At 68.1% G+C, this 57,671-nt stretch carries 35 protein-coding genes and 1 pseudogene (1 of these 36 running past the window's edge); 33 read left to right on the top strand and 3 right to left on the bottom strand.

Annotation, left to right across the window (positions count from 1 at the left end):
• The first annotated feature begins 753 nt into the window (after window positions 1-753).
• The 25 genes and pseudogenes from fliE (at window position 754) to FFY45_RS21310 (ending at window position 30,331) form a co-directional block, all read left to right on the top strand.
• Window positions 754-1,125: a flagellar hook-basal body complex protein FliE gene (gene fliE, locus FFY45_RS21190; protein WP_006449786.1), complete on the top strand. Its 372-nt coding sequence runs from the start codon at window positions 754-756 to the stop codon at window positions 1,123-1,125.
• A gap of 13 nt (window positions 1,126-1,138) precedes the next feature.
• Complete coding sequence (gene fliF / locus FFY45_RS21195; RefSeq protein WP_023903933.1) at window positions 1,139-2,869, top strand: flagellar basal-body MS-ring/collar protein FliF; 1,731 nt, start codon at window positions 1,139-1,141, stop codon at window positions 2,867-2,869.
• 10 nt (window positions 2,870-2,879) lie between these two features.
• The gene (gene fliG, locus FFY45_RS21200; protein WP_006449784.1) at window positions 2,880-3,869 is read left to right on the top strand and encodes a flagellar motor switch protein FliG; all 990 of its coding nucleotides are present in this window, start codon (window positions 2,880-2,882) and stop codon (window positions 3,867-3,869) included.
• Window positions 3,866-4,486, top strand: a complete 621-nt coding sequence (locus tag FFY45_RS21205; RefSeq protein ID WP_176341939.1) for a FliH/SctL family protein — start codon at window positions 3,866-3,868, stop codon at window positions 4,484-4,486. Before fliG ends, FFY45_RS21205 begins: the two co-directional genes overlap by 4 nt.
• Window positions 4,483-5,865 carry a flagellar protein export ATPase FliI gene (fliI, locus tag FFY45_RS21210; protein WP_176341940.1) on the top strand — a complete coding sequence of 461 codons (1,383 nt, stop codon included), beginning with the start codon at window positions 4,483-4,485 and terminating at the stop codon, window positions 5,863-5,865. The genes FFY45_RS21205 and fliI overlap by 4 nt, the downstream gene beginning before the upstream one ends.
• A gap of 3 nt (window positions 5,866-5,868) precedes the next feature.
• Entirely contained in the window at window positions 5,869-6,324 is a 456-nt protein-coding gene (gene fliJ, locus FFY45_RS21215) for a flagellar export protein FliJ (RefSeq protein WP_006449781.1), read from the top strand.
• The gene (locus FFY45_RS21220; RefSeq protein ID WP_176341941.1) at window positions 6,321-7,622 is read left to right on the top strand and encodes a flagellar hook-length control protein FliK; all 1,302 of its coding nucleotides are present in this window, start codon (window positions 6,321-6,323) and stop codon (window positions 7,620-7,622) included. Before fliJ ends, FFY45_RS21220 begins: the two co-directional genes overlap by 4 nt.
• A 164-nt stretch (window positions 7,623-7,786) precedes the next feature.
• Entirely contained in the window at window positions 7,787-8,338 is a 552-nt protein-coding gene (locus FFY45_RS21225) for a flagellar basal body-associated FliL family protein (protein ID WP_176341942.1), read from the top strand.
• Window positions 8,339-8,348: 10 nt separating this feature from the next.
• Window positions 8,349-9,362, top strand: coding sequence for a flagellar motor switch protein FliM (fliM, locus tag FFY45_RS21230; protein WP_006449778.1), 1,014 nt, complete (start codon window positions 8,349-8,351; stop codon window positions 9,360-9,362).
• A complete protein-coding gene (gene fliN / locus FFY45_RS21235) occupies window positions 9,359-9,697 on the top strand; it encodes a flagellar motor switch protein FliN (RefSeq protein ID WP_006449777.1) in 339 nt (112 codons plus the stop codon). The genes fliM and fliN overlap by 4 nt, the downstream gene beginning before the upstream one ends.
• A complete protein-coding gene (gene fliO / locus FFY45_RS21240) occupies window positions 9,694-10,101 on the top strand; it encodes a flagellar biosynthetic protein FliO (protein WP_176341943.1) in 408 nt (135 codons plus the stop codon). The genes fliN and fliO overlap by 4 nt, the downstream gene beginning before the upstream one ends.
• A gap of 1 nt (window position 10,102) precedes the next feature.
• On the top strand, window positions 10,103-10,942 hold the full coding sequence (gene fliP, locus FFY45_RS21245; protein WP_006449775.1) for a flagellar type III secretion system pore protein FliP: 840 nt from the start codon (window positions 10,103-10,105) through the stop codon (window positions 10,940-10,942).
• 212 nt (window positions 10,943-11,154) lie between these two features.
• Entirely contained in the window at window positions 11,155-11,424 is a 270-nt protein-coding gene (locus FFY45_RS21250) for a flagellar biosynthetic protein FliQ (protein WP_005917968.1), read from the top strand.
• Between the two features lie 13 nt (window positions 11,425-11,437).
• Window positions 11,438-12,229, top strand: a complete 792-nt coding sequence (gene fliR, locus FFY45_RS21255; protein WP_176341944.1) for a flagellar biosynthetic protein FliR — start codon at window positions 11,438-11,440, stop codon at window positions 12,227-12,229.
• A gap of 107 nt (window positions 12,230-12,336) precedes the next feature.
• Entirely contained in the window at window positions 12,337-15,285 is a 2,949-nt protein-coding gene (locus FFY45_RS21260; RefSeq protein WP_176341945.1) for a ligand-binding sensor domain-containing diguanylate cyclase, read from the top strand.
• Between the two features lie 290 nt (window positions 15,286-15,575).
• On the top strand, window positions 15,576-18,497 hold the full coding sequence (locus FFY45_RS21265; RefSeq protein WP_176341960.1) for a diguanylate cyclase: 2,922 nt from the start codon (window positions 15,576-15,578) through the stop codon (window positions 18,495-18,497).
• A 101-nt stretch (window positions 18,498-18,598) separates the two neighbouring features.
• Window positions 18,599-20,134, top strand: a pseudogene (locus FFY45_RS21270) (putative bifunctional diguanylate cyclase/phosphodiesterase); the annotation flags it as partial.
• Between the two features lie 274 nt (window positions 20,135-20,408).
• Window positions 20,409-21,539, top strand: a complete 1,131-nt coding sequence (gene flhB, locus FFY45_RS21275; protein ID WP_115038909.1) for a flagellar biosynthesis protein FlhB — start codon at window positions 20,409-20,411, stop codon at window positions 21,537-21,539.
• Window positions 21,536-23,629 (top strand): flagellar biosynthesis protein FlhA, encoded by a 2,094-nt coding sequence (gene flhA, locus FFY45_RS21280; protein WP_023903920.1) that lies wholly within the window; start codon window positions 21,536-21,538, stop codon window positions 23,627-23,629. Before flhB ends, flhA begins: the two co-directional genes overlap by 4 nt.
• A gap of 675 nt (window positions 23,630-24,304) precedes the next feature.
• A complete protein-coding gene (gene flhF / locus FFY45_RS21285; protein ID WP_176341946.1) occupies window positions 24,305-25,975 on the top strand; it encodes a flagellar biosynthesis GTPase FlhF in 1,671 nt (556 codons plus the stop codon).
• Window positions 25,962-26,846, top strand: a complete 885-nt coding sequence (locus tag FFY45_RS21290) for a MinD/ParA family protein (protein WP_006451802.1) — start codon at window positions 25,962-25,964, stop codon at window positions 26,844-26,846. The genes flhF and FFY45_RS21290 overlap by 14 nt, the downstream gene beginning before the upstream one ends.
• Window positions 26,843-27,616 (top strand): RNA polymerase sigma factor FliA, encoded by a 774-nt coding sequence (locus tag FFY45_RS21295; protein ID WP_023903918.1) that lies wholly within the window; start codon window positions 26,843-26,845, stop codon window positions 27,614-27,616. Before FFY45_RS21290 ends, FFY45_RS21295 begins: the two co-directional genes overlap by 4 nt.
• Window positions 27,617-27,651: 35 nt before the next feature.
• On the top strand, window positions 27,652-28,044 hold the full coding sequence (gene cheY / locus FFY45_RS21300; RefSeq protein ID WP_002813536.1) for a chemotaxis response regulator CheY: 393 nt from the start codon (window positions 27,652-27,654) through the stop codon (window positions 28,042-28,044).
• Entirely contained in the window at window positions 28,044-28,670 is a 627-nt protein-coding gene (locus FFY45_RS21305; RefSeq protein ID WP_006450905.1) for a protein phosphatase CheZ, read from the top strand. The genes cheY and FFY45_RS21305 overlap by 1 nt, the downstream gene beginning before the upstream one ends.
• A gap of 2 nt (window positions 28,671-28,672) precedes the next feature.
• Window positions 28,673-30,331, top strand: coding sequence for a chemotaxis protein CheA (locus FFY45_RS21310; RefSeq protein WP_055826896.1), 1,659 nt, complete (start codon window positions 28,673-28,675; stop codon window positions 30,329-30,331).
• A 166-nt stretch (window positions 30,332-30,497) separates the two neighbouring features.
• Here the strand turns inward: FFY45_RS21310 and FFY45_RS21315 are convergent, their stop codons facing one another.
• The 3 genes from FFY45_RS21315 to FFY45_RS21325 are packed head-to-tail and all read right to left on the bottom strand — an operon-like array spanning window position 30,498 to window position 36,350.
• Window positions 30,498-32,291: an ABC transporter ATP-binding protein gene (locus FFY45_RS21315; RefSeq protein WP_176341947.1), complete on the bottom strand. Its 1,794-nt coding sequence runs from the start codon at window positions 32,289-32,291 to the stop codon at window positions 30,498-30,500.
• Window positions 32,288-34,186, bottom strand: a complete 1,899-nt coding sequence (locus FFY45_RS21320; protein WP_255172108.1) for an ABC transporter ATP-binding protein — start codon at window positions 34,184-34,186, stop codon at window positions 32,288-32,290. The genes FFY45_RS21315 and FFY45_RS21320 overlap by 4 nt, the downstream gene beginning before the upstream one ends.
• Entirely contained in the window at window positions 34,176-36,350 is a 2,175-nt protein-coding gene (locus tag FFY45_RS21325; RefSeq protein WP_217902697.1) for a TonB-dependent receptor, read from the bottom strand. The genes FFY45_RS21320 and FFY45_RS21325 overlap by 11 nt, the downstream gene beginning before the upstream one ends.
• A gap of 263 nt (window positions 36,351-36,613) precedes the next feature.
• On the opposite strand from FFY45_RS21325, the gene FFY45_RS21330 reads away from it, so the two are divergent.
• The 8 genes from FFY45_RS21330 to FFY45_RS22285 all read left to right on the top strand — a co-directional run.
• Window positions 36,614-37,579 carry a helix-turn-helix transcriptional regulator gene (locus FFY45_RS21330; RefSeq protein ID WP_176341948.1) on the top strand — a complete coding sequence of 322 codons (966 nt, stop codon included), beginning with the start codon at window positions 36,614-36,616 and terminating at the stop codon, window positions 37,577-37,579.
• Between the two features lie 300 nt (window positions 37,580-37,879).
• The gene (locus FFY45_RS21335) at window positions 37,880-38,269 is read left to right on the top strand and encodes a hypothetical protein (protein WP_217902698.1); all 390 of its coding nucleotides are present in this window, start codon (window positions 37,880-37,882) and stop codon (window positions 38,267-38,269) included.
• Between the two features lie 87 nt (window positions 38,270-38,356).
• On the top strand, window positions 38,357-44,608 hold the full coding sequence (locus FFY45_RS21340) for a non-ribosomal peptide synthetase (RefSeq protein WP_176341950.1): 6,252 nt from the start codon (window positions 38,357-38,359) through the stop codon (window positions 44,606-44,608).
• Window positions 44,605-45,849, top strand: a complete 1,245-nt coding sequence (locus FFY45_RS21345; protein ID WP_217902699.1) for an MFS transporter — start codon at window positions 44,605-44,607, stop codon at window positions 45,847-45,849. The genes FFY45_RS21340 and FFY45_RS21345 overlap by 4 nt, the downstream gene beginning before the upstream one ends.
• Window positions 45,842-55,534 carry a type I polyketide synthase gene (locus FFY45_RS21350; protein WP_176341951.1) on the top strand — a complete coding sequence of 3,231 codons (9,693 nt, stop codon included), beginning with the start codon at window positions 45,842-45,844 and terminating at the stop codon, window positions 55,532-55,534. The genes FFY45_RS21345 and FFY45_RS21350 overlap by 8 nt, the downstream gene beginning before the upstream one ends.
• Window positions 55,531-56,685, top strand: coding sequence for a Gfo/Idh/MocA family oxidoreductase (locus FFY45_RS21355; RefSeq protein ID WP_176341952.1), 1,155 nt, complete (start codon window positions 55,531-55,533; stop codon window positions 56,683-56,685). The genes FFY45_RS21350 and FFY45_RS21355 overlap by 4 nt, the downstream gene beginning before the upstream one ends.
• The gene (locus FFY45_RS21360) at window positions 56,682-57,458 is read left to right on the top strand and encodes a thioesterase II family protein (RefSeq protein ID WP_176341953.1); all 777 of its coding nucleotides are present in this window, start codon (window positions 56,682-56,684) and stop codon (window positions 57,456-57,458) included. Before FFY45_RS21355 ends, FFY45_RS21360 begins: the two co-directional genes overlap by 4 nt.
• A gap of 4 nt (window positions 57,459-57,462) precedes the next feature.
• A protein-coding gene (locus FFY45_RS22285) for a salicylate synthase (protein WP_176341954.1) crosses the window boundary here: on the top strand, window positions 57,463-57,671 show its start. Its footprint extends 2,761 nt past the window's final position; 209 of the gene's 2,970 nt are visible here — the first part of the coding sequence; the start codon lies at window positions 57,463-57,465; the stop codon falls past the right edge of the window.

Raw genomic sequence — 57,671 nt, forward strand, 5'->3', positions numbered from 1 at the left:
GGCGAGGACACCGCACCAGGAGGCTGGTCGGTAGCCAAGTAAAAGGCGGGCCATCTCGCGGGTTGCATTGGCTTGCGAGTACGGGCCGCAACTACAGAGATCCAACGCATCAGAAGCACGTCATGCATTGCTTACACCCTGCACACCGACCATCTCGGCTGGTCCTTGCCCGCTCACCGTCGCGGGACCTTACGCGGCATGGATGCCGCGTAAGAGCCTACATGGACGTACTTGCGGCGTGTCCCGCGATGGTGGGCGGGCAAGGGCCCTGCAGCCAAGCCGCAGATCCCGCCGCTCCGCAACTGATCTATCCACACTGCGGACGCCCTCAAGACACAACACATACCGCGCACACCGACCATCTCGAATGGTCCTTCCCCGCCCACCATCGCGGGACCTTACGCGGCATGGATGCCGCGTAAGAGCTTACACGGACGTACTTGCAGCGTGTCCCGCGATGGTGGGCGGGCAAGGGCCCTGCAGCCAAGCCGCAGATCAGTCGCTCTTCGCCAGACAGGCCCGCGTCTTGCTGGACAAACCGGCTGAACAGACGCGCGCCCTGTCGAGAAGGCCCGGCTAAAGAAGCACCCGACACAACACTAGGTGCCCGCCTCGCTAGCGCAGAGAAAGTTGCGCCCGCAGATCACACTCAGCCCAGCGACAGCATCCTTCTCAGCCCCCGCGCCGGAATCCCGGCGCGGTTTCGGCACGCCGCTTGCATTGGTGTGGATGCCTCCCTGGCTGACCGCACCCATGAGCGATTCCGTTACCTCCATCCTCTCGCAGATCCGCAGCTACCAGACGCAGATGGGCCAAGGCCCGATGGGCGCGGTGGGCGATGCGGCGCGCGGCAATCAGATTCAGGGGCTGGCCGGCACGCAGGGCACCCCGGCCACCCAGGCACCGAGCTTCAGCGAGACCTTGCGTGGCGCCATCGGCGGCGTCAACGAGGCCCAGCAGAAGTCCGGCGCGCTGGCCAAAGCATTCGAAATGGGCGACCCCAGTGCCGATCTGGCACGGGTCATGGTCGCCTCCCAGCAGTCCCAGGTGGCCTTCCGCGCCACCGTGGAAGTCCGCAACCGTCTCGTCCAGGCTTATCAGGACGTCATGAACATGCCGCTGTAAGGGTTAACGACACATGGCACTCGCGATTTCCAAAGAAAACATCAACCAGAACGCCGAAAAGGCCGGGCAATGGTTCGACCGTGTCCGCAGCCTGCAGATCACCCGCAAACTGACCATGATGGCGATGATCGCCCTGGCGGTGGGGGCCGGTCTGGCCGTGTTCTACTGGTCGCAGAAACCTGGCTACCAGTCGCTGTACACCGGCCTGGACGACAAGGGCAATGCCGAAGCGGCCGACCTGCTGCGTACCGCGCAGATCCCGTACAAGATCGACCAGAACACCGGCGCCATCTCGGTGCCGCAGGACCGCTTGTACGACGCCCGCCTGAAGCTGGCCGGCTCCGGCCTGACCGGTAAAGAGACCGGCGGCGGCTTCGAGCTGATGGAAAAAGACCCCGGCTTCGGCGTCAGCCAGTTCGTGGAAAACGCCCGTTACCAGCACGCCCTGGAAACCGAATTGTCGCGCACCATCGGCACCCTGCGCCCGGTGCGCGAGGCCCGCGTGCATCTGGCCATTCCCAAGCCCAGCGCCTTCACCCGTCAGCGCGACGTGGCCAGTGCCTCGGTGGTGCTGGAGCTGCGCGGCGGCCAGGGTCTGGAACGCAATCAGGTCGACGCCATCGTCAACCTGGTCGCCTCCAGCATCCCGGACATGACGCCCGAGCGCGTGACCGTGGTCGACCAGAGCGGCCGCATGCTCTCCATCGCCGACCCCAACAGCGACGCCGCCCAACACGCCGCCCAGTTCGAACAGGTGCGCCGCCAGGAAAGCTCCTACAACCAGCGCATCCGCGAGCTGCTCGAGCCGATGACCGGCGCCGGCCGGGTCAACCCGGAAGTCAGCGTGGACATGGATTTCTCGGTGGTCGAAGAAGCCCGCGAACTCTACAACGGCGAGCCGGCCAAGCTGCGCAGCGAGCAGATCAACGACACCAGCACCAGCGCCACCGGCCCGCAAGGTCCCCCGGGCGCCACCAGCAACAGCCCCGGCCAGCCGCCGGCCCCGGCCGCCAACGCCACTGCCGGCGCACCGGGCACCCCGGCCGCTGCCAATGGCCAGGCCGCCGCGCCTGCCGCGCCGACCGAAAGTTCCAAGAGCGCCACCCGCAATTACGAATTGGACCGCACCTTGCAACACACCCGTCAGCCGGCCGGCCGCATCAAGCGGGTGTCGGTGGCGGTGCTGCTGGACAACGTGCCGCGCCCCGGTGCCAAGGGCAAGATCGTCGAGCAGCCGCTGACCGCCGCCGAGCTCACCCGCATCGAGGGCCTGGTCAAGCAGGCCGTGGGTTTCGACGCGGCACGCGGCGACACGGTGTCGGTGATGAATGCCCCGTTCGTGCGTGAAGCGGTGGCCGGCGAAGAAGGCCCGAAGTGGTGGGAAGACCCGCGCGTGCAGAACGGTCTGCGCCTGCTGGTCGGTGCGGTGGTGGTGCTGGCGCTGCTGTTCGGTGTGGTGCGCCCCACCCTGCGTCAGCTCACCGGCGTGACCGTGGTCAAGGACAAGCAAGGCAAGGGCGGCAAGGATGGCACTCCGCAGAGCGCGGATGTGCGGATGGTCGACGATGACGACCTGATGCCGCGCCTGGAAGAAGACACCGCCCAGCTCGGTCAGGACAAGAAAGTCCCGATCGCCCTGCCGGACGCCTACGAAGAACGCATGCGGGTCGCACGCGAAGCCGTCAAAGCCGATTCAAAACGTGTCGCACAAGTCGTGAAGGGATGGGTCGCCAGTGAAGCCTGAAACACCGCCGATGACCGGAGTACAGCGCGCCGCCGTGCTGTTGCTGTCGCTTGGGGAAAGCGACGCCGCCGAAGTGCTCAAGCATATGGACCCCAAGGAGGTGCAGAAGATCGGCATCGCCATGGCCACCATGACCGGCATCTCGCGCGACCAGGTCGAGCGGGTGATGGACGACTTCAACGGCGAACTGGCCGGCAAGACCTCGCTGGGCGTGGGCGCCGACGACTACATCCGCAACGTGCTGATCCAGGCGCTGGGCGCCGACAAGGCCGGTGGCCTGATCGACCGCATCCTGCTCGGCCGCAACACCACCGGTCTGGACACCCTGAAGTGGATGGACCCGCGCGCGGTCGCCGATCTGGTGCGCAACGAGCACCCGCAGATCATTGCTATCGTCATGGCGCATCTGGACAGCGATCAGGCCGCTGAGGCGCTGAAGCTGCTGCCCGAGCGCACCCGCGCCGACGTGCTACTGCGCATCGCCACCCTGGACGGCATTCCGCCGAATGCGCTGAGCGAGCTCAACGACATCATGGAGCGCCAGTTTTCCGGCAACCAGAACCTCAAGTCGTCCAACGTGGGCGGCATCAAGGTCGCTGCCAATATCCTCAACTTCCTGGACACCGGCCCCGAGCAGGGCGTGCTGGGCGAGATCGGCAAGATCGACGCCGACCTGGCCAGCAAGATCCAGGACCTGATGTTCGTGTTCGACAATCTGGTGGACCTGGACGACCGCGGCCTGCAGACGCTGCTGCGCGAAGTCTCCGGTGAGCGCCTGGGCCTGGCCCTGCGCGGCGCAGACACCAAGGTGCGCGAGAAGATCACCCGCAACATGTCCCAGCGCGCCGCCGAGATCCTGCTCGAAGACATGGAAGCGCGTGGCCCGGTACGCCTGGCCGACGTGGAAGCGGCGCAGAAGGAAATCCTCACCATCGTCCGCCGCCTGGCTGACGAAGGCGCCATCAGCCTGGGCGGCGCCGGTGCGGAGGCGATGGTATGAACGATATCGTCACCCGCTGGCTGGCCCCCGACCTGCACATGGCCCCGGCGCTGCCGGAAACCGAATTCGACGAACCGACGATCTATGAGCCGGTGCTGCGCCCGCCGACCCTGGAAGAAATCCAGGCCATCGAAGACGCCGCCCGTCAGGAAGGTCTGGAGCGCGGACATGCCGAAGGCTTCGCCCAGGGCCAGTCCGAAGTGCGCCGGTTGACTGCGCAGATCGACGGCATTCTGGACAACTTCACCCGCCCGCTGGCGCGGCTGGAGAACGAAGTGGTTGGCGCGCTCGGCGAGCTGGCCGTGCGCATCGCCGGTTCCCTGGTCGGGCGTGCCTACCAGGTCGAACCGCAGCTGCTGGCCGATCTGGTGCACGAAGCCATCGACGCGGTCGGCAGTGCCGGTCGCGAAGTCGAGGTGCGCCTGCACCCGGACGACATCACCGCGCTGCTGCCGCATCTGGCACCCAGCAGCACCACCCGCGTGGCCCCGGACCTGAGCCTGAGCCGTGGCGACCTGCGCGTGCATGCCGAAAGCGTGCGCGTGGATGGAACTCTGGATGCGCGCCTGCGGGCCGCGTTGGAGACCGTCATGCGCAAATCCGGAGCGGGCCTGTGAGCGACGTGTTGGGAGCCACCCCGGCCCCGGCCGATTGGCTGGACGCGCGCAACCTGCGCCTGGCCACGCGCCTGAGCGGGCTGGGGCTGGAGCCGACTGCCGGCCGCACCCTGATCCGCGAAGGCATCCTGCGCCGCGCGGTCGGCCTGACCCTGGAAGCCACCGGTTGCGAAGCGCCGATGGGCGCCACCTGCAAGGTCGAAGTCGACGGCGGCTGGGTCGATGCCGAAGTGGTCGGCTTTGCCGGCGAACGCACCTACCTGATGCCCAGCGCCGAACTGCATGGCTTGCTGCCGAATGCGCGCGTGGTGCCCTCGCGGCGCCGCGGCGGCGTGGAAGTGGGCGAAGGCCTGCTCGGCCGCGTCATCGACAGCGACGGCACCCCGCTCGACGGCAAGGGCCCGATCCGCGGCGAAGGCAGCGTCAGCATGGCCGGCGTGTCGATCAACCCGCTGGCGCGCGAGCCCATCACCACCTCGTTGGACGTCGGCGTGCGCGCCATCAACGCGCTGCTGCCGATCGGCCGCGGCCAGCGTGTGGGCCTGTTCGCCGGCTCCGGCGTCGGTAAATCGACACTGCTCGGCATGATGACCCGCTTCACCTCGGCCGACGTGATCGTGGTCGGGCTGATCGGCGAACGTGGCCGCGAAGTGCGCGACTTCGTCGAAACCACCCTCGGCGAAGAAGGCCTGCGCCGCGCCGTGGTGGTGGCCGCCCCGGCCGACCGCCCACCGTTGGCGCGTCTGCACGGCGCCTACCGCGCTACTGCCATCGCCGAGTGGTTCCGCGACCAGGGTTTGAACGTGCTGCTGCTGATGGATTCGCTGACCCGCTTCGCCCAGGCGCAGCGCGAGATCGGCCTGTCGGTGGGCGAGCCGCCGACCACACGCGGCTACCCGCCATCGGTGTTCGCCAAATTGCCGGCGCTGGTGGAACGTGCCGGCAACGGCGCCAAGGGGCGCGGTTCGATCACCGCCTTCTACACCGTGCTGACCGAAGGCGACGACCCGCAGGACCCGATCGCAGACGCCGCCCGTGCCATTCTCGACGGCCACATCCTGCTCTCGCGTCGGGTTGCCGACAGCGGACTGTACCCGGCCATCGACGTGGAATCGTCGGTCAGCCGCGTGGTGCAGGACATCGCCGACGACACCTGGCGCCTGCGCATCCGCAAGCTCAAGCGGCTGCTCTCGGCGTATTCGTCCAACCGCGACCTGATCGCCATCGGCGCCTACCAGCGCGGCAGCGACCCGGCCACCGACGAAGCATTGGCGCGTTGGCCGGACATCGTCGAATTCCTCGGACAGGACGTCCACAAGGCCGCCCACCTGCCCGACAGCCTGTCCGCGTTGCAGCGGCTGGTCGAACCCGAGAACTAATCCATGATGCAGTCCAAACGGATCGACCCCCTGTTGCGCCGCGCGCAGGAACAGGAAGACCAGGTCGCGCGCGATCTGGCCGAGCGTCAGCGCGCCCTGGACACGCACCAGTCGCGTCTGGAAGAACTGCGCCGCTACGCCGAGGAATACGCCAACAGCCATATGGCCGGCACCAGCGCCGCGGCGTTGACCAACCGCCGCGCCTTCCTGGACCGGCTCGACAGCGCGGTGCTGCAGCAGGCGCAGACCGTGGAAAGCAACCGCAACAAGGTGGAGGCCGAACGCACCCGCCTGCTGCTGGCCAGCCGCGAAAAACAGGTGCTGGAGCAATTGGCGGCCAGCTACCGCGCACAGGAGAACAAGGTGATCGAACGCCGCGACCAGCGTGAGATGGACGACCTCGGCGCGCGCCGCTCGCGCCTGGCCCGCAGCGAAGACACCCACGGAGAATCCGCATGAACCCCCTGTCCGCTTTTGCCGCTGGTCTTGGCGCGCTTGCCGGCACCGGCAAGAAATCCAGCTATAGCGACCCGTCGTCCGAGCCGGACGCCGGCCAGGACCAGTTCGCGCGCATGCTCAATCCGGCCAACACGCCCAACCAGGCCCCGCCGCAGGCGCCCGAGCGCGTGCCGGCCAAGCAGACCGCGCCCAAGCCCAGCCAGTCCGACAAGCAACGCGACGACAACGATAACGGCGACGATGCAGCCGGCGATGCCACTGCACGGCCGCGTGCGCAGGACGGCGACAGCAAGGCTGCAAAGCCCGCCAAGTCCGGCTCCACCAAAGAATCAACTACAGCCGAGAGTAGCTCTGCCGCGGGCACCGCCAAGACCGGCAAGAACGCAAAACCCGCGACCGCCAGCGAAGACGCACCTGCCGAAGCCGCCACCGCGACCGATTCCACCTGGCCACCGCCAGGTCTGGGCGGCTTCGGCATGGGCCTGCTGGCGCAAGCCCTTCCCGGTGGCGAAGTGCTGGCTGCCGCGGCAGCGGCACTGACCGCCAGCATGGCCGGGGCAGCAGGCGGCACGGCGAGTGCAACCGCCCTGCCCACCGATGCTGCTGCGCCTACCGCGATGGCAACCGCCGGCACCGCCCTGCCCTCGTTGGGCGCACTGGCACCGGCTGCCGCCGCAGGCGCCAAGCCCACTTCCGTCACCGCCTTGAGCGGCGACGCCCAGACCGCCGCGCTGATGAGCATGGCCACTAAGGCACTGGACCCGAGCGCCGACGACTCCGCAGGCCCGGCAGCGCTGGACGCCCCGGCGTTCGTATTGCCGACTACCACGGCCGCCACGCTCGGCCGCCTGCAGGATCCCGCTCCGGTGTTCAGCGCCTCGCCCACCCCGACCCCGGAAATGGGCAGCGACAACTTCGACGATGCCATCGGCGCGCGTATGAGCTGGCTGGCAGACCAGAAGATCGGCCATGCGCACATCAAGGTGACCCCGAACGAGATGGGCCCGGTCGAAGTGCGTCTGCATCTGGACGGCGACAAGGTCAGCGCCAGCTTCACTTCGGCCAACGCCGAGGTGCGCCAGGCGCTGGAACAAAGCCTGCCGCGCCTGCGCGAAATGCTCGGCCAGCAGGGTTTCCAGCTGGGCCAGGCCGATGTGGGCCAGCAACAGCAAAGCCAGTCCGGCAACCGTAACGGCGGCAGCGGCGACGGCAATGGCCTGACATTGGACGACAGCCCACCCGTCGGAATTCCGTCGGTGGTGTTACGCCAGCGTGGATTGCTGGACGCTTACGCCTGAAGTACTGCGCCGGATCACCCCCGGCGCGACTGAAAACCGCGTGTCGGCATGATGCCGGCGCGCGCCCCTCCCTCGCAGCGCAAGGCTTGCGGGGCTTTTCGCGTTGGCGCGCAGGCCGCGCCAGGAAACCGTCGCGGTTTTGGCATGCCAATTGCATCCACAGGGTGAGCATTCCCCTGGAGCAGACTGTGGCAGCCGCCGAAAAACCCAAGAAGACCGAAGACAAAGACGAGAAAGGCGAAAAGAAGAAGGGTGGCAAGAAGTCCATCCTGCTGATCGCCATCGGTGTGGTGGTACTTGCGGCCGCTGGCGGCGGCGCCTGGTTCTTCTTCGGCCACAAGGGCGATGAGAAAGGCGGCAAGCACGCCGCACCCAAGGTCGCCGAAGTGCCCAAGCCGGCCCAGTACTTCCCGATGGACCCGGCGATCGTGGTCAATCTGGCCGACCCCGGCGATGGCCCGCAGTACCTGCAGGTCGAAGTGCAGCTGGTCACCCGCGACCCGGAAGACCTCAAGCTCATCACCGAGAACGCCCCGGCCATCCGCGCGCATCTGCTGATGCTGCTGTCGCAGACCAAGGCCACCGACGTGGCCGACCTGGTCGGCAAGCAGAAGCTGCAGAAAGCCGCGCTGGTCGAAGCGCAGAAGGTCATGACCAGCGAGACCGGCAAGAAGTGCGTCGAAGAACTGCTGTTCACCAGTTTCGTTACCCAGTAAGGCACGGCCAATGAGCGTCAGCGATCTGCTTTCCCAGGACGAAATCGATGCCCTGCTGCATGGCGTGGACTCGGGCGTGGTCAACACCGAGCCGGAGCCATTGCCCGGCGAGGCGCGCCAATACGATCTGTCCAGCCAGGACCGCATCATCCGTGGGCGCATGCCGACCCTGGAGATGGTCAACGAGCGCTTTGCGCGGCTGTGGCGCATTGGCCTGTTCAACCTGATCCGGCGCTCGGCCGACCTGTCGGTGCGCGGCATCGACCTGGTCAAGTTCAACGAGTACATGCACTCGCTGTACGTGCCCACCAACCTCAACCTGATCCGCTTCAAACCGCTGCGCGGTACCGGCCTGATCGTGTTCGAACCTACGCTGGTGTTCACCGTGGTGGACAACTTCTTCGGTGGCGACGGCCGTTACCACACCCGTATCGAAGGCCGCGAATTCACCGCCACCGAGATGCGCGTGGTGCAGCTGATGCTCAAGCAGACCTTCGCCGATCTGAAGGAAGCCTGGGCGCCGGTGATGGAAGTGGACTTCGAGTACATCAACTCGGAGATCAACCCGCACTTCGCCAATATCGTCACCCCGCGCGAGTACGTGGTGGTGTGCCGCTTCCATGTGGAGCTGGAAGGCGGCGGCGGCGAGATCCACATCACCCTGCCGTATTCGATGCTGGAGCCGATCCGCGAATTGCTCGATGCCGGCATCCAGAGCGACCGCAACGACCGCGACGACTCCTGGAACGTGATGCTGCGCGAGCAGCTGGACACGGCCGAGGTGACCCTGTCCAGCGTGCTGGCCAGCAAGCGCATGAGTCTGCGTCAGCTCACTGGTTTGAAGGTCGGCGACATCCTGCCGATCGACCTGCCCGCACAGGTGCCGCTGTGCGTGGAAGAAATCCCGTTGTTCACCGGCGAATTCGGCGTTTCCAATGGCAACAACGCCGTCAAGATCACCGCCGTCCGCCCGCCCGGCGTGCAAGCCCCGCGTGCCGTTCCATCCCAGGACCCCAGCAAATGATCAACTCCGACATCCTCGACGCCGCGCCCGCCACTTTCGACAGCCTGCAGCCCGAGCGCGACCTCAATGCCACCGACCTCAACCTGGACGTCATCCTGGACGTGCCGGTGACCCTGTCGCTGGAAGTGGGCCGCGCGCGCATCCCGATCCGCAACCTGCTGCAGCTCAACCAGGGCTCGGTGGTGGAACTGGAACGCGGCGCCGGCGAACCGCTGGACGTGTACGTCAACGGCACCTTGATCGCGCATGGCGAGGTGGTGGTCATCAACGACCGCTTCGGTATCCGCCTCACCGACGTGGTCAGCCCCAGCGAACGGATCCGGAGGCTGCGGTGATCGGCCTGCTGGCCTTGGCCGCGCCGGTTGCGGCCAAGGCCAGCCAGGTCGGCGCGCAGGCGCCGTCCTCGCCCAGCCTGTTTGGCGCGGTCTTTGCATTGCTGCTGGTGCTCGCGCTGATCGTCGGCCTGGGCTGGTTGCTCAAGCGCCTGCCCGGCAGCGGTTTCCGCAATACCGAGGGCCTGCGCGTGGTGACCAGCCTGGCAGTGGGTGCCAAGGAACGCGTGGTGGTGGTGGAGGTGAACGGCCAGCAGTTGTTGCTCGGCGTCACCGCCGGCGGCATCAACACCCTGCACACCTTGTCCGAACCGCTGCCGACCCCGCCGGCCCCCACCCTGCCCAACTTCAAGCAACTCCCCAATTTCGCCCAGCTGCTCGCACAGAAGCTGCGCAAGGACCCGTGACATGTTCAGTCGTTGGAATCGCTGGGGGCGCAGCCTGCGCCTGATCTTGATCCTGCTGGTGATGAGCTGCCCGCTGCTGGCCGCCGCCGCACCTGCCGCCTTGCCGGCGATGGCTCAGGCCGCCGCTCCCGCTGCGGCGCCGGCTCCGGCCGGCGCCAATCAGTTGCCTTCGTTGCCGAACGTGAGCGTTGGCCGCATCGGCGACCAGCCGGTGAGCCTGCCGCTGCAGACCTTGCTGCTGATGACGGCGATCACCCTGCTGCCGTCGATGCTGCTGGTGCTGACCGCCTTCACTCGCATCACCATCGTGCTGGGCCTGCTGCGCCAGGCGCTGGGTACCGGCCAGACCCCATCCAATCAGGTGCTGCTGGGCCTGTCGATGTTCCTGACCGCACTGGTGATGATGCCGGTGTGGCAAAAGATGTGGGGCGCCGGCCTGTCGCCGTACCTCAACAACCAGATCGATTTCTCCACCGCCTGGACGCTCACCACCCAGCCGCTACGCGCCTTCATGCTGGCGCAGATCCGCGAGACCGATCTGATGACCTTTGCCGGCATGGCCGGCGACGGCAAGTACGCCGGCCCGGACGCAGTGCCGTTCCCGGTGCTGGTGGCCTCGTTCGTGACCAGCGAGCTGAAGACCGCGTTCGAGATCGGCTTTCTGATCTTCATCCCGTTCGTGATCATCGATCTGGTGGTCGCTAGCGTGCTGATGTCGATGGGCATGATGATGCTGTCGCCGATGCTGATCTCCGCACCGTTCAAGATTCTGCTGTTCATCCTGGTGGATGGCTGGGTGCTGGTGGTGGGCACGCTGGCAGCGAGCTTCAACGCGTCGTAGCCGCGGGGTTTTGCATGCTCGCTGCACTGCCGGGGTGTCTACCCGGCTTGCCACTTCAGCCTGACGCCGAAGCCGGCGCTGAGCAATGAGCCAGCGAAGCCACACAACACGCGTGGCTTCGCCTCGTACCCTCACCCCTCTCCCGCTGGAGAGGGGCTAGTCCCGACTCCCCAATCCCGTCCTTTGGCACCCCACTTGCATCAGACCCCTCCATGAGCCCTGAAATTGCCCTGACTGAATTGCGTGGTGGCCTGGTCACCGTCCTGTGGATTGCCGGGCCGATGTTGCTGGCGGTGCTGGTGGTCGGCGTGGTGATTGGTGTGGTGCAGGCTGCCACGCAGTTGAACGAACCGACCATCGCCTTTGTCGCCAAGGCCGTCGCGCTGACGGCCACGCTGTTTGCCACCGGCAGCATGCTGCTGGGGCATCTGGTGGAGTTCACCATTGCGCTGTTCCAGCGTATTCCGCATTTGATCGGTTAGCGGGATAGATCGGATGGATGCTGCGACCCAGATGGTGATCGATGGTCAGCGCGCGTTCGCGATGGTCGGGGCGATCATGTGGACGATGCTGCGCACCGGCGCGTTGCTGACCGCGATGCCGTTGATCGGCACGCGCGCGGTGCCCGGGCGGGTGCGGGTGATGCTGGCCGGCACCTTGTCGATGGTGCTGGCGCCGCTGCTGCCGCCGGTACCGGAGTGGGATGGCTTTACCGCGCAGGCAGTGCTCAGCGTGGCACGCGAGCTGGCGGTGGGCGCGAGCATGGGCTTCATGCTCAAGCTGATCTTCGAGGCCGGCGCGTTGGCCGGCGAGCTGGTGTCGCAGTCCACCGGTCTGTCGTTTGCGCAGATGTCCGATCCGCTGCGCGGGGTAACGTCCGGCGTGATCGCACAGTGGTTCTACATCGGATTCGGGCTGCTGTTCTTCGCGGCCAATGGGCACCTGGCGGTGATCTCGTTGTTGGTGGACAGCTACAAGGCCTTGCCGATCGGCACCGCAGTGCCGGATGCGGCCGCCTTTGCCGAAGTGGCACCGACGCTGTTCCTGCAGATCCTGCGCGGCGGGCTCACCTTGGCGTTGCCGATGATGGTGGCGATGCTGGCGGTCAACCTGGCCTTCGGCGCATTGGCCAAGGCGGCGCCGGCTTTGAATCCGGTGCAGTTGGGCTTGCCGCTGACGGTGTTGCTGGGCTTGTTTCTGCTCTCCAGTTTCGCCAGCGAATTCGCACCGCCCGTGCAGCGCATGTTCGACACTGCGTTCGACGCCGCCAGAGCATTGACGGCGTAAGTGTGAACTGCCTCAAGTTTTTGGCCGGCAAGCCGTCAACGCCACAGGACGACTGACGACGCCAATCGCCAGTCATCACATCCTCACTGCCACGCCTGCGGGAACCGATGCCCAACGTGTCTGCGCTGTTCGCCCGTTCTGCCGTGCGCAGCATTGCGCCATGGGCATGGCTCTGCCTGCTTGTGACCGGCTTGGCCAGTATCGCGAACGTGCAGGCGCAGAGTTACAGCTTCCGTGATTACGCCCAGGCCGATGGCCTGCAGGGCATGACCATCACCGGTCTGGTCGAGGATCGCCGTGGTGTGGTGTGGGTGGCCACCGAATTGGCGTTGCACCGGTTCGAGCGCGAGCGCTTCATCGCCGCCGGCCAGGATCAGGGCCTGGACGCTCGCTTCACCCGTGGCCTGACGCTGGATAGCGCCGGCCGATTGTGGGTGGCCACCGCCAATGGCGTGTTCGTGCGCAACGGCGAGCAGTTCATCCAGGTGCTGCGCGAGGGCAAGCGCATTCGCGCCGATGCCGGCAATGTGATCGCCGCCTACCGCGACGGGGTCGCGGTGATCAGCGCAGGGGCGCTGCTGGCGGTGACGCCGGGCGCGGGCAAGCAATGGCAGGTGCAACCGCTGCCGCTGCGAACGCCCGATGGAATCCTGCAGCCATCGGGCAGCACCCTGCTGGCCGATGGGCAGTTTCTGTGGGCGTCGTGCGGCGCTGGCGTGTGCCGGTTGGATGCAGCCGGCAAGGTGGTCGAATCCCTCTCCGAAGCCGATGGCGTGCCAGCGCGCCGCTGGCGGGTGATCTTTCGCGAACGTGGCGGGCGGCTGTGGCTGCGTGGCGGCGGCGCCATCGTGTCGCGCGAGCCGGGCGCGAGCCACTTCCAGACGCATCCGGCCAACGCGCACAGCAGCTTCAGCACCATGTCCGGTGCCACCACCATGGTGGAGGATGCACGCGGGCGCATGCTGACCCGCTCCGATCATGGGCTGGTGCGCTGGGACGGCACCCATTGGCACGACATCGGCCCCGACCAGGGCCTGCAGCTGGATGCCATGGTCGGCCCACTGCTGTTGCAGAGCAACGGCACCTTGTGGATCGGCACGCGTGGGCTTGGGGTGCAACGCCTGCTCGGCTACGGCAGCATCGAGCATCTGACCGAGCCGCAAGGCATGCCGTCGGCGCCGACCTGGGCGATGCAGCGCCTGCCCAACGGCATGCTGGCGGTTGGCGCCGATGGCGGCGCTGCCCTGCTGCCCCGGCATGCCGAGCGCGCCCAGCCGTGGTTGCTGGAAAACGGCAAGCCGTTGTCGCAAACGCTCAGCGTTGCGGTGGCACCGGATGGCGCGCCCTGGGTGTCGTACTTTTCCGGCGCCATTGCGCGGCGCGATCCGCACACCGGGCTGACCCGCGTGGTGATGGACATGCCCAGGCCGGGCTACAAGCTGCTGTTCGACAACGCCGGTTCGGTCTGGATCTCGACCCCGCGCGGGCTGGCACGCGGTCAGACCACCCCACCCTATGCGCTGAACTTCGAGCCGGCGCTGCAGGGCAAGTTTGTCGGCGACATCGACTTCGACCGCCAGGGCCGGCTGTGGGCGGCGACCGGCGACGGGCTGTATCGCCGCGAGGGCACGCAGTGGGTGCGCGTGCCGGTGCGCGGCTCGCTGCCCAGCCAGGACATGTTCCAGATCGATTTCGCACCGGACGGCGAAATCTGGCTGTCGCTGCGCGAGGCCGGGCTGTGGCACGGTCGCCTGCAGGCCGACGGCGGTGTCTCGGTACAGGCGGTCGGCGACCCGCTGATCTCCAAGGTGATGCCCTTCATCCTGCGCCACGACCGCAAGGGCCGGCTGTGGGTCGGCAGCAGCCAGGGGCTGGATCTGTATCAGCAAGGCCGTTGGTCGCGCATCACGCGCAGCGAGGGTCTGCTGTGGGACGACCTGTCGTCCAACGCGTTTCTGGAAGACGACGACGGCAGCCTGTGGATCGGCAGCAGCCGCGGGCTGAGCCACTTGCTCGACCCGCAGCGGTTGTTCGCCGCACAACCGCTGCAGGTGGAGATCGCACACGTGCGGCGCGGCACCGAGACGGTACGCGCCGGGGCGGCGCTGGAATGGTCCGACATTCCGCTGGATATCGACCTGGCCACGCCCGGCGTGGAAGGCGGCGCCGACCGAATCAGCTTCCGCTACCGGGTGGAAGGCCATCAGGCGCGCTGGACCACCACCTCGCTCAGCCATCTGACCTATCCGCTACTGCCGCCCGGCACCTATACGCTGGAAGTGCAGGTGCTGGATGCCTATCAACGCAGTAGCAGCCCGATCACGCGCTTTCGTTTTGTGCTGCATCCGCCATGGTGGCGCGGCATTCCCGCGTTGATCGGCTATGTGCTGCTGGGCATCGCGGCGGTGATCGTGCTGCTGCGCTGGCGCACGCGCAAACTGCTGCGGCGCAAACGCGAGCTGGAGCAACTGGTGGCCGAACGCACCGCCGAGCTGGAGCAGGACAAACGCGAGCTGGAAGTCGCGCGCGCCGAACTGGCGCTCAAAGCCACCCACGACGAGCTGACCGGCCTGCTCAATCGCGCAGGCATCTTGCACGCGCTGCGCGGCATGCTGGCGCGTGCCACGGTCCAGGCGCAGCCGTTGGCGGTGGTGCTGATCGACCTGGATCACTTCAAGCTGGTCAACGACCAACACGGCCATCTGGCCGGCGATGCGGTGCTGGCCGAGGTCGGCCGGCGCCTGGATACGTTGGTGCGCGGCGACGACCGGATCGGCCGCTACGGTGGCGAGGAATTGCTGGCGCTGCTGCCCGGTCTGAATGCCGACTCCACGCATCGCTTGCAGGCCTTGCATCGCGGCATCTGCGGCGATTACCCGATCGACGGCAGCGTGCTGGCGGTGACCTGCTCGGTCGGCGTGGCCTGGTTTCAGCCGGGCGAAACCCTGGAACAGTTGCTGGCGCGCGCCGACGCGGCGCTGTATCGCGCCAAACGCAGTGGACGCAATCGCATCGACTACGACCACACCGCGTCTGAGCACGCCGCTGAGAGTTGAGCGTTAGCGCCGAAGCGCCTTGAAATACGTTGAAAGCGGCGTTCCAGCGAACGCACAACTCGATTCGACTGCGCTGCCGGCAAACCGATGCCAGCGCCTGTCGAGCTCGCATGCAATCGACTGTCGGGCGGTAATCACGCCATCGTGTTGCTGCGCGCATTAAAGAAACACGCGTGAACAGCCGTTAGTCGGTTTACTGCGGCCTACTATGGGGGCCGCCCATGGCAAGCGTGAGACACCCGCGCAAGGCGCGGACCACACCTGCCGACGCGTGGGAGAGTGCAACGCTCGTGGGGTGTGAGTACCGCCAGTGGAGGTCGTCGAGCCGGCGCGCGCCGTTTGCCGCGGTGCTGCTGTTGGCATTGCTGTCGTTGGCCGATCTGGCCGGCGCGCAGACCGCAAGCATTCGCCGCTACGCCCATGACCAGGGTCTGCTCGGGCTGGCCGGCACCTGCCTGCTGCAGACCCGCGCCACGTTGCTGTGGGTGTGCACCGAAAGCGGCCTGTATCGCTTCAATGGGCGCAGCTTTCAGCAGGTGGTGCTGGATGGCCTGCGCAACGAATCGATCAGCTCGATGACCGAAACCGCCGACGGTACGTTGTGGGTGGCCGGCTTCCAGACGCTGTTCGTCGGCAACGAACACGGCTTCCGCAGACTGGCGCCTTACGAGGCCGAGCATCTGCAGGAAGGCATGCTGCTGGCCAGCCCGCCGTGGGGCACGGTGCTGGCCAACGGCGGCACGCTGGAGCGGCTGAGTGCACGCGGCAACGGCCGCTGGCATAGCGAGCCGCTGCTGGATACCGCCACCCGCGTGCGCGTGCCCGAGTTGTCCAAGGTGTTGAGCCTGTCGGTGGACGGCGACACCTTGTGGGCCGGCTGTGCCAAGCGGCTATGCGCCATCGATGCGCAGCGCAAGGTGCAGGTGTACGGACCCGAACAAGGCGTTCCGGAAGATCGCTGGTACAGCGTGCTGCGCGACCACGACGGCGCATTGTGGGTACGTGGCACCGGCACCCTGCTCTACCGCGCACCGGGCGCGGCCACCTTCAGCGTGCGGCCGCTGCCGTTGCTGGATGGCAGCACCGTCGGGCAGCAGGCACCGCTGGTGCTCGATCGCGAAGGACGGGTACTGGTGCGCCGCAACGACGGACTGGTGCGCTGGGAAAACGGCCACTGGCGCAGTTTCGGCGTTGAAAACGGGCTGCCGCCGGGCAGCAGCGATGCCATCGTGGTGGACCGCGACGGCGACATCTGGATGACCGTGGACGGCGAAGGCCTGGTGCGCTGGGCCGGCTACGAGTGGATCGAGAACTGGGACGCCTCGCAAGGCATGCCGGTTGCGCCGACCTGGTCGATCGCCCGCGATGCGCAGGGTGCGCTGCTGGTCGGCAACGAACATGGCGTGGGTCGCCAGGCCGACCCGAAGGGGCGCTTCGTTCCTGCATTATCCAACTCCGGGATCCAGATCGTGGGCATGGCGCGCAGTGCCGACGGCAGCCTGTGGACGCTGAACTCGGCCGGCTTCGTGCGCCGCAACTGGCCGGATGGCCGCAGCGCCGAGATCGCCAAACTTCCGCGTACCGGGCGGCGCTTGATCATCGACCGCCAGGGCCGGCTGTGGGTGCTCACTGCCGGTGGCCTGTTTGCGCTCGAACGGCCGCTGGACGGCGGCACGCTGCACATGGTGAGCCAGATGCCGGCCATCGCCTACACCGATATCCAGCAGACTGCCGACGGCACGTTGTGGGTGTCCAGCGCCAATGGCCTGTTTCGGCTGCAGGGCGCGCACTGGTCGAAGGTGAAGGTCAAGGTCAATGGCGGCGCCTCCGACCCGTGGATCAGCAAATTCCATATCAGCGACAGCGGCGAAGTGTGGCTGGCGTTCTATCGCGCCGGGCTATGGCACGGCCTGTTGCTGGACGAAGAAGTGGATCTGCAGGCGGTCAGCGATGAAGCGCTCGCCGACGTCAGCGTGTACCAGTTGCGCGGCGACAGCGTCGGCCGGGTCTGGGTGGGTCACGCACGCGGCGTGGAGGTCTACGACGGCGAGCATTGGGCGCATCTGTCGCAGTCGCAGGGGCTGTTGTGGGACGACGTGTCCGAAGCGGCGTTTGCCGAAGATCCCGATGGCTCGGTGTGGATCGGCACCGCGCGCGGGGTGAGCCATCTGCGCGACCCGGCGCGCCTGTTCGATCAGCGCCAGCCCAGCGTGCGTATCGACAGCGTCAGCCGCGGTGGCGTGCCGGTGCAGCGCGGCCAGTTGCTCGCCTGGAGCGACAGGCCGCTGCATATCGAGCTGTCCAGCATGGAGGTCTACGACGACCCCAGCCGGCTCACGGTGCGCTATCGCCTGCTCGGTCTGCACAACGAATGGATCCAGAGCGACACGCTGTCGATCGATCAACCGCCACTGCCGTCCGGGCATTTCCGCCTGCAGGTGCAGCTGCTGGACCGCTACCGACGCACCACCTCGCCGATCGCCGACCTGCCGTTCGCGGTGGCGCCGCTGTGGTGGCGCAGCCCGCCGGCAATCGCGCTGTATCTGCTGATCGGCAGCGCCCTGCTGGCCGGTTTGTGGCGCTGGCGGCACCGTCATCTGGTGGCGCGCGAGCGCATGCTCGCCGAGCTGGTCGCCGAGCGCACCTATCAGCTGGAGCGCGAAAAACGCGAGCTGGAAAGTGCCCGCGCGGCGCTGGCACTGAAGGCCAGCCACGACGCGCTGACCGGCCTGCTCAATCGCTCCGGCGTGCTCGAGGCGATGGCAGAAGAACTGCAGGCCTGCGCCCACGGTGCGCATCCGCTGGCGGTGGTACTGATCGACCTGGACCACTTCAAGCTGGTCAACGACGAACATGGGCATCTGGTCGGCGATGCGGTGCTGGCCAAGGTCGGCGCGCGGCTGACCGCCTGCCTGCGCGATTCGGACCGCGTGGGCCGTTACGGCGGCGAAGAATTGCTGCTGTTGCTGCCGGGCATGTCGCAACACAGCCAGCATCGGCTGCGTGCCATCCACGAAAAGCTCAGCGTGGCCCCGTACGAAGTGGGCGCCGCCAGTCCGCTGCCGGTGACCTGCTCGGTCGGCGTGGCCTGGTTCCGGATCGGCGACACGGCGGCCACGCTGCTGGCGCGCGCCGACGAAGCGCTGTACCGGGCCAAGCGCCACGGACGCAATCGCATCGAACCGGAGGAGCCTGAGTCGTCAGTGGCATGAGCAGTCACTCCCATCACCCCAGTGCCGCGAACGGCCGCCAGGCGGATCTGCGCGATGTGCCGCAACCGCCGTACATGCGTGCGCGCTGCCAACCTGCCAATGGCATCGCCGCCGCGCATCTGGCGCCAGCGAGTCTCTGCGTCGCCACAACCGGCGCGCAATTGCCGTTGTCATGGCTGACTGCAGTAGTGGTGGTGGTGACGCTGGCCTTGCTGGTGTTGGCGCTGGTGATCTCGGTACTGTCGCGGCGCTTCCAGCAGCGCACCGATGTGCTGGCGCAATCGCTGGCGCAGGCCAATGCCGAGCTGGTACTGGCCGCGCTGCACGACCCGCTCACTCGCCTGCCCAACCGCGTGCTGCTGCACGAACACGTGCTGCAGAGCATCGACCGCGCCCAGCGCGACGGGCAACGCTTTGCGGTGATGCTGATCAATCTGGATGGCTTCAAGGCGGTCAACGACGGCTACGGGCACCAGTTCGGCGACCAGCTGCTGGTGGCGGTGGCCGGGCGTTTGAGTGCGCACCGCCGTGCCCACGGCAGCCTGGCGCGGCTGGGCGCGGACGAGTTTGCGCTGGTGTCCGACATCGCCGACCCCGAGGACGCCGCCGCGATCGCCGCGCATCTGCTGCAGGCGCTGGCGGTGCCGTTCCTGGTCGCCGACCAGGAGCTGCGCCTGAGCAGCAGCGTCGGCATTGCGCTATATCCCGAAGACGCCGGACCGGAAGACGCCGGCAGCGAGCATCAACTGATGACCCATGCCGATGCGGCCATGCGCCACGCCAAACAGGCCGGGCGCAACCGCTACAGCTTCTTCGAGCGCTCGATGACCGGCACCACGCGCGAGCGCCTGCAGCTGCTGCAGGATCTACCGCGCGCGCTGGAGCTGGGCCAGTTCGTGCTGCATTACCAACCCAAATACTGCGCCGAGGATGGCCGCCCGATCGGCGCCGAGGCGCTGATCCGCTGGCAACATCCCGAACGCGGCCTGGTGCCACCGGACAGCTTCATCCCGCTGGCCGAACGCAGCGGCATGATCGGCCCGCTCGGCAGCTGGGTGCTGCAGGAAGCCTGCCGGCAGATGCGCGCCTGGCGCGAGGCCGGGCATGGCGACTGGCGGGTGGCTGTGAACCTCTCGGCCACGCAGCTGGCCTCGCCCAGCCTGCTGGACGAAGTGGCCACTACCCTGGCCGAGCATCTGATTCCGCCCGGCCAACTCACCCTGGAAATCACCGAAACCATGGCCATGCGCGATGCCGACGCCTGCCTGCGCACGCTCGGCCAGCTCAACGCGCTGGGCGTGCGCATCGCCATCGACGATTTCGGCACCGGCTATTCCAACCTGCTCTACCTGCGCAAGCTGCCCGCGCACGAACTCAAGATCGACCGCAGCTTCGTGCAGGCGATGGACACCTGCCCCGAAGACATCGCCATCGGCGCAGCCGTCGTGGCGCTGGCCCACACCATGCGGCTGCAGGTGGTGGCCGAGGGCGTGGAGACCACCGCCCAGCGCAACACCCTGGAACGGCTGGGATGCGACCAGCTGCAGGGCTATCTGCTGGGCCGGCCAATGGACGCAGAGCGTTTTATCGCCACGGTGGTCGCCCAGCGCGATGGCCTGCACCGGCAGGCCAGCTGAGCAAAAAGCATCAAAAAACGACCGTAGACCTGCATCCACGCTCGACGACCCGCCAACCGAGCCGAGCACCAGCCTGCAGTTGGTTAGCCCACGCTCCCGATTCCCGACCTGCGGCCCTCCCCGCTAACCACCCAACTACAACACACCGCCAGCGGCTCCACGCGCGGCCGCTACGTCCCGATTCCCCAATCCCGATTCCCGCCCCCCCAATCCCAGCCCCACCAACTGGAACGCCGCTTGCATGAGGCAGGGCTGACAAGTCACCGGCACCTCCATGTCCGAGTCCGAAGACGGCGGCGAACGTACAGAGCTTCCCACCGAAAAACGCCTGCGCGAAGCCCGCGAGCAGGGCAACATCCCGCAATCGCGCGAGTTGTCCACTGCCGCGGTGTTCGGTGCCGGCGTGTTCGCGCTGATGGCCCTGGCCCGCGGCATCGGCGATGGCGCCAGCGTCTGGATGAAGACCGCGCTCAGCCCGGACCCGAAAATGCGTGAAAACCCGATGGCGCTGTTCGGCCACTTCGGCGACCTGCTGCTGCAGCTGCTATGGGTGATGGTGCCGCTGATCGGCATCTGCCTGGCCGCCGGCCTGGCCGGCCCGCTGCTGATGAGCGGCCTGCATTTTTCCGGCAAGGCGATCATGCCCGACCTCAACAAGCTCAACCCGGCCAACGGGATCAAGCGCATGTGGGGCAGCAACAGCCTGGCCGAGCTGGTCAAGTCGGTGCTGCGGCTGCTGTTCGTCGGGCTGGCCGCCAGCCTGTGCATCTCCAAGGGCCTGCACGGCCTGCGCTCGCTGGTGAACCAGCCACTGGAACAAGCCGTGGGCAACGGCCTGGACTTCACCAAGAGCCTGTTGTTCTACACCGCCGGGGCCTTGGTGCTGCTGGCTGCCATCGACGCGCCGTACCAGAAGTGGAACTGGATGCGGAAGCTGAAGATGACCCGCGAAGAGATCAAGCGCGAGATGAAGGAGAGCGAGGGCAGCCCGGAGGTCAAGGGGCGCATCCGCCAGATGCAGATGCAGATGTCGCAGCGCCAGATGATGGAAGCGGTGCCCAAGGCCGACGTGGTGCTGATGAATCCGACCCACTACGCAGTGGCGCTCAAGTACGAGGGCGGCAAGATGCGCGCCCCGATCGTGGTGGCCAAGGGCGTGGACGAAATGGCCTTCCGCATCCGCGAAGTCTGCGAACAGCACCGGGTATCGATCGTCACCGCCCCGCCTTTGGCACGCGCCTTGTATAGAGAAGCTCAAATTGGCAAGGAAATTCCCGTGAGACTCTATTCGGTCGTGGCCCAGGTGCTGTCCTACGTCTACCAGTTGCGTGGCTGGAACGGCGGCCCGATGCCGGAATTGCCTTCCCTCGAAGTGGATGAGTTCGGCAAGGGAGCCAGCGCATGAGCGCCCAACCCGCACCGCTGAATGCCCGACGCATCATGGAGTTGCTGCGCAACGGCCTGGGCGCCCCGCTGGCGCTGATGGCCATGCTGGCCATGCTGATGGTGCCGCTGGCCGCACCGGTGCTGGATGCCTTGTTTACCTTCAACATCGCCATCTCGCTGATGGTGCTGCTGGCGGTGATCTACGTGCAGCGCCCGCTGGAATTCACCATTTTCCCGATCGTGCTGTTGATGACCACGATGCTGCGCCTGGCGCTGAACGTCGCCTCCAGCCGCGTGATCCTGATCAACGGCCAGGACGGCCACGCTGCGGCCGGCAAGGTCATCGAGGCGTTCGGCCAGTTCGTCATCGGCGGCAATTACGCGGTGGGCATCGTGGTATTCGCGATCCTGACCATCATCAACTTCGTCGTCATCACCAAGGGTGCCGGGCGCGTGTCGGAAGTGACCGCGCGCTTCATCCTGGACGCCATGCCCGGCAAGCAGATGGCGATCGACGCCGACCTCAACGCCGGTTTGCTGACGCGTGAGGAAGCCAAGGCCCGCCGCGAAGAAGTGCGCGAGGAAGCCGACTTCTACGGCGCGATGGACGGCGCCAACAAGTTCATCCGCGGCGACGCCATCGCCGCCATCATGATTTTGTTCATCAATCTCATCGGCGGCATGGCGGTGGGCATGTTCCAGCACGGCATGAGCTTTGTGGATGCCGCCTCCACCTACACCCTGCTGTCGATCGGTGACGGTTTGGTGGCGCAGCTGCCGGCCTTGCTGGTGTCGTCCTCGGTGGCCTTGCTGGTGACCCGCGCCTCGCGTGCGCAGGACATGCGCGGGGCCATGATCAGCCAGGTGTTCGGCCAGCACCGCGCGTTGGCGGTGGCTGCGGCCATCCTGGGCCTGGTCGGCCTGGTGCCGGGCATGCCGAACGTCGCGTTTTTGACGCTCGGCCTGATCCTGGGCGTGATCGCCTGGAAAATGTACAAGCGCAGCCTGGTCATCCCGCCCACCGGCGACCCCGCCACCGACCCCAAGGCCGCAGCGGCGGCCACCGCCGCCCAGGCCAGTTCGGAGCTGAGCTGGGACGAGCTGCGCCCGATCGACCCGCTGGGCCTGGAAGTGGGCTACCGGCTGATCCCGCTGGTGGACAAGAACCAGGGCGGCGAGTTGATGGCGCGCATCAAGGGCGTGCGCCGCAAGCTCACCCAGGACATCGGCTTTCTGGTGCCGCCGGTGCATATCCGCGACAACCTGGAGCTGTCGGCCAACGCCTACCGCCTGCTGGTGCACGGCGTGCCGGTGGCCACTGCGGAAATCTATCCCGACCGCGAACTGGCGCTGGACCCGGGCGGTGCGCTCGGCCAGCTCGACGGCATTCCCGGCAAGGACCCGGCGTTCGGCCTGGACGCCACCTGGATCCAGCCGCATCAGCGCGCCTATGCCGAATCGATGGGCTACACCGTGGTCGACCCGGCCACCGTCATCGCCACCCACCTGTCGCACCTGATCCGCGAACATGCCCCGGAACTGCTCGGCCACGAGGAAGTGCAGCAACTGCTGGCGACCCTGGCCAAGACCGCGCCGAAGATGGTCGAAGACCTCACCCCCAAGGCGCTGCCGCTGTCGGTCGTGGTGCGCGTGCTGCAGAACCTGCTGATCGAACGCATCCCGGTACGCCAGCTGCGCAAGATCGTCGAAGCGCTGGTCGAGCATGCCCCGCACAGCCAGGACCCCACCACCCTCACCGCTGCGGTACGCACCTCGCTGGGCCGCTTCATCGTGCAGGAAATCGCCGGCATGTCGGCAGAGCTGCCGGTCTACACGCTGGCCCCGCAGCTGGAGCGCGTGCTGCAGGAATCCACCCACGGCAACGGCGTGGCGCTGGAACCCGGCCTGGCCGAGCGCCTGCACCAGAGCCTGGCCGATTGCGTCGGCAAGCAGGAAGCCCGCAACGAACCGGCAGTGGTGCTGGTACCCGGCCAGGTCCGCGCCGCGCTGGCCCGCCTGGTCCGCCATAGCGTGCCGACCCTGTCGGTACTGGCGTACAGCGAAGTGCCGGAAGACAAGCGCCTGAAGCTGGTCGGCACGATCAGCTGAGCCTGACGCACCTCGTACGAGCGCACCCGGGCGCGACGGGCTTTACCGGGACGGCCTGTCGCGCCCAGGGGCGCTCCTACGACACGCGACATGCTGCGGACCAGGAAAGCTTGCTGACATCACTGTAGGAGCGACCTTGGTCGCGAGGGCGTTACCGGGATGGCCCATCGCGCCCGGGTGCGCTCCTACGAACCCACCCGCGCCCAGCCCTCTCGCTGCAGACAGGCGACCGACCACCGCACCCAGCGTCGGAAAGCCGCCACTGGTCCAAACCTCCAATCGATTGCACGACGCCAGCCGTTTCGAGACTTTGCGGGCGCTCCACGCTCGACCTCCCACCCGCCAGCGCATCCACCCGCACGGTGGATGTCAACGCATCGCGCCCCTAGAGAAAAGTCAATCAAACCAGTGACTTGAAATCTCGCAGCCGGGCCGATCGCACAGCTCCACCCTGTCCCGACCCTCCAGATTCCCGCGCCGGAACCCCGGCACCGCGTTTTGGCACGCCGCGTGCATTAGCTCTGGCGAGACCGCAGTCAGCTTGATCGCTGCGGGGCGAGCAGCAGCACTTGGAACAACCGAACGGGACAGGCAACTCATGACGCTGGCAACACACCCACATTCATCGCGCACCCGTCCGGCGTCCGGCGGGTCCCGTTCCTGGAGGCACTTCGCATGAAAATCAAACGCTTCGTTGCCCCGGACATGCGCACCGCATTCCGCATGGTGCGTGAAGAACACGGCCCGGACGCAGTGATCCTGTCCAACCGCCGTACCGCCGAAGGCATCGAGATCGTCGCTGCCAGCAACTACGACGAAGAACTCGTGCAGCGCGCTCTGGAAACCGCGCGCTCCGAGACTCCGGCAGCTGCGGCGGCACAGATCGAACAGGCGCCGGTCCAGCTGGCCCCGGCCCGGCCAGCCGCGCCGTTCCACGCCCCGCTGAAGCCGGCCGGCGACACCGGCAGCAGCCAGCGTCAGCGTGTTGCCAGCGCCGCAGACGACATGATCGCCGCGATGGCGCTGCGCCAGCCGGTCAACGTGCCGCGCTCGGCGCCGGTCGCCGCACCGGTGCGGACTGCCGCGGCCCCGTCTGCCGCCGCCCAGGCACTGGCCCACGCCGTTGCAGTTGCCGCCGCACCGCGCCAGGAACATGCGCTGTCGGCAGTGCCGGAACAGCTGTTCGCCGACTTCCTGACCACCGCACCGGTGCAGGCTCCGGTGCACGCTGCCCCGGTGCAGGCACGCACGCCGATCATGGCCGCCGCGCTCGCCACCCACGCCTCTTACGGGCAGGACGACGACGAGCAGGACGACGACGGCTTCGACATGGACGACGCGCTGCCGCAGATCCTGCCGCCGGCCGCATTGCCGCCGCTGGTGGCCGCCCCGGTCGCCCTGGCCGCGGTGCCGGTCGCCGCCGCCCCGGTGCCGCAGAACGACGAAGAACTCAAGCAGCTGCGCGGTGAGCTGGCGCTGATGCGTCAGATGATCGAGCGCGAAATGAACCGCCTCACCGACGAGCGCCTGCGTGGCTCCCCGGTGCGTGCGCAGGCCCTGGAGCTGATGGACGACTACGGCTTCGACGCCGGCCTGATCCGCGACGTGGCACTGCAGATTCCGGCCGATACCGAATTGCACCGCGGCCGCGGGCTGATGCTGGGCCTGTTGTCCAAGCGCCTGCCGGTGGCCCCGATCGACCCGCTGGAACGTGGCGGCGTGATCGCCCTGGTCGGCCCGACCGGCGCCGGCAAGACCACCACCATCGCCAAGCTCGCCCAGCGCTTCGCCGCCCAGCACGCCCCGCGCGACGTGGCCCTGGTCACCACCGACACCCAGCGCGTCGGCGGCCGCGAGCAGCTGCACAGCTACGGCCGTCAGCTCGGTATCGCGGTGCACGAGGCCGACAGCGCCGAGAGCCTGCTGGAACTGCTCGAGCGCCTGCGCGACTACAAGCTGGTGTTGATCGACACCGCCGGCATGGGCCAGCGCGACCGCGCCCTGGCCGCACAGCTGAACTGGCTGCGCGCCGCGCACCAGGTCACCTCGCTGCTGGTGCTGCCGGCCAACGCCCATTTTTCCGACCTCGACGAGGTCGTACGCCGCTTCGCCCACGCCAAACCCCAAGGCGTGGTGCTGACCAAACTCGACGAGACCGGCCGCTTCGGCAGCGCCTTGTCGGTGGTGGTCGACCACCAAATGCCCATCACCTGGGTGACTGACGGACAGCGGGTCCCCGACGACCTGCACCGCGCCAATGCCGCCAGTCTCGTTCTTCGCCTTGAAGATTTGCGGCGCGCTGCCGATAAGCCCTGTACTCCGGAGCACAACCATGCAGTCGCGTGAATACGCCAAGCTGACCAACGCCTTCCCCCTGACGGCGACCCGTCCCGAGCCCCTGGGCCCGGTGCGCACCATTGCCGTGACCGGTGGCAAGGGCGGCGTGGGTAAAACCAACATCTCCGCCAACCTGGCCGTGGCCCTCGCTGAAATGGGCAAGCGCACCCTGCTGCTCGACGCCGACCTTGGCCTGGCCAACCTGGACGTGGTCTTGGGACTCTCGCCCAAGTACACCCTGGCCGACCTGATCGCCGGCCGCTGCACGCTGGACGAAGTGATCATCGAAGGCCCGGGCGGCGTGTTGGTGGTCCCGGCCGCCTCCGGTCGCCGCCACATGGCCGAACTGGCTCCGGCCCAGCACATCGGCCTGGTCAACGTGTTCTCCGAACTGGAACGCGACCTGGACGTGATGGTCATCGACACCGCCGCCGGCATCACCGACAGCGTGCTGACCTTCTGCCAGGCCGCCCAGGACACCGTGGTGGTGGTCTGCGACGAACCGGCCTCGATCACCGACGCCTACGCGCTGATCAAGGTGCTCTCGCGCGAACGCGGCGTGGACCGTCTGCAGATCATCGCCAACATGGTGCGCGACCCCAACGAAGGCCGCCTGCTGTACGACAAGCTGTCGCGGGTCTGCGAAAAATTCCTCGGCGACGTGTCGCTGAACTACCTCGGCCACGTGCCGCAGGACGACTGGTTGCGTTTGTCGGTACAGCGCCAGCAACCGGTCATCAAGGCCTACCCCGCCAGCCCCTCGGCGCTGGCCATCGCAGAAATCGCGCGGCGTACCTCGCGCTGGCAGGCCCCCACCGTGCCACGCGGCAACGTCGAGTTCTTTGTCGAACGCATCATCCAACGGGGGGTCGCCGCATGAGCACCGCTACCGCAACCGCAACGACGGCCACCGCGCAGTACCGTGCAGTGCAACGCAACAACGCCAACGACATCGTCACCCAGCACGCCGATCTGGTGCGCCGCATCGCCCACCATCTGGCTGCGCGCCTGCCGGCGAGCGTGGAAGTGGACGACCTGATCCAGGCCGGCATGATCGGCCTGATCGAAGCCTCACGTAGTTACGACTCCGAGCAGGGCGCCTCGTTCGAAACCTATGCCTCGATCCGTATCCGCGGCTCGATGATCGACGAGATTCGCAGAGGCGACTGGGTGCCGCGTTCGGTACACCGCCGTGCCCGCGACGCTGCTGCTGCAGTACGCAAGATCGAACAGAACACCGGCCGCGCCGCCGCCGCCACCGAAGTGGCCGCCGCGATGGAAATGCCGTTGCCCGATTACCTGCGTCTGATGGAAGACGCCGCGCGCGGCCAGGTGCTGAGCCTGGAGTCGCGGATCGAAGATCACGGCGAGCTGGACACCACCGCCAAGGGTGGCCCCAACCCGCAGCAGATGATGGAGCGTGGCGAGTTCGGCCGCGAGCTGGGCAAGGCCATCGGCCAGTTGCCCGAGCGCGAGCAGCTGGTGCTGTCGCTGTACTACGAACAGGAATTGAACCTGAAGGAAATCGGCGCCGTGCTCGGTGTCAGCGAATCGCGCGTCTGCCAGATCCACGGCCAGGCCGTGGTGCGTCTGCGCGGCCGCCTCAAGGTCTTCGAACTGGCCGATGCCGGTGTCGAAATTGACGAATGATTTTTTCGCGTATTTTTTAGTGTTAGGAGCTTGATGTGAACAAGAACATGCGGATTTTGATCGTGGACGACTTCTCTACGATGCGACGTATCGTCAAGAATCTGTTGGGCGATCTTGGCTTCACCAATACCGCAGAGGCCGAAGACGGCAACAGCGCATTGGCTGCATTGCGGGCCGGCCCGTTCGATTTCGTGGTCACCGACTGGAACATGCCCGGCATGACCGGTATCGACCTGCTGCGCAACATCCGCGCCGACGCCAAGCTCAAGCACCTGCCGGTGATGATGGTGACCGCCGAAGCCAAGCGCGAGCAGATCATCGAAGCCGCCCAGTGCGGCGTGAACGGCTACATCATCAAGCCGTTCACCGCGCAGACGCTGGAAGAAAAGCTGGGCAAGGTGTTCGAACGTCTGGCGGCGACCGCCTGATGAACGCCACCGTGGAAACCAATGCCGAACGCGCTGCCTTGATCGACCGCCTGCAAGGCGCGCTCGATGCACTGGAAAGCGGTGACGAAGCCGCATGGAAGCGCGAGGTCGACCACCTCGCCGCCTTGCGCACCCGTCCGATGATGCAGGGCCTGAGCCGGCTCGCACGCGAACTCGGTCAGGCGCTGGGCGAACTGCCCACCGTGCCCGAAGAAGCCGGCGAGCTGGACGATGCGTGTTCGCGCCTGGACCACGTGGTGGAAATGACCGAAAAGGCCAGCCATCGCACGCTGGATCTGGTCGAAGAATGCCGTGAGCTGGCCAACCAGCTGCGCGACGGCGGTCTGAATCAGGATCAGGGCGCGCTGATGGACAAGATGCGCCACAACCTGACCGAACTGTCGCTGGCGCAGAGCTACCAGGACCTGAGCGGGCAGATCATCCGTCGCGTGGCCGGCATCGTGCGGCGCGTGCACGAAGGCTTCGGTGCGCTCGGCCTGCCGCCGAAGAGCACCGAGCCGAAGAAAGACGACGGCGGTCTTGCCGGTCCTGCAGTCAAGGGCCTGGACCGTCACGCGGTGTCGCAAGACGACGCCGATGACCTGCTGTCCGGATTGGGGTTGTAACCATGAGTGCTGTTCCAGACGATATTGCTGCCGATTTCATCGTCGAGGCCCAGGAAATCCTGGATCGCCTCGGCGAACAGCTGGTCGCGCTGGAACAGGCACCGGACGAAGCCGACCAGCTCAACGCGGTGTTCCGCGGCTTCCACACGCTCAAGGGCGGCGCCGGCTTTCTGGCGATCAAGCCCATGGTGGAGCTGTGCCACGCTGCTGAAGAGACCCTTGGCATGGCGCGCTCCGGCCAGGCGGTGTTGCAGGCGCATCACTTCGATGCCGCGCAGCAGTCGCTGGATTATCTGCAGGCGATGCTCGATGCGATGGGCTCGGGCGAGACCGTGCCGCATGCGCCGGCCTCGCTGATCGCGCAGTTCGATGCCAAGAGCGGCCCGCCGGCGGTCAAGGCCGCGCCCAAAGCCGCATTGGCTGCGGTGGCCACACCTGCCCATGACGACGGCCATGCACCGGCACCCGGCGCCAAAGCCGCACCCAAAGCCGCCGCAAAAGGTGCCGAAGCCGAACAGACCGTGCGCGTGGACACCAAGCGCCTGGATGCCATCGTCAACCTGATCGGCGAACTGGTGCTCTCGCGCAATCGTCTCAAGACCCTGCGCACCCGCCTGCGCGACGAAGAACTCGATCGCGCGGTCAGCGTGCTGGATATCGCCACCGCGCGTTTGCAGACCGCGGTCATGCGCACCCGCATGCAGCCGGTCAGCAAGGTGTTCTCGCGCTTCCCCAAGGTGGCTCGCGATGTCGCGCGCACCTTGTCCAAGGAAGTGGAGCTGGAACTGATCGGCGCCGAAACGGAACTGGACCGTAATCTGGTCGAAGCCCTGGCCGACCCGCTGGTGCATCTGGTGCGCAACGCGATCGACCACGGCATCGAGTCCCCTGCCCTGCGCGAAGCCACCGGCAAACCGCGCAGTGGTCACGTACGTCTGTCCGCGCAGCAGGAAGGCGACTACGTCAGCATCGAAATTCAGGACGACGGCGCCGGTATCGACCCCGAGCGGCTGCGCGAAATCGCCCGCAACAAGGGCCTGATCGACGCCGAAGCCGCTGCCCGTCTGAGCACCGACGAGTGCCTGCATCTGATCTTCATGCCAGGCTTTTCGACCAAGGCCGAAGTCACCGACATCTCCGGCCGTGGCGTCGGCATGGACGTGGTGCAATCGCGCATCCGCGAACTCAGCGGGCAGATCCAGATCCAGTCCGAACTGGGCCGCGGCAGCCGCTTCATGATCCGCGTGCCGCTGACCCTGGCGATCCTGCCGACCCTGCTGGTGCAGGCCGGCGAAGCGGTCTATGCCTTGCCGCTGGCCCGCGTGGTCGAAGTGCTGCATGCACCACAGACCTCGCTGGGCTGGTTCGACGGCCGCGCCGTGCTGGACCGTCGCTCGCACACCCTGCCGCTGATCGACCTGCGCCGCTGGCTGGGCGTGCCCGCCGAGCAACCGCCGCTGCTGACCGTGGTACTGCTGCAGGCCGGCGAAACCCGCTTCGGCCTGGTGGTGGATCAAGTGCGCGGACGCGAGGAAGTGGTCATCAAACCGCTACCGCGCGCCCTGCGCGGCCTGCCCGGCTACGCCGGCGCCACCCTGATCGGCGACGGCCGCATGGCGCTGATCCTGGATGTGGATGGCTTGCGCTCCAGCGATCATTGAGTTTGGGGAATCGGGAATCGGGAATCGTGGTGACGATCCGGGTTGCTTGAGTTGATCACAACGGCTGCGCATAGCGGCCGTTGTTGTTTCGATACGCATGCAGTCGTGCTGGCGGGCATCGATGCAACGGACCGCGATTGGGCGCAATCGCAGCGAACCTGATCACTCAGCTCACACGCCACGCCGTCGCCACCTGCTGCGCGTGCCACAGTGCGCCATAGCGGCCGTTGCAGGTCAGCAGTTCCGCATGCCGGCCCTGTTCCACCAGCCGGCCATCCTCCACCACCAGGATGCGGTCGGCGCCGGCGATGGTGGACAGACGGTGGGCGATCACGATCACCGTCTTGTCGCGCACCAGGGTGTCGATGGCGCATTGCACCGCCAGCTCGCTCTCGGTATCCAGCGCGGCGGTGGGCTCGTCCAGGACCACGATGGGCGCGTTCTTGAGCAACGCGCGGGCGATCGAGATGCGCTGACGCTCGCCACCGGACAGCCGGTCGCCGATTTCGCCCAGCCGCGTGTTCCAGCCCTGCGGCAGGCGCTCGATGAAGTCCAGGCACTGCGCCGCCACGGCGGCAGCGCGGACCTGTGCGTCATCGGCATCCGGGCGTCCCATGCGGATGTTGGCCAGCACCGTGTCGTCGAACAGATGGACGTCCTGGAACACCACCGACACCAGCGCGTTCAACGCCTCCGGCGACATGCGGCGGATGTCGATGCCGCCGATCGTGATGCTCCCCGCCTGCGGGTCGGCATGGCGTAACAGCAGGCGGGCCACGGTGGTCTTGCCGGAGCCGGAGGGGCCTACCAGCGCCGTCATCGCCTGCGCCGGCAGTGTCGCGCTGAAGTGCATCAGCGCGGCGCTGTCCGGGTCGTCGGCATAGTGGAAACAGACCTGTTCGAAGCGCACATCGAACTGATCGGGCATGGCCTGCGGCAGCTGCACCGGTAGCGCGGGAATGGCCAGCAGCGCCTCGATCCGTTCCAGCGCGGCCTCCATCATCTCCAACACCATGGTGTAACTGACCAGGGTCGCCATCGGTTCGGACAAGCGCACCACGATCACCATGACCGCCGCCACCGCCGCAGGCTGCAGCCTTCCCGACACGACCCATCCAGTCGCCGCCACGACGACCCCCAGCAGGCCCAGCTCGACCAGGCTGGCGGTGACCACCGACGGCCGCACGCCTTGACGATGGGCTGCAGTCTGGAGCTGCCGCAGGCGCTCGAACCCCGCATGCAGCATCCCCACGCGACCGCCTTCCTGGCAGGCCGCGCGCAGCGCGGTCAGCCCCTGCGTGTACTCGACCAGGTCCGCATGACAGCGCCGATGCGCGTCGTTCAGGCCACGCATGTCGCGCGCGAAGGCCGGACGACGCCAGCGATGCAGCACCCAGAGCAGCGGAAAGACCGCCAGCAGCAATGCCCCCAGGCGCAGGTCGAACGCCAGCACCGCCAGCGCCAGCGCCAACGGCGCGACGGTGGCGGTCAGGATCAGGTTGGCGATGGCCACCAAGTAATTCAGCTGCTCGTCCACGTTGCCCAGCAGCAGCGCGTTCATCTCCCCGGCGCGGCTCTCGCGCAAGCGCTCCAGCGGCATGCGGCGCAGTTGCTCGCCGAGCCTCAGGCGCAACGCGTGCGTGACCTGCGCCAATCGACCGCCGTACTCGAAGCCCTGCGCACGCCAGCGCAGCACCGTGGCGATGCCGGCCAGCACCGTCATGGCGGCCAGCCAGCCTAGCGCCCGGCCCTGATCCGGTGCAGGAAACAGTGCCGCCAACAGCGGGAACACGCAGGCCAGCGCCAATCCCTGCAGGACCGCAGCGGCGACAAGCCCGGCCAGGCAGCGCCGCAAGGCCGGCGCGTGCGACCCCATCACCCCCAGCAACCGACTCCAGGCCGTCCGCGTGGAACCCAGCAGCGTGGACAACTGCGACAACGGCCTCGGCAACCCACTCATGGCACCACCTGCGGCGCGCGATCGGCCGGCTGCCCAGCAGTCCCGCGCAAGGCCCAATGCCGGGCCTGCGCGTGATGCGCCCAGAGCCGCGCATACACGCCCCCGCCGGCAGCCAGCGCAGCGTGCTGCCCGGACTCGACCAGCCGCCCGCGCTCGAAGACCAGGATCTGGTCCACATCGCGCACCGTGGCAAGGCGGTGCGCCACGATGATCACCGTCTTGCCGCGCATCAGCGCGGACAGGGCGGTCAGCAAGGCCAGTTCGTTTTCCGGGTCCGCAAACGCAGTCGGCTCGTCGAGCACCAGGATCGGCCGGTTCTGCAGGATCGCGCGGGCAACGGCGATGCGCTGCCGTTGCCCGCCGGAAAGCGCGGCGCCACGCTCCCCCACCGGGGTGTCGTAGCCCTTTGGCAGCGCCTGAATGAAGGCGTGCGCCTGGGCGGCGGTGGCGGCTTCGATCACCGCGCGCATGTCCGCATCCGGCACGCCAAGACGGATGTTGTCGGCCACCGTGTCGGCAAACAGGAAAGTGTCCTGGAACACGAACCCGACCTGGGCCATCAGCATCTCGGTAGGCAGTGCGCGCACATCCACGCCGCCGATGCTGACCTGGCCCTCCAGCACGTCCCAGAAGCGCGGAATCAGCCGGGCGACGGTGGTCTTGCCCGCCCCCGAAGGACCGACCAGCGCGGTGACGGTGCCGGGTTCGACGCGGAAGCTCACCCCGCTCAGCGCGCGCTCCTGCGGCGGCTGATCCGCTCCATCCGCCGATCCCGTCTGCTGCGCGTAATCGAAGCTGACATTGTCGAACACCACTCCGGCATCGGCCGGCACGCTGGCGCACGCCGCCGGCACCGGCTGGACCGGCAATGCCAGCACGTCCTGGATGCGCGCCGCACTCAGCTGCGCCTTCTCCACCATTTGCCGCAGCATCATCATCGGCATCATCGCTTCGGCCATGCCGGCGCTGAGCAGCAACGCGCCTACCCAGATTCCGAACGCGAGCTGCCCATGCAGCAGCAGCCATCCGCCCAGCCACAGCAGCACCAGCAGCGTTGGCAGCGGGTTCAAGACGGCGAAGGACATACGTGCCGAAAACCCGGCCTGACGGTACCAGCGCGTGAGCACGTCCAGATACCCGTCCAGTGCCTGCCGATAACGGCCAAAGGTCGACTGGCCGGTGTCGAAGCTGCGCACCACCGGCATCGCCTGCACGAACTCGATCACCGCCGCGCTCACCTGTTCGCGGGCCTGGTTGTAGCGCCGGCCCATCTCGGCCCCGCCCCGCATCGCCAGCGCCAGCACGCCGAATCCCAGCGCCAGCGGCGCCGCCGTGGTCAACGCCAGCCGCCAATCGAGCCACAGCAGCGCCAGCCCCGTGCAGACCGGCATCACAAAGGCCCGCGCATACAGCGGCGTGCTATCGGCCACGAACACGTGCAGCGCCTTGACGTCGTCCTGCAGCACTTTCGACAGCGCCGACGCACCCCAGCGCTGGATCTCGCCCAGCGGCACGCGCGTCAGGTGCTGCACCAGTTGCTGGCGCAACAAGGCCTCCAGCCGAAAGGCGGCCGCATGGGACTGGTTGAACCCGGACAGGCGCATCCCATAGCCGCCCACCAGGCACGCTGCCGCAGCGAGCAGCGGCGCCACCGGCCAGCGGCCCGATGCCTCGGCAAGCTGCCGTACCGCCAGCGCCAGTGCCAGCAAGGAGCCCAGATTGAACAGCGCAGCGGCGGCGGCAAGACACATCGCCAGGCGGATCTGGCCACGCACCGGCTGCATGATCTGCCAGGCGTGGGGTTGGCCACGTTGCGCCCGTGTGCGCGTGGATGGTGCGGCCGCAGACGCTGGCCCGTCGGTGTTGCCTTGCCTGGTCGCCGCCCTAGAAGTCATGCCTGACACCGATCCCCAGCGTGCGGCCACGCGCGGGCGCGCCGACATAGGTGGGCGCGGCGGGCGCGAACCCGTACAGGTCGTACTGTTCGTCGAGCAGGTTGCTGCCGAACACATAGATCTCGGTGCCGCCGGAGGCCACCCCGATCCGCACATCCACCTTTTGATACTTGTTCAGATCGAAGTGGTTCTGGGTGTCGGCCGCACGCGTACCGACGTACTGGTAGTCGAGCCGCGCGTTCAGCACCGGCGCGGAGAGCCAGCGCACCGCCGCCAACGGCCGCATGTACGCTGCACCCAGGGTGCCACCCCACCTCGGCACGTCGGGCGACCGGTTGCCCTTGCGGATATCGCCGCCGGACACGCCCGACACGTTGCTGGTGATCTCGGCATCGATGACGCTCAGCCCGCCCGACAGCGAGAATCCCTCGCCCAACTGCCACGTTCCCTGCAATTCGGCGCCCCGGCTGCGGGTATCGGCATTCACCGTCGAGGTGGCCAACGTTGCCGGATCGAAGCCCATCAAGTGGTCGTCCTTGACCCGGGTGGCAAACAGCGCGCCATTCAACGCGTAACGGCCGTCGGCAGACTCCGTCTTGAAGCCCAGCTCGAGCGCATTGGACGCGGCCGGCTTGAACGGCACGCTGTCGGCCACCTGGGTCGGAAAGTCGCCGATGCCTCCGGATTCGTAGCCGCGCGACACTGCGGCATACAGGTTGGTGGTCGCTGTCAGCGCATAGGACAGCGCCACCCGCCCGGTGGAATAGTCGTCGCGTAGACGGCGGTAGTCGGAGACGGTTCCGGCGTAGAGGGCATCGTAGGCCTTGTGGTCCCAGGTATGGCGCAGGCCGCCAGTCAGCTTGAGCACGTCGGTGAGCGGCCAGGTGACCTCGCCGTACACCGCATGGCTATCGGTCTGGTAGTCCCGCTCCATGGCCTGGTTGCTGCTGATGTACAGCTGGTCGAAGCTGCGCTGTGAGCGCGACAGGTTCACGCCGGTCACCCAGAACACCGACGCACCCGGCAACGAGGTCCAGCGCAGGTCCTGGCTGAGCGTGTTGCCGTCCATGCTGCTGCGCTGCATGTTTTCGGCCGGTATGCCGAACATGGCCTGCATCGCACGCGCGTCGTAACCGCCCACGAAGTCGGTATCGAACCTGGTGTAGCCGGTGACCGAAGTCAGCCGCCCCACCGGCAGATCGTGGTTGAGGGTGACCGCATAGCGCTCCACCGTCTTGGTGTTGTCGTCGTACAGGCCGGGCGTGACATCCATCACCGGCGGGTCGTCGTAGGGCCGCAGTACTGCCAGGCCCAGGTTGCGCCTGGCATCCTCTCGGTCGGCAGTGAACAGCAGGTTGGTGCCGGCGCCGTTTTCCCAAAACACGCTGCCACGAAACATCAGGCTGCGCGGCCTGGACAGCGGCTCGCCGGTGCGCGCGTTGTCGACCCAGTGATCAGAGCCGCTATTGCGGATCGCAAAACGCCCGCTGAGCGACTCCGACAGCGGGCCGCTGAGCACGGCTTCTTCCAGGTGCTGGCCTTGCTGACCGATCTCGCCGCGGACGTAGGCCTGCAGATCGCGGGTCGGCTTGTTGGTGATGACATTGATCGCACCAGCCCGGCTATTGCTGCCGAACAAGGTGCCCTGCGGACCCTTGAGGATCTCCACGCGCTCGATATCCAGCGTGCCGAGCGACATCGAGCGCATGGACAGCGGCACGCCATCGATCGACAGCGCCACCGCGCCATCGTCGGTGCTGACCGGATTGATCGAGCCGGAGCCGCGGATCAGGACGTTGGCGCTGTGCGGCGAGCCATCGCTCCAGACGTTCACACCCGGCGTGGCGCGCAGCGCCTCTTCCAGCGTGAACTGACGGCGGGTCTCAAGCTCGCTGCCCCCGATCACGCCGATCCCGAAAGGAATATCCTTGGCGTGCTCTGCTGCAAGGCGCGCCGTCACTGTCATTCCATCCAGTTCCGTCACCTGTCCTTCCGCCGTGGCGCCCGCATCCGACACGGCGTCCTCGGCAGCACGGCTCGGAGAGCTCCCCTGCGCCGCTGACACGCTCGGCGCGGCGGCAAGCGCAGCCAGCAACGCCAGGGTCAAGGAATGGAGCGTTTGGAAACGGCCTTGCGGCGTCTGCGCGACGAACGGGTGCTGCACGGACTGGGCTCCTGATGGGAATGGGAAAAGCGGCTGCGTCTCGATCCGCAGGCAGCTAGTGGCAAACGCCGCCGACTGCAGCAGCACGCAGAAACTAAAAAACGGTCAACGACTGCATGGCCTACCTGCCCGGTTGCTGAACCAAGCCGAAGCGACAGTCGTCACACCGCCTCGACTGTTAACGATAATGATTCTTATTTTTTACACTACCCGTATCGGTTCACCCTTCCCCCGGATCCGCATCACTCCATGAAGCAGGTCGCATGAACTCCACCCCCACGCCGCATATCGCTTCCGAGGTCACCGTCTCCTCGTTACTTGCCGGCACGGCGGTGCCGGATCTGCAGCCCGACGCGTCCTGCGGGCTGATTCATGTGACGCCGCAACCCGGTGTCGATGTGCTGCTATGGCGGGCGCACTTCCCCCAGCCGGTGACCATGAGCGTGCGCGACGACTGGGACCGGGTGCACTTCTCCTGCGCCCTGCATGGACGCTGCAGCTTCGCGATGCGTGAACGCGGCAGCGAGATCGAGCATGTGCTGGAAGAACGCATGAGCTGCATCAACTACACCCCCGGCTGCAGCAGCAAGTCGTCCTATGCGGGCAGCTTCGAGCAGGTGACCGTCTCGGTCCGCCCGGATCTGCTTGCCGATTGGATGCCTGACCTGGGCGGATCGCTGCGTCGGGATCTGGACGCCACGCACTGCTGCGACATGCAGCGCTGCGGCGCCGAAATGCATGCCACGGCGCATGCCCTGAGCGAGGCCTTGCGGGCCGCGTCGACCCGTCCGGATCTGCGTCAGGTCGCCTCCCCGCTGTGGTTGCTGGGCCAGGCGCTGGTGCTGGTGAGCCTGTCCGTGGAAGCCCGCTGCGAGCAGGCCCCGACGCAGCACAACGCGCTCTGCCCGGCCAGCCAGAAGAAACTGCTACGAGCACGCGACCTGCTGCTGGCGGATCTGAGCAAGGCGCCCACCATCACCGAACTGGCACGGGAGACCGGCCTCAGCGCGGTGACGCTCAAGCGCGGCTTCCGGCAGTTGTTCGACCACAGCATCTATGGGCTGTTCCAACACGAACGGATGCACACGGCGCGCGAGCGTCTGTGCAACGGCCATGCCCCGGTGACCGTGGTCGCCGCCGACCTGGGCTACACCAACGCGAGCCACTTCACGGCCGCCTTCCGCAAGCAGTTCGGCGTCAATCCTTCGGCGTTCAAGCGCCAGCGCTGAGACCACGTCGGTGCGGTCGCCGCATCGGCCATCGCGCACACCGGCCCTGCCAGGCGCCTGTGGACTGACCGGATACGGGCCGAAAAAAGTCTGATCCGGGCGGCAGCACAATTACGAATACTTATCATTTACTGCTCGATCAGGCAGCACGCCACCCTGCGTCAAGGGCGGCGTGACGGTCGGTGCGCACAGATTGCGGTGTGCCGCCCCCGTGCTGCCGATCGCCGCCGGCTTCCCTTCCAAAGGCATTGCATGACTCCGTTTGTCGACACCCGGGACTGGCCTCTGGTAACGCTCCACATGCCGGAGCATGTGCCCGATGCGCAGGCCGGTGCGCTGATGGCGCAACTCCAGGCTGTCTATGCGCGTGCCGAGCGGCACGTGCTGTTGCTGCAAGGTGCGCAACTGCCGCGCCAATCGGCGCACTTCATGACGCTCTATACCCGCTGGAGCAAGGACAGCTTTGCCCTGCAACAACGCGATTGCCTGGGCGCGGTGCGCGTGGTGGAAGACCCGGTGGCGCGTGGCGAGTACGCGCGTCAGGCCGATGCCTGGAACGCCTCCGGTCAGGCCGCGTATCCCTACCGGATCGTCGCCACGCAGGCCGAGGCACTGGCCCAGGCACGTGCCTGGCTTGCGGCCGCGCAAGCCACCGGCGTGGCTGCGGCCGAGCCGGCACCGGAACGATGACGGCCTCGCGGCCCCCGCTGTTGCGCCGCAACTGGCGCTTCTTCCGTCAGCTGCCGGCGCGCGTCATGTCGGCATGGAACGATCCCCATGAGCTCGCCCGTGGCCTCTGACACCGAACTGGAAATCCAGCGCCACGCCCCCGCAGGTACCGATGCGCTGCACACCGATCCTGCGCAAATCGACCAGACGCTGCACGCCGAGCTCGCAGCGGACCTGGGCATCCCGACCGCACATCTGGAGGCGCACGCCAATCTGATCCAGCTGGGCATGGACTCCATGCACCTGATGGCGTGGCTGAACCGGCTGCGCCAACGTGGCCACAAGGTCACGCTGCGAGAGCTCTATGCCGCGCCCACGTCAGCCGGGTGGAGCCACCTGCTGCGGCACAAGACCGGTGCCGTGCACGCGCCAGCCATCGCGCCGCCGGAGTGGCCGCAGATGCGCGACGGCGAGGCCTTCGAGCTGACGCCGGTGCAGCATGCCTATCTGGTCGGCCGCTCCCCGCAACAAACGCTCGGCGGGGTCGGTTGTCACCTCTACCAGGAATTCGATGGCGCCGGTCTTTCCAGCCAGACGCTGGAATCGGCGGTGCAGGCGCTGATTCAGCGCCATCCGATGCTGCGCGTGCATTTTCGCAGTGATGGGCTCCAGCAATACCACGCGCAATCCCGGTGGCCCGGTCTGGCCATCCACGACCTGCGTGCAATGGACGCCGCCGCGCGCGACGCCGCCCTGCTGGATCTGCGCGAACGGCTCGGGCACCGCGTGCTGGCCGTCGAGCGCGGCGAAACCATCGATGTCCAGCTTTCGCTGCTGCCTGATGGCCGCCATCGGCTGCACGTCAACATCGACCTGCTGGTGCTCGACGCCGCCAGCTTCACCCTGGTGTTCGAAGAATTGGCCGCACTGCTGCGCGGCGACACGCTTGCGGCGCCCGATCCCGGTTACGACTTCCGCAGCTATCTGGCCCAACTGCAGCACCAGACCGGACCCGCCCGCGAGCGTGCGCAGCGCCACTGGCTCGAGCGGCTGGGCACCCTGCCACGCGCACCGGCGCTGCCGCTGGCCTGCGAACCCGAGCGAATCGAATCGGTCCGCATCCGCCGGCACCGCGCCGAACTGGCGCCTGCCGACTGGGAGCGCTTCAAGACCCATGCCGGCGCCAGCGGCGTGACGCCGACCATGGCGCTGGCGACCTGCTTCGGCGCCGTGCTGGCGCGCTGGAGCAATCAGCCGCGTCTGTTGCTCAACCTCACCCTGTTCGACCGCCAACCGCTGCATCCGTCGGTCGAGCGCATGATCGCCGACTTCACCAATGTGCTGCTGCTGGACCTATGCGGCGAAGGCGCCGCGTTCGACACGCTCGCGCAACGCAATCAGGACGCCTTCGCAGACGCTTACGAACATCGCCACTGGTCGGGCGTGGAACTGCTGCGCGAGTTGCGCAAGCAGCAGACCCATCCGCACGGTGCGCCGGTGGTATTCACCAGCAACCTCGGCCGCCCGCTGTACGGCGATGACACCGGCCAGATGCTGGGCGAACCCGGTTGGGGCATCTCGCAGACGCCGCAGGTCTGGATCGACCATCTGGCGTTCGAGCACGGCTCGGCGCTGTGCCTGCAGTGGGACAGCAACGCGACGCTGTTCCCGCAGGGTCTGGTCGATACCTTGTTCGAGGCCTACATGGCCCTGGTCCGCCGCCTGGTCGACGACGCGGACGCGTGGCACATGCCATTGCCGGACCCGCTGCCGGCCACCCAGCGCCAGGTGCGCGCGCGAATCAACGCCACTGCGCAGCCGGTCCCGCCCGGGCTGCTGCATCAGGGTTTCTTCGCCGCCGCCGCGCACAGCCCGCAGGCGGTCGCGATGATCCACGGCACCCGCTCGCTGAGCTATGCCGCATTGGCTGAGCAGGCGCGGCGTTGCGCCGGAGCGCTTGTCGGCCAGGGCGTGCGCCCCGGCGACACGGTCGCCATCGTCATGTCCAAGGGCATCGGACAGGTAGTCGCGGTGCTGGGGGTGCTGTCTGCCGGTGCGGTCTACGTGCCGGTCGCACGCGACCAGCCGGCGCAACGTCGCCGCAAGATCCTGCGCGACGCCGGTGTAGCCGTGGTGCTGACCTGCCGCGACGACGCACAGCCCGGCGCCGCGCAGGACACCGACCCCACCGATCCCCCGGTGCTGTGCTGGCAGGAGGCCATCGGCCATGCGCCCATGTCCGCCCCCATCGACGTGGACCCGGAACATCCCGCCTACGTCATCTACACCTCCGGCTCGACCGGCACGCCGAAGGGCGTGACCATCTCGCACCGCGCCGCGCTCAATACCTGCGCCGACATCAACCAGCGCTACCGGCTGGCGGCCGGCGACCGCGTGCTGGCGCTGTCGGCACTGCACTTCGATCTCTCCGTATTCGACATCTTCGGTCTACTGGCGGCCGGTGGCGCCCTGGTGCTCGTCGACGAAGCGCAACGCCGGGATCCCGCCGCGTGGTGCAAGCTCATCGACAGCCACCGCATCACGGTCTGGAACAGCGTGCCGGCGTTGTTCGACATGCTGCTGACCTACAGCGAGGGCCTGCAGCTGCAGGCGCCAGAGCGGCTGCGCCTGACACTACTGTCCGGCGACTGGATCGGGCTGGACCTGCCGCAACGCTACCGGGCGTTCCGCCCCGACGGGCAGTTCGTCGCGATGGGCGGCGCGACCGAAGCGGCGATCTGGTCGAACGCCTGTGACGTGCAGGACGTGCCACCGCAGTGGCGCTCGATCCCCTACGGCACCCCGCTGGCCAACCAACGCTACCGGGTGGTCGACGAGCACGGCCGCGACTGCCCCGACTGGGTGCCGGGCGAGCTGTGGATCGGCGGCGAAGGCGTCGCCTTGGGCTACTTCAACGATCCCGAGCGCACCGCCCGGCAGTTCGTCGCCAGCGCCGATGGCCGCTGGTACCGCACCGGCGACATGGGCTGCTACTGGCCCGACGGCACCCTGGAATTCCTTGGCCGCCGCGACACCCAGGTCAAGATCGGCGGCCACCGCATCGAGCTGGGCGAAATCGAGACCGCCCTGCAGCGCGTCGACGGGGTGCGTCAGGCCGTGGCGATGGCGGTCGGCGAGCGCGATAAATCGCTGGCCGCCTTCGTCGTGGCCCAGGGCGATGCATTGCACAGCCTGCGCCACGCCGACCCTGCACTGCCGGCCGACTATGCCGCCCTGTTTGCGCCGATTGCCGCCGAGGCGACGCGTGAGCCGGAGCTCGAACGCCTGGTCGCCGACTTTGTGCTCGAGCATCTCCGCCGACAGGGTCTGGACTTCACTGCACCGACCGATGTCGATGCGATCGTCCTCCAAATGGGCATTGCACCGCGCTGGCGCGGCTTGCTGCAACGCTGGCTGGACCTGCTGGTCAGCCAGCAGCGCCTCGACCACGCTGCGCAAGGCCAGGGCTACGTTCGCGGGCTGCGCCACCATCAGGCGCCCTGGCAACCTGCGAGCGGCGACCCGCTCAGCGCAACCGCCGAGGCCCTGCTCGCTCACCATGACGCCCTGGCACTGATTCTGCGCGACCAACGGCCGGCCTTCACCCTGCTTGAGCATGCAGTCTGGGCGCCCGAGCGGCTGCTGTTGCAAAGCCGGGGCACGCCTGCCGCAATCGATGCGCTGGCCGCTGCGCTCAAGGCGCTGTCGCAGACGTTGGGCCGCCCGGTACGCGCTGTCGAGATCGGAGCTCGCACCGGTCTGGCCGCCGAAACGCTGCTGCGCCGCCTGGGCGTGGACCAGCTCAGCTACACCGCGCTGGAGGCCTCGCAGGACATGGTGCTGCGCGCAACCGAGCGGCTTGCCGCCTACCCGCATGCCTGCGTCAGGCGCTGGGAGCGCGCCGCGCAGATCGAGTTGGCCCACCGCGCCGACCTGGTGTGGTCCTGCAACGCCTTGCACCGGCTTGGCGATGACGCACTGGACGCCCTCGCCACGCTGGCGGCGCCGGCGGCGCTGATCCACGTGCTCGAGTTGCGCAGTGCCTCCTGCCTGGCCCTGGTCAGCGCCGACCTGCTGGCGCAGGACGGGGAAGCACTCGGCAGCCGTCTGCGCGACGCTGCCGGGTGGCAGGCCGCCTTCCGGCAGCGCGGCCTGCACGATGCCCTGGTCGATGCGGCAGGCGATCAGCAACGCTTCGTGCTGCGTGCGCCTGCGCAGCTGCGCCAGCCCGATCCGCGCAAACTGTCGACGGCGCTGGCCGCACAGTTGCCTGCCTATATGGTGCCGCAGCGACTGGTCTTCCTGGACGCGCTGCCGCTCACCGCCAACGGCAAGGTCGATCACCAGGCCCTGCGCACGCTCTGCCAACCCGCCCAGCCGGCCGAAGCCGCACTAGAACCGCCCTGCGGCGATGCCGAGATCGCCATCGCCGCCGCGTGGCGCGCGCTGCTGCAGGCGCCGGAGCTGCACCGGCATAGCCACTTCTTCCAGCTCGGCGGCGACAGCCTGCTGGCAACCCGCCTGATCGGCGCACTGGACCAGGCCGGCTTCGATGCCCGCCTGGGCGATCTGTTCGACTACCCCACGCTGGCCACCTTTGCGACCACCGTGCAAACGCGAGGCGATCGTGGTGCCGAGCAGCTGCGACCCGACCCGAACGCGCGGCACACACCGTTCGCGCTCACCGAGGTGCAGCAGGCCTACCTGGTGGGACGCCAGCCCGGCTTCCCGCTCGGCGGCGTCGGCGCGCATTTCTTTATTGAATTCGAGGTCGCCGACCTCGACGTGCCCCGCTTCGAGGCCGCCTGGAACCGCCTGATCGCCCGCCACGACATGCTGCGCGCGGTGGTACGCGAGGGCCGGCAGCAAGTGCTGGCCGAGGTACCGGCGTTCACCTTGCAGCGTCATCGCGTCGCGCATTTCGACCACGCCGAGGCCAGCGCGCTGTATGCGCGGCTGTCCCGGCAGGTGCTCGATCCGACGCGCTGGCCGGTCTTCGACGTGCAGGCGGCCGAGGACGGCAGCGGCACCAGCCGCGTGTTCGTCTGCCTCGACAACCTGCTGCTGGACGGGCTGAGCATGCAGATCCTGCTGGCCGAGCTGGAGCAGCTCTACGCCAACCCCGAGCGTGCGTTGCCGCACATGGAGATCGGCTTTCGCGATTATCTGGTGCATCTCGCCGGCCAGCCACCCAGCGACGCCTCGCTGGCGTACTGGCAGCGGCGACTGGACCGCCTGCCGGCCGCGCCGCAACTGCCGCTGCGTCGCGATCCGGACGCTATCGGCGTGCCGCACTTCGTGCGCCTGTCCGACCGCCTCACCGTGGCCGAATGGACTGCGCTCAAGGCCTACGCCAAACAGGCAGGGCTGACGCCGTCGGCGTTGTTGTTGTCCGCCTACGCTGCGGTGCTGTCGGCGTGGAGCGCGGACAAAGACTTGTGCGTGAACCTCACCCTGTTCGACCGGCGCCCGCTGCATCCGCAGATCGACGCCGTGCTGGGCGACTTCACCTCGCTGCTGCTGGTGGCCTGGCAGCCCGCTACAGAAGACTGGCGCTCCAGCGCCCAGCAGCTGCAGCAGCGCCTACGGCAGGACCTGGTGCATCGCGATGTCTCGGCCATCCGCGTCATGCGCGAGCTGGCGCAGCGCCGCGGCCAGTCGGCGGCGGCCATGCCGGTGGTCTTTACCAGCGCGATTGGGTTTGCCGGCGACCGCTTCCTGGCGCAGGCCGCAGCGCTCAAACCACGCCGGGGCATCTCGCAGACGCCGCAGGTCTGGCTGGACCACCAGGTCTACGAGTCCGAAGGTGAGCTGCGCTTCAACTGGGACGCGGTGGAAGCGCTGTTCGACCCGGCGCAGCTGGCGGCCATGTTCGACCAGTACGCGGCGCTGCTGCACCGCCTTGCCGGCGATCCCGGCGCCTGGGATCTGGCGCTCGACGTGCTGGTACCGCGGGCGCAGGGACACGCCACCGCACGTGTCGCAACGGCGCCGCTCGCCCCAGCGACCACCGCACCTGCTGCCGCCCAGCCGCCAGCGGCCGATGCGGCGCTGGTGGACACGCTGCGTGCGCAGTTCCAACGCGCCACCGAGCTGCCGATCGCGGCTCGGCAAAGCTTCTTCGAAGCCGGGGCCTCCTCGTTGCAGCTGGTGCAGTGGCACATCCAGCTGCGCCAGGCCGGGCACGACCGTCTCGCGGTGACCGACCTGTTCGCACATGCCACGCCATATGCGCTGGCGCTGCATCTGGCTGGATTGGCCAGCGCCGCCCCTGCCACCGCCCCCTTGCCGGAGCCGGGTCGGCAGACCTTGCTGGACCAGCGCAAGGCGCGTGCGCAGCGTCGACGGGGAGACGCGTGATCGTGCGCTACGTGCCGCATTGGTGCTACTACCTGCACCAGGGCATGCTCACCGCCCTGGTGATGCAGGGCGTGGTCGGCTACTACCGCCACGCGGGACTGGACCTTGCACAGCTCAGTTGGCTGTCGCTGGCGATGCTGCCCTGGGTCGGCAAGTTCCTGTGGGCGCCCTGGTGCGAGCGGAATGCGCTGTCGCTGCGCGGCAACCGCTTCCTCGGCAGTCTGGTGCTGTTGCAGCTCGGCATGGCCGCGTTGCTGACCGGCATCGCGCTGATCGCGCCCACCCTGACCGACCCCACCCGCTCCACCGCCGTGGTGGTCTGCGCGCTGATGCTGCTGACCTTGCTGTCGGCCAGCCATGGCATCTATGCCAACGGCATCGTCATCTGCACCACCGACACAGGCAGCCGCCCGCTCGCCAATGCCGCCCAGGTCGGTGGCAGCTACCTGGGCATTCCGCTGGGCGTGTTCGGCTTCCTGGCGGTGGCGCAGCAGGCCGGCTGGACTGCCGGCTTCCTGTGCATGGCGGGGGTGTCGCTGCTGCTGCTGATCCCCGTGCTGCTGGTGCGTCAACCCATTGCGCACCGCATGCTTCCCGCGCAACCCCGGTTCGATCCCGCCGGCCTGCGCATGCTGTGGCCGGCGCTGGCGCTGACCGCCATCTACTACCTGGCCATGCGCGGCCTGATGGCGCTGCAGACCGTGCTGCTGGTGGACCAGGGACTGAGCCTGGTCGCGCTGGGTCAGGCGATCACCGTGTTCAGCACCGTCGCCAGCGGCCTGGGCGTGGTGCTCGGTGGCTGGTTCGCGCGGCGCGTCGGCGCAGCGCAAGGTCTGCTGCCGGTGATGCTGCTGCATGCCGCGCTGGCCTGCGCGATCGCGCTGGGCTATTCGCATTTCGGGCTGAGCGCCTGGCTGGTGGTGTTCGGACTGGTCAATACCGCCGCCGCGATCGGCTTTGTGATGCTCTACAACGTGCTGATGGGCCTGGTGCGCCCGCACCAGCCGGCCTCCGATTACGCGCTGTTCCAGTCGCTGGACATGGCTGTCGCCCTGGCAGCGTCCATGGCAACCCTGCGCATTGCGCACCACGCCGGTTACCAGAGCGCCCTGACCCTGCTCGCCGCAGTCGCCGTGCTGTGCCTATGGCCTGCCAGCCGGTTGCGTCACCGCTTCTCCCGGAGCGCACTCGCGGAGCCGGCAGCCCCTCACGACACCTGCCTGAGCCCCCGCAATGGATGACGCTTCGCCCCGCAACGCGCAACCCGATTTTCGCGCCCTGGTGACCCAGCACTACCCCGGCTGCGATCCGGTCGCGGTGATCGGCCACGCCGGCCGCTTTGCCGACTCTCCCGATAACGAAGCGCTCTGGCACAACCTCGTGAACGGGCAGGCCTGCAGCCACCACTTCTCGCGGCAGCAACTGCTCGATGCCGGCCTGCCGGCCTCCACCGTCGATGCGCCCAACTTCGTCGGCGTCGGCAGCGTGGTCGCCGATGCCGATGCCTTCGATGCCGACCTGTTCGGCTATTCGCGCCAGGAAGCCGAATCGATCGACCCGCAGCAGCGGCTGTTCCTGCAGATCGCCTGGCATGCCCTGGAGCACGCCGGCTATGCCCCCCGCCAGGTCCCCCACAAGACCGGCGTGTTCGGTTCCGCCCGGGTCAGCACCTATCCGGGCAAGGAACCGCTGCGCATTGCCGAGGTGGCGCAGGTCAAGGGCCTGCAATCGTTGATGGGCAACGACAAGGACTACGTGGCCACCCGTGCGGCCTACAAGTTGAACCTGCACGGTCCGGCGATCTCGGTGCAGACCGCCTGTTCCAGCTCGCTGGTGGCGGTGCACATGGCCTGCGAGAGCCTGCGCGCCGGCGAATGCGACATGGCGGTGGCCGGCGGGGTGGCGGTGTCGTTTCCCCAGCACTCCGGCTATCTGCACCAGCCGGGCATGATTTTTTCCCCCGATGGCCTGTGCCGGCCGTTCGACGCCCAGGCCCAGGGCACCTTCGGCGGCAACGGGGCCGGCGCGGTGGTGTTGCGCCGCCTGGCCGACGCGCTGCGCGACGGCGACCCGATCGTCGCGGTCGTCCTCGGCAGTGCCGTCAACAACGACGGCGGTCGCAAGGTCGGTTACACCGCGCCCTCGGTCGCCGGCCAGAGCGAGGTGATCCGCGAGGCAATGACGCTGGCAGGCGTGGAGAGCCGGCAGATCGGACTGATCGAGGCGCACGGTACCGCCACCCCACTGGGCGACCCGATCGAAGTGGAAGCACTGCGTGCGGTGTTCCACGGGCGCGACGACGGCCCGGCCTGCGCGCTGGGCTCGGTCAAGAGCAACCTGGGGCATCTGGATACCGCCGCCGGCATCGCCAGCCTGCTCAAGGCGGTGTTGGCGGTGGAGCGCGCGATCATTCCGCCGTGCCTGCATTTCCGCAGCCCCAATCCGGCGCTGCGACTGGAAGACAGCCCCTTCCACGTCCCCACCCAGGCCGAACCGTGGCGCGCGCCGATCCGCTGCGCCGGCGTGTCCTCGTTCGGCATCGGCGGCACCAACTGCCACCTGATCGTCGCCTCGCTGGCCGAACCACTGCGCGCAGCCGCGTCGGCAACCGGCACGGATGCCGATGCCATCCACACCGGCACCCTGCTGCTCAGCGCCGCCAGCGAAACCGCGTTGCGGCGTCTGGCCGGTGCCTATGCGCAGGCGCTGGACCACGCGCCGCCGGTCGATCTGGCCCACACCGCGTTGCACGGCCGCCAGTTGCAGCTCGGCTTCCGGCTGGCCACGTCGCTGTCGGAGGAAACCGCTGCCGCACTGGCCGCCTGCGCCGCCGGCGAGGACGACGTGCTGCTGCAGCGGGGAGATGGCGAGCCCGGCAAGCAGGCCTGGCTGTTCACCGGCCAAGGCTCGCACTGGCCCGGTATGGGCCAGGCGCTGTATCGGCACTCGCCCGCCTTCGCTGACCGCCTTGAGCACTGCCTGGCCGCCTGCGAAAGCAGCGACCAGCCGCTCACGCCCTCGCTGCGCGAGGCCTTGCTGGGGCAGCATGGCGAGCTGCTGGAACGCACCGACTACGCACAGCCGGCGATCGTCGCCTTCGAACTGGCAATGGCCGCGCATTGGCAATCGCTGGGACTGCAGCCGGACCTGGTGCTGGGCCATTCGGTGGGCGAATTCGCTGCCGCGGTGGTCGCCGGGCACTACCCGGCCGATGCGGTGATGCGCCTGGTCTGCCTGCGCGGCGCGCTGATGCAGCGCTGCAGCGGCGGCGGCATGCTGTCGGCTTTTGCCGACCACGCCACCTTGCTGCCGCTCGCCGCGCCGCTCGGCCTGGAACTGGCCGCCTGCAACGGCGATCGCCATCTGGTGTTCTCCGGCGAGCACGAAGCCATCGACGCGTTCGTCGCGGCGCTGGACGCACGCCAGATCCGCTGCAACCGGCTGACGGTCGCAGGCGCGGCGCATTCCCGGCAGCTCGACCCCATCCTGGACGACTTCCAGCGCGCGGCGGCCAGCCTGCGCGCCGCGCCGGGCCGCCTGCCGCTGATCTCCACGCTGACCGGCGAGGTCATCGACGCGCAAGGACTCGACGCACCCGACTACTGGCGCCGTCACCTGCGCGAGCCGGTGCGGTTCATCCAGGCCCTGCGTACCGCGACCGCACAGGGTGCTGGCATCTTCCTGGAACTGGGCCCGGACGCCCCGCTGACCGGCATCGGCAGCCGCGAACTGGCGGACACGGCGACCTGGATCGCGAGCGCCCGGCGCCATCAACCCGCGCCGGCCCAGTTGCAGCACGCCCTGCTGCAGCTGTACGCGGCCGGCGTAGAGCTGCCCTGGCAGACCCTGCTGCCTTCATCGGGCCGCAGGATCCACGCACCGCTGTACCCGTTCGACACCGAGCGCTACTGGCGCGAAAGCGAACAGGCACCCGTGTCCGGATCTGTGGCGCAGGCGTCCTGCGTCGGTTCCGGCGCACTGGAGGCCGGCCGGCGCATCGCCCTGCAGGCCGCCACCCAACTCGATCTGCCACGCTTGCATGCGCTGTACGCCTGCGTGACCAAGCTGCACGCCATCGACGTCGATGCGCTGGTGCGGCGCTGCGTCGGCGCGCGCATCGAGCGAGGCGCGAGCGTACTGGAGGTGCTGCGTGGCGGGCGCCTGCTGCCGCGCCACCGCCAGTTGCTCACCCGCCTGCTCGATGCCTGTGTCGAGGATGGCTACTACCGCCGCGACAACCATCGCTACAGCGCCGCTGCCGCGCTTCCGCAGGAGCCGCGCACGGCGCTGATCGAGACGCTGCGCGCCTGCTGCGAAGGTCTGGACGTCATCGCCGATACCGTCGCCCGCGCCGGCGAGCAGCTGTACGCGATGATGAGCGGTCAGGTGGAGCCGGTCGCGGTTATCTTTCCCGAGGGCGCATCCGCCGGTGTCGAAGTGCTCTACCAGGACTTCAGCTTCGGGCGCTACTTCAACCAGATCGCCGCCGGCACGCTGGCCGGTCTGATGCAGGAACGCCAGGCGCAGCGCCGCCAGCACCAGCCATACCGCATCCTCGAGGTCGGTGGCGGGACCGGCGGCACCACCGCATGGTTGTTGCCCGAGCTGGCCGATCAGCCCGCCTTGCACTACGACTTCACCGACATCTCGGCGCTGTTCACCCGCCGCGCCGAGCGCAAGTTCGCCCAGTACGGCTTTGTGGCGTACCGCGAACTGGATCTGCAGCAGGACGCCCAGGCGCAAGGCTTCGAAGCTGCCGGCTACGACTTGATCGTGGCCGCCAACGTGATCCATGCCACCCAGCATGTCGGGCGCACCCTCGCCAACCTCTATCCACTGTTGAAGCCGGGCGGCCGCCTGCTGCTGCGCGAGATCACCCGGCCGATGCGCTTGTTCGATTTCGTGTTCGGCCCGCTGGTCGCACCGCTGCATGACGCCGCGGCCCGTGGCGGCGAATTGTTCCTCAGCACCGCGCGCTGGAAGCAACATTGCCTGGCCGCCGGTTTCGAACGCGTCGACTGGCTGCCGGAGGACGGCACCCCGACCGCAGCAATCAGCGAGCACATCCTGCTGGCGACCGCACCGGGGCAGGCGACGGACCTGGTGCTGCCCTGGCAGGCCGGCGCTAGCGACGGCATCCTCGGTCACGCGCTCACCGACGACGGCTGCTATCTGGCCGATTGGTCGGACTGCGCTGGTCAGGACGCGCGCTGGCAAGAGCGCGTGCATGCCGCGTGCGCCGAATTGGCGCGTCGCCACGGCAGCGGTCAGGCGTTGGTTCCGGCCAGCACCCCGGCAATGCCCAAGCGGCTGGCGCTGGTGCGGCTGCGCTGGCAGGCCGCCCCATTCGCTGCGCCGCAGGTCGGCATCGAGGCCGGCGACGCCCAGGATGGATGGCGCTTCACCCTGGCCGCCTGCGCTGCCGCGCCAGGTCTACCCGCGCCGCTGCCGGCCCCGGCCACGCATTACGCGTGGCAGTGGTCGGCCGCTGCCGACTCCGCCGCCACGCCGCCGCAATTCGCCCTGCGCGATGCCACCGCAGCGACTGTGGCGGCTCTGCACGCGGCGGGCGTTCGGCTTGCGCCACAGGCGCCGCAGGCATTGCTGATACTGGACAGCGGCGACCAGGATCCGCTGTCGGTCGTCACCCCGCTGCTGGCTGCGCTATCGGGCGACCGGCCGCTGGTGGTAGTCACCCGCTGTGCCTGGAAGATCGGCGCCGATACGCGTGTCGACCCGGTGCAACATGCGGCCTGGGGGCTGTTGCGGGTGGCCGCAGCCGAACAGCCCGCACGCGCGCTCGCGGTGGTGGACCTGGATGCCCAGACCGGCTGGGACGACCTGCTGCCGGCACTCGCAGCCGCGGCGGGGGGCCAGCGCTGGATCGCGGTGCGTGGCAAACGCGTGCTGCTGCCGCAGTTGGTTGCCCAGCCTCATTGCGCGCCCGCGTTGCCTCCTGCCGGCTTGACGGATGCGGGCTGGCACGTGGTGACCGGTGCCTTCGGCGGCCTGGGACGCCTCAGCGTGCAATGGCTTGCCCGGCATGGTGCACGCCGGATCGCGCTGCTGGCGCCGCGCGCCCCTGCGGACTGGGCGGACTTCCAGCACATGCTGAGCGAACGGAACGGTTGCCGGCTGCACTGGCTGCCATGTGACGTCGGCGATCCGGAGCAGCTCACCCAGGCACTGCAAACACTGCAGGCAGATGGCGGCATCGCCGGAGTCATCCACTCGGCGGGGCTGCTGCACGATGCGCCGTTGGCGTCGCTGGACCGCACCCTGATGGCACCGGTGGTGGCGGTGAAAGCGCAGGCCGCGCGCAGACTGCATGCCTGGCTGCAGGCACACCACGGACGCTATCTATTGCTGTATTCGTCGGCCGCCGCGGCATTGGGCGCCGCCGGCCAGGGTGCGCATGCGCTCGCCAGCGCCTACCTGGACGGGCTGGCCCTGGCGCAAGATCCGAACACCTTGCCCAAGGTCATCTCCATCGGTTGGGGCGCCTGGGGCGATACCGGCCGCGCCGTCGATCCCGCCCTGCAGAGTCAGCTCGCCACCAGCGGCATGGGACTGCTGACCAGCGCCGAAGGCCTGTGGCATCTGGACCAGGCGGTGATGCGCGCAGCGCCATACCGGCTGGCCATGCGTGTGCTGACCGAGCGCCTGGACCCCCAGCGTCGCGCCCTGCTGGCGCCCGTCGTCGGCACCGCCCCATCGGCTGCCAGCAACGCCAAAACCGCGCGCGCCGGCCACGCCACACCCGACCAGGCCACACCGTCGCCGGCCCCGACCGACCTCCACGACGCCGCAGCGGTGAGCGCCTGGCTGAGCGAGCGCATCGCCGCGCAACTGCGGCTGGACGATCCCAGCCGGCTTTCGCCCGGACGCGACCTGCTGCAGGTGGGGCTCGATTCGCTGTTGTTCCTGGAACTGAGCAGCGACATCCAGCGCCAGCTCGGCGTGCGCCTGGACGCCGAACGCGCGTATCGCGACCTCAGCGTGACCGGGCTCACCGCGCTGATCGCCGCGTTGGCCGGCGACCCCGCCTCCATGACCCCCACCGGGAAGGTGCCAGCCGCACTGGAGCACGACGCGCCCGGCCGCTACCAGCCGTTCCCGCTGACCGCGATCCAGCACGCCTACTGGCTCGGCCGCACCGACCTGATCGACTACGGCGGCGTGGCCTGCCATGTGCTGTTCGAATGGGACCTGCGCCACGACGCGTTCGACCTTGCGCGCCTGGAGCGCGCCTGGAACACGTTGGTGCAGCGCCACGACATGCTGCGCATGGTGGTGGATGCCGACGGCCAGCAGCGCATCCTCGCCCAGGTGCCGGTCTACCGGATCGAACGCCACGATCTGCGTGCGCTCTCTGCACAGCAGCGGCAGCAGGCGCTCGAAGACACCCGACAGGCGCTGTCCTATCGCGTACCGCCAACCGATCGCTGGCCCATGTTCGAACTGGTCGCCAGCGACCTGGATGGTCGGCATTACCGGCTGCACATGAACCTGGATCTGCTGATGTTCGACGTGCAGAGCTTCAAGGTCATGCTGGACGACCTGGCCCGCGCGTACCGCGGCGAGGACCTGCCGCCGCTGCCCATCACCTTCCGCGACTACGTGCTGGCCGAACAGGCCCGCCGCCAGGAGGACAGCTGGCAGGCGTCCTGGCAGTACTGGCAAGGCGTGCTCGCCGACCTCCCGCCCGCCCCGCGCCTGCCGCTGGCGGCCGCGCGTGCGCTGACCCAGCCGCGCTTCACCACCTATCAAACCCGGCTGGACGCGTCCGCCTGGGCGGCCCTCAAACAGGAATGGCAGCGCTGGGGCGTCACGCCGTCGGCAGCGCTGTTGACGCTGTTCGCCCACACCCTGGAGCGCTGGTCGCGGCAGCCGGATTTCACGCTCAACCTCACCTTCTTCGACCGCCGGCCGATCCACCCGCAGATCCGCGCGCTGATCGGCGACTTCACCTCGGTGCTGCTGGTGGACTTCGACCTCAGCCGTCCGGTCTCGCTGCGCGCCTCGATCGAACACACTCAGCAGCGGCTGTGGAAACGGCTCGCGCACAGCCAGGTCAATGGGGTGGAACTGCTGCGCGAACTCGGCAAGGGCCGCGGACATCAACGCCAGCCGCTGATGCCGGTGGTATTTACCAGCATGCTTGGCATGTCGCTGGACGGGCTGGCCATCGACCAGGCCCTGACCGGGCTGCTCGGCGATCCGGTACACGTGTTCACGCAGACCCCGCAGGTCTGGCTCGACCACCAGGTGATGGAGATCGATGGCGAACTGGTGTGCAGTTGGTACTGCATGGACGAGGTGCTCGAACACGGTGCGGCCCAGGCCATGTTCGAGGACTACCGCGCCGTGCTGGGCGCGGTGGCGGCGCAGCCGGAGGTGATGCAGCAGGCCGGAGTGATGCAGCTGCTGGACGGCGGCGGCATGGCCGCATTTGCGCGCGCGCCCTGGCCTGCACTGGTTCACGACGCCGGCATCGACCTGCGCGATCTCGAAGACGCCCTGCGCGAACGTAGCGACATCGTGCAGGCCGAGGCGGTGCCCGCATCAAAGGGCGACGGGCTCGACGTGCACCTGGTCGCCGCCGAGCGTGACTGCCTGCCCCCCGAGCAGGTGCCCTGCGATCCAGGCCCGCTCGCGCCGCTCGACACCGCGCACCAACAAGAGCTCGACTCGGCCTGGAGCTGGCTGGAATCACGCGCGGTGCGCGGCATCGCCGCGACCCTGCTGGGCCATGGGCTGTTCGAACGGCAAGGGCAGCGGCATCGTCTGGACGAGGTCCACGCCAGGCTGCGCGCGCTGCCCCAGTACCGCCGCCTGCTACGGCAATGGCTGCACCTGCTGTGCGCACGCGGCTGGCTGCGCCAGGACGGCGACGCCTTCGTCTGCGAACGCGCGTTTACCGACGATCCTGGCCCGGCACAAACGCCACCGGATGCGCCGTGGTGCCGCAGCATCGCCGGCTATCTGGACAGCTGCATCGACCAACATGCCGCCCTGCTCACCGGCGCCCGCTCGCCGCTGGAACTGCTGTTTGCCGACAGCGCTGCCACCACCCACGCGCTGTATATCGACAACCCTGCCTCGCGCTGCCTCAACGGGCACGCCGCACAGGTGGCGCGCGCGCTGAGCGAAGGGCGCTCGGACCTGCGTGTGCTGGAAGTCGGCGCGGGCATCGGCTCGACCACCCGGCAACTGCTGCCGGCGCTGGAGGGCCGGCTGGCGCAGTACCGGTTCACCGACGTCTCTACGCTGTTTCTGGACGATGCCCGCACGTTGTTCGCCGGTACTGCCCACATCGACTACGCCCTGCTCGACATCAACCGCCCGGTGGATTTCGACCAGCACCCCGCACAGGGCTATGACCTGATTTTCGCCGGGCAGGTGATGCACGACGCCAGCCATGTGGTGCGCACGCTGCGCCGACTCGGCATGCTGCTCAAGCCCGGTGGCCGGCTGATGCTGACCGAGGCCACCGAACGCGACAGCGCCTTGCAGATGGCCAGCGTCGGCTTTATCGAGGGCCTGGTCGGCTATCAGGACGCGCGCATTGTGGACGACAAGCCGATGCTCGACCTGCCGATGTGGCGCAGCGCCCTGGAGCAGGCCGGCTTCGGCATCGAATTGGCATGGCCGGAGCAGACGCCCTCGCCGCTGCGCCAGCACTTGATCGTCGCCCGCGCCGAGCGTATCGGCCGGCTCGACCTCGACGCGATCGCAGACGCCCTGCGCGCCCGCTTCGGCGCGCGCCTTCCCGCCCTGCAACTGCGCCAATGCGAACGCCTGGGTAGCACTGACGCCACTCCGGCAATACCGCCGGCAGCGCCTTCCACCGTTGCCGACACCCCACTGCGCGCCGGCACGCCGGACCACGGCGCAGCCGATCAGGCCGCGCTGGAGCGGCAGCTCGCCGAAATCTGGCAGGAACTGCTGGCACGGCCGATCCAGCGCGACAGCGATTTCTTCCAGTGCGGCGGCGACAGCCTGATCGCCACGCGGATGATTGCCCGGTTGCACCGGCAAGGCCTGCGCGGCGCCACCCTGCAGGGCTTGTTCGCCCATCCGGTCCTGGCCGCATTTTGCAGCCTGCTCGCGTCGCCGCGCGAGGCCGATAGCGGCCCTGCCCCCATCGCACTGGCACGCGGTAGCCAGGCCGGGCGCGCCTTCGTGTTGCATGCCTCAGATGGCGAACTCGGTGCCTATCTACCGCTGGCCAACGCCCTGGATACCGAGGTGTTCGGGCTGCAGGCCCCGGAGGTGGTGACCGCCGGGAGCCTGAACGCACTGGCCGCAAGCTATGCCGCTGCGATCGGCCGCATGCAGCCGCAGGAGCCGTCGACCTTGATCGGCTGGTCCTACGGCGCGTTCGTCGCCGCCGAAACCGCACGCCAGCTGCACCAGGCCGGCGCCAAGGTGGAGCTGGTGCTGATCGATCCGGTCTGCCGCGCCGACTTCGCCTTCTCCAACCGCGCCACGCTGCTCCGCCTGATCGCCAACGGCAGGCTCCAGGTGCCGCTGCCCGACGACCTGGAACAGCTCGACCCCGACGCGCAGCTCGCCTGCTTCGCGCGCAGCGCCGAAGCAGCCGGGGTGCTTGCCGTCCCCCGCGATCCCGCACAGGCGCGCGCCTGGATCGAGCGCATCGCGCGATTGCTGGAGATGCTGGCCCGGCATCCCGCGCCGGACCTGCTGCCGGTGCCGTGCCTGTGGCTGAGCGCGACCCGCCGCCCGGCGCACTGGACACCCGCCGAGCACGACTGGTCGTTGTGGGCGCCCCACGCCGAGCGGCACACGCTCGAGGCCGATCACTGGCAACTGCTGATGGACGACGGCAGCGCCCGACGCGCCGCTGGCCTGATCCGCCAGTGGCAACAACGCCCCCATTGCATCGCCGAGCACACCGCATGACCGCCTCCTCCCCTACCCCCCGGCGGGTGCTGATCGCCGGCGCCAAGTTCGGCGAGATGTACCTCAACGCCTTTCTGCAGGACCAGCCTGGTCTGGAACTGGCGGGCCTGCTGGCAACCGGCAGTGCACGCGCGCAGCAGTTGGCGCATGCCTTCGGGATTCCGCTGTATACCGCCATCGAACAACTGCCGGACGACATCGACATCGCCTGCGTGGTGGTGCGCTCCACCGTGGTGGGCGGCACCGGGACGGCGCTGGCCGAGGCCTTTCTGCGCCGCGGGATGCACGTGATCCAGGAGCACCCCCTGCACCCGGACGACGTCGCCCGCCTGCAGGCACTGGCGCATGCGCAAGGCCGGGTCTACTGGATCAACAGCTACTACGCACATACCCCGGCCGGCGCATGCTGGATCGATCGGGCGCACCGTGTGCGCCAGTTGCTGGACGGTGAGGCGGCGCATTTCGCCCAGCTCACCACTAGCCGGCAGCTGCTGTATTCGTCGCTGGACCTGGTGCTGCAGGCCTGCCAGGTCCCTGGCAGCGATGAAGACGTCGCTGTCGAAGCCACCGCCGACGAGGATCGAGCCTTCCGGCTGCTGCGGTTGAACCTGGGGCAGTGCCAGGCGTCGCTGCGCCTGCAGACCTATCTGGACCCGCAGGATCCGGACCTGCACAGTCTGGTCATGCACCAGCTCACGCTGGGCTGGCCGTCCGGGTATCTGTCGCTGGAAGCCAGTCACGGGCCGGTGCTGTGGACAGCGGCGCTGTACGACCCACACCACCACGACAGCGACCGCAGCGTGTACCAGCGCGCGCACGACCAGGACGAGGATCCGTTCGCGCGCCCCGCTACCCAGGTACTGCACCCGGCGTCGCCGGATTGGCGGCACAGCCTAGAGATCGACGGCCCTACCGGCGTGGGCCGGGTGCTGCAGCTGCTGTGCCAGCATCTGGATGGCGCTGCGCAGCCGCCGGCGTTCGGTCCGGATTACCAACTCGCCCTGGCCAGTCTGTGGCAACAGGTGCTGCGCTGCGCCGGCCCCGCCCACGCGCGCAGCCTGCCCGCGCCGCGCCTGCTCGACCTGCGCGACCTGCGCGACCTGCGCGAACCGGCCACGCCGGGCCACGCCGAACCGATCGCGGCTCGATGACCCACGGCGGCAGGCTGCGCACACTGGTGACCGCGCCGGACCCGGCGCTGCACGTGGTGCTGTGCCCGTTCGCCGGCGGCAGCGGCGCGGCCTTCCGCAGCTGGCACGGCATCGACGCAGGCGCGCTGCAGGTGTCCCTGGCGATCTATCCCGGCCGCGACCATCGCCTGCGCGAGGCGTGCAGCACGGACATCGGCACGCTCGCCGCCGACCTGGTCGCAGCGCTTGCCGAAGCGCACATCGCCCCGCAGCACGCAGTGCTCGCCGGCCACAGCATGGGAGCTCAGGTCGCGTTCGAGGCCTGTGCGCTGCTGGAACGGCAGGGGGAATCGCCGGCCGGCCTGGCGCTTTCCGGCTGCCACGCGCCCCACCTGCAGGGGCGACGGCTGCTCAGCCCATTGGACGACCGCGCCTTCCTGACGCAGTTGGTCGACATCGGCGGCTGCAGTGCCGAGTTGCTGGCCGAGCCTGCGCTGATGGCGCTGTTCCTGCCCATGCTGCGCGCCGACTTCCGCGCTACCGAACGTTACCACCGCCCCGCGTCATCGGACCGGCAGCGCCTGCGCACGCCCGCCTTGCTGATTCACGGCAGCAACGACGCCGAAGCCGATCACAGCGAGGTTGCGGCGTGGGCGCAGTGGCTACGCGAGGCCGACGGCCCGGTCTGCATCGCCGGCGACCACTTCTACGCCACCCGGCGGCCACGTGCCTTCCTGAGCCATCTGGCGCGCCGCTTCGCATTCCCCTCCACAGGCGTGACCCACGCCAGGTGACTTCATGAACGCACTCAGCAGCAACCCGCTTGCAGACGCCACCTCGGCCTGCGGCCAGTCCGACCCGCATCCCGCGCTGGGCGAATGCCTGCGCCGTTGGGCACATCTGCATGCGTCCCGCACCGCGCTGGTGGACGAAGACAGCCGGATGTCGTTCGCCGACCTGGACCGCCGCGTGGACCGGCTGGCCGCAGGCCTGCACGCACTGGGACT

Source organism: Xanthomonas hortorum (assembly GCF_011305375.1).
Lineage (GTDB): Bacteria > Pseudomonadota > Gammaproteobacteria > Xanthomonadales > Xanthomonadaceae > Xanthomonas > Xanthomonas hortorum_E.

Excerpts from the sequence above, each read along its gene's own strand:
- fliE (WP_006449786.1), top strand. The coding sequence starts at position 754 with ATGAGCGATTCCGTTACCTCCATCCTCTCGCAGATCCGCAGCTACCAG.
- fliF (WP_023903933.1), top strand. The coding sequence starts at position 1,139 with ATGGCACTCGCGATTTCCAAAGAAAACATCAACCAGAACGCCGAAAAG.
- fliG (WP_006449784.1), top strand. The coding sequence starts at position 2,880 with ATGACCGGAGTACAGCGCGCCGCCGTGCTGTTGCTGTCGCTTGGGGAA.
- FFY45_RS21205 (WP_176341939.1), top strand. The coding sequence starts at position 3,866 with ATGAACGATATCGTCACCCGCTGGCTGGCCCCCGACCTGCACATGGCC.
- fliJ (WP_006449781.1), top strand. The coding sequence starts at position 5,869 with ATGATGCAGTCCAAACGGATCGACCCCCTGTTGCGCCGCGCGCAGGAA.
- FFY45_RS21220 (WP_176341941.1), top strand. The coding sequence starts at position 6,321 with ATGAACCCCCTGTCCGCTTTTGCCGCTGGTCTTGGCGCGCTTGCCGGC.
- fliM (WP_006449778.1), top strand. The coding sequence starts at position 8,349 with ATGAGCGTCAGCGATCTGCTTTCCCAGGACGAAATCGATGCCCTGCTG.
- fliN (WP_006449777.1), top strand. The coding sequence starts at position 9,359 with ATGATCAACTCCGACATCCTCGACGCCGCGCCCGCCACTTTCGACAGC.
- fliP (WP_006449775.1), top strand. The coding sequence starts at position 10,103 with ATGTTCAGTCGTTGGAATCGCTGGGGGCGCAGCCTGCGCCTGATCTTG.
- FFY45_RS21250 (WP_005917968.1), top strand. The coding sequence starts at position 11,155 with ATGAGCCCTGAAATTGCCCTGACTGAATTGCGTGGTGGCCTGGTCACC.
- fliR (WP_176341944.1), top strand. The coding sequence starts at position 11,438 with ATGGATGCTGCGACCCAGATGGTGATCGATGGTCAGCGCGCGTTCGCG.
- FFY45_RS21260 (WP_176341945.1), top strand. The coding sequence starts at position 12,337 with ATGCCCAACGTGTCTGCGCTGTTCGCCCGTTCTGCCGTGCGCAGCATT.
- flhB (WP_115038909.1), top strand. The coding sequence starts at position 20,409 with ATGTCCGAGTCCGAAGACGGCGGCGAACGTACAGAGCTTCCCACCGAA.
- flhA (WP_023903920.1), top strand. The coding sequence starts at position 21,536 with ATGAGCGCCCAACCCGCACCGCTGAATGCCCGACGCATCATGGAGTTG.
- flhF (WP_176341946.1), top strand. The coding sequence starts at position 24,305 with ATGAAAATCAAACGCTTCGTTGCCCCGGACATGCGCACCGCATTCCGC.
- FFY45_RS21290 (WP_006451802.1), top strand. The coding sequence starts at position 25,962 with ATGCAGTCGCGTGAATACGCCAAGCTGACCAACGCCTTCCCCCTGACG.
- FFY45_RS21295 (WP_023903918.1), top strand. The coding sequence starts at position 26,843 with ATGAGCACCGCTACCGCAACCGCAACGACGGCCACCGCGCAGTACCGT.
- FFY45_RS21305 (WP_006450905.1), top strand. The coding sequence starts at position 28,044 with ATGAACGCCACCGTGGAAACCAATGCCGAACGCGCTGCCTTGATCGAC.
- FFY45_RS21310 (WP_055826896.1), top strand. The coding sequence starts at position 28,673 with ATGAGTGCTGTTCCAGACGATATTGCTGCCGATTTCATCGTCGAGGCC.
- FFY45_RS21315 (WP_176341947.1), bottom strand. The coding sequence starts at position 32,291 with ATGAGTGGGTTGCCGAGGCCGTTGTCGCAGTTGTCCACGCTGCTGGGT.
- FFY45_RS21320 (WP_255172108.1), bottom strand. The coding sequence starts at position 34,186 with ATGACTTCTAGGGCGGCGACCAGGCAAGGCAACACCGACGGGCCAGCG.
- FFY45_RS21330 (WP_176341948.1), top strand. The coding sequence starts at position 36,614 with ATGAACTCCACCCCCACGCCGCATATCGCTTCCGAGGTCACCGTCTCC.
- FFY45_RS21335 (WP_217902698.1), top strand. The coding sequence starts at position 37,880 with ATGCCGGAGCATGTGCCCGATGCGCAGGCCGGTGCGCTGATGGCGCAA.
- FFY45_RS21340 (WP_176341950.1), top strand. The coding sequence starts at position 38,357 with ATGAGCTCGCCCGTGGCCTCTGACACCGAACTGGAAATCCAGCGCCAC.
- FFY45_RS21350 (WP_176341951.1), top strand. The coding sequence starts at position 45,842 with ATGGATGACGCTTCGCCCCGCAACGCGCAACCCGATTTTCGCGCCCTG.
- FFY45_RS21355 (WP_176341952.1), top strand. The coding sequence starts at position 55,531 with ATGACCGCCTCCTCCCCTACCCCCCGGCGGGTGCTGATCGCCGGCGCC.
- FFY45_RS21360 (WP_176341953.1), top strand. The coding sequence starts at position 56,682 with ATGACCCACGGCGGCAGGCTGCGCACACTGGTGACCGCGCCGGACCCG.